Here is a 47,213-nt window from a genome sequence, read left to right on the forward strand (position 1 = left end):
CCGGGTGGAACACCCCCGGACCCACGGGACGTAGCCGGGCCAAGGGGCCGGCGCGCCTAGCGACCCGGACGGGGCGACACAGATCGCGCAGGTGTCCCGGACGGTCGTGCTGGTCCTCCGCAGCGGCGCGTCGCCGCGACAACCACCTACCCGAGACCCCCGCAGGGCGGCGCCGCGGCCGGCGGGAGCGTTACGCGGGTTGCGTCGCGGACGCGGCGGTCTCCGTGTCGGCCGGGGTGCCGGAGGCGACGACCGTGGTCGTGCCCTGCTTCTTGGCGGTCTGGGCGACGAAGGCGCCCGCCAGTACGAGCGTTCCGCCGATGACCTGCGGCAGGGCGAGGTGCTCGCCCAGCAGCACCCACGCGAAGACGGTGCCGACCACCGCCTCCAGGCAGGCCACGACTCCGGCCACCTGCGGCGACAGCCGTCGTACGGCGACCACGCCGGTCAGGTAGGCGAGCACGGTGGCCACCAGCACGACCCAGCCGACGAGCAGGACCGCGGGCACGTCGGTCTCGCCGAGGGCCGCCTGCCGGGTGAGCACCGACCAGTCCATCGACCAGGGGCGGGAGACCGCGGTGAGCACGACGGCGCCGATGGCCAGGCCGTAGGCGATGACGGCGACCGGGTCCGGCGCGTCGTCGCCTTCGCTGCCGTGGTCGGCCAGGACGAAGTAGCTGACCTGGCAGCAGGCGGCGCCGAAGGCGAGCGCCAGGCCCAGCGGGTCGAAGGCGAGCCCGGACCACACCTCGACCACCGCGGCCATGCCGCCGACGGCGAGCACGACACCGATCGCCGCGGCCTTGCTGACCGCCTTGCGCTGGACGAAGCGCACCCAGCCGAGCAGCAGCGCGGGACCGAGGAACTCCACGAGGATCGCGACGCCGACCGGGATGCGGGAGATCGCCGCGAAGTAGAGCGTCTGGACGCCGGCGACGCCGAGCAGGCCGAAGCCGAGCAGCAGACCGGGGCGGCGCAGCAGGAGCGCCCGGTGCCGCAGCACCACGGGGAGCATGACGAGTGTGGCGCCGGTGACGCGCAACCACACCACGTGCAGCGGGTCGAGCCCCGCCTCGATCAGCGGCTTGGCCGCCACCCCCGAACCGCCGAACGCGAACGCGGACACCAGCGCAAGCCAGAGCCCGGCGTTCCTCCCCTGAGACACATGCATCGGGCCATGATGTCAGCTCGCGACAGGACCGTCATCCCTGTGGCGACTGTCGCCCTCGGTACGTGGCGGGCGCGGGCGCCCGGCCAGGACCGCCGGTTCGACCCCCGCCGACCTCAGCACCTGCGCCGCCCGGCTCCCCCGGTCGGCGACGAGCGCGGCGAGCAGGTCGGTGCCGTCGGCCCGCGGCACGCCCCGCTCCCCGGCGCGGACGGCGGCCGCACGCAGGGCCGCGGCGGCGGCCGGGCTCCAGCCGGGTGCGTCCACGGCGGTGAGCACGCTTCCGGCGCCCGGGTCCTCGACCGCATCCCGCCAGGCGATGCCGTAGCCGATGCTGCGCTGCGCGAGGTAGCCGAGGACGCGCGCCACCCGCCCGCCGCCGGCGGCGGCTCCCGTCGTACCGGCCGCGCCCGCCGCACCGTCCACGGCTTCCCGCGCCCGCGGGTCGGCCTCGAGGAGGGAGTGCAGGAGGTGCGCGGTGTCGACCTGCCGGTCCCCGTCCCTCGTGGCGCGCCGCCGGGCGGCGGCGGTCACGGTGCGCAGCTCGGCGCCGAGCCGCGAGTCGTTCCAGTGCACGCGGTCCACCCCATCAGACGGCACGCCCGGGCGGCATCGCCGCACGGTCCCATTCCGCCGTCCTGCGCTGGACGGGCACCCTCGTGCGCCGCGTCCTCCTCAGGGATGACGCCGTCCCCAGGACCAGACCGGGGCCGGACCCGGGCCGGGCGCCGCGGGCGGTTCAGTAGCGGACGTCGCTCTGCAGCAGCGGCGGGTACACCGAGGACGCCCGGCCGTCGACCGTGGTGCCCGCGAACTGCAGCATCGCCTGCAACTCGCCGTGCAGGGGCGCCGGGTAGCCCAGCACCGGGGCCGACACCTCGTCCAGCCGCCGCAGGTGCTCCGGGGCGAGGACCGTCTCGAGGCCCGCGAGGTTGTCCTCGAGGTGCTCCAGTCGCCGCGCGCCGACGATCGGCACGACGGTGCCCTCGCGGGCGCGCAGCCACGCCAGGGACACCGCCGCCGAGGTGGTCCCCAGTTCGTCGGCGACGGCGGCGACCTCCTCGATCACGGGGTACTCGTCCTCCCCGGGACCGCCCACGAACGAGGTGCGGGCGGAGTCGGCGACCGCGCCGCCGCGCCGGTACTTGCCGGACAGGAAGCCGTTCTTCAGCGGGCTCCACGGCACGAGCGCCATGCCCTGGTCGAGGGCGAGCGGGCCGAGTTCGCCCTCCACGGTGCGGGCCAGCAGCGAGTACTCGACCTGCAGCGCGATCAGCGGGGTCCACCCCTTCAGCAGCGCGGTGGTCTGGGCCTGCGCGGTCAGCCAGGCGGGGGTGTTGGAGAAGCCGATGTAGCGGATCTTGCCCGCGCGCACCAGGTCGTCGAGGGTGCGCATCGTCTCCTCGATCGGGGTGTGCCGGTCCCAGTTGTGCAGCCAGTACAGGTCCAGGTGGTCGGTGCGCAGGCGGCGCAGGGTCTCGTCGAGCTGGGCGACGATCGAACCGCGGCCCGCGCCGCCGCCGTTGGGGTCGCCGGGGAAGAGGTTGGTGAAGAACTTCGACGCCAGCACCACGTGCTCGCGCCGCCCGGGGTGGGCGGCGAACCAGTCGCCGAGGATCCGCTCCGAGTGGCCGTTGGTGTAGAAGTTCGCGGTGTCGATGAAGTTCCCGCCGCGGTCCAGGTAGGTCGCCAGGATCTTCTCCGACTCCTCGACGCTGCACCCGGCGCCGCCGGGGTCCTCGCCGAAGGTCATCGCGCCGAGGGCGAACGGGCTGACCCGCAGCCCCGATCGGCCGAGGGTGACGTAGTGGTCGAGCGGCATGGACGTGCTCCCTTGTGCGTCGGAATCTGTCCACTCCATGCAACGGGAGACGGCTCCGGCGGGGTAGACCGATCCTCGCGGGCTCTTGCCCGATCCTGCCGACTTCGCCCCGATCGGGCTTGCCGGGCCCCTGGAGGGGATGGTTCGGTGAAGTGTGCGCACCCCTTCCGACCTCCTGGACGAGGTCCGCGGCCTCATCTCGACCCACGCCCGGCCCGACCTGCGGACGCCCATCGACGGGCTGCTGCTCTCGCGGGTGGCGACCGCTCCGCCCGACTACTCGCTGACCGAACCGCTGCTGGTCGTCATGGCCCGGGGCGGCAAGCGCCTGCTGCTCGGCGACGAGGTGCACGACTACCGGGCGGGGCAGTACCTCGTGGTCACCGCGGTCCTGCCGGTCACCGGCCACTACGTGGACATGGGCCCGCGGCACCCCGCGCTGGGCATGGGGCTGGTCCTGCGCGCGGCCGCCATCGCCCCGCTGCTGCTGGAGGCACCGCCCGGGCGCCGGGCCCGAGCCGCGTCCGCCCCGCCCGCGATCGCGACCGGTGAAGCCGGACCCGACCTCCTCGACGCCGTCGTGCGGCTGCTGCGGCTGCTCGACCACCCCGCGGACGCCCCCGTGCTCGCCCCGATGATCGAACGGGAGATCCTCTGGCGGCTGCTCACCGGCCCCCACGGCGCCATGGTCCGTCAGATCGGCCTGGCCGACAGCGGCCTGTCGCAGGTCAGCCGGGCCATCCACTGGATCCGTGACCACTACGATGAGCCCCTGCGGATCGAGGACCTCGCCCGTCTCGCCGGCATGAGCCCCTCCGCCTTCCACCGGCACTTCCGCGCCGTCACGACCATGAGCCCCCTGCAGTTCCAGAAACGCATCCGCCTCCAGGAGGCCCGCTCGCTCCTCGTGGCCCGGCCCGAGGACGTCGCGGCCGTCGGCCATGTCGTCGGCTACGCCAGCCCCACCCAGTTCAACCGCGAGTACCGCCGGCTGTTCGGCGCCCCGCCGGGCCGGGACGCCGCCCGCGTCCGCACCGCTTCCGGCCCGGCGGGGGTGCGGCACCTGCCGTGAGGCCTCAGGGCCAGAGCAGTCCTCGTGTCCAGCCACCGGGGGCGGCGGGGTCGCGGGTGTAGCGGAGGCGGACGTGGCCCTGGGCGGGGGCGGCCTGCCAGAACTCGGCCTCGTCGGCGACGAGCCGGTAGACGGTGTGGCCCTCGGGCACGTCGTCGGGGTGGGCGGCGACGTGCCCGGTGGCCCGGCGCCGGGCCTCCTCGTACGCGGCGCGCCCCTGCATCGGGGCGCTCATCTCGCCCGTGAAGCCGGCGATCCGGGAGGCCTCGCGGCGGCCGAGGAAGTCGCGGCGGGCGGTGGCGCGGTCCAGGGTCTCGACCGGCCCGGTCACCCGGATCTGCCGACCGTGCCGCGGCCAGTACCAGGTGAGCGCGGCGTGGGGGCGGTCCGCCAGGTCGCGGCCCTTGCGGCTGGCCGCGTCCGAGGCGAAGTCGAAAGCGGGACGGTCGAGGTCGACGCCGCGCAGCATGAGCACCCGTGCCGAGGGCCGGCCGGCGGCGTCCGCCGTGCTGAGGGTCATGACGTGCGGCTCCGGGACGCCGTCGTCGAGGGCGTACGCCAGCCAGCGGGCGAACAGCGGCCCGGGTTCGGGTCCGGCGGTCGCGGGGTCGAAGGACGGGAGGGGTCCGCCGAGGACGGGCGCGGAGCGCATGCGCTCCCGGAGGGCGTCGGCGGTCACGGGTGCCTGGTCGTCGGTCACGCACCGATCCTGGCATGCGGCCGCCCGGCGCACCGCGGTCGCGCGGTGCGCCGGGCGGCGGCGGTGGGGCCGTCAGGCCGGGAGGTGGAACTGCTGGTTGGTGCCGCCCGCGCAGGTCCAGATCTGCAGCCGGGCGCCGTTGGCGGTGGACTTGTCGGTGACGTCCAGGCACTTGCCGGAGGCGGGGTTGACCAGGGTGTCCCCGCTGCCGCGCTGCCACACCTGGGCGCCGGTGCCGTTGCAGTCGTACAGCTGGACCTTGGTGCCGTTGGCGGTGCCGGCGGCGGTGAGGTCCATGCACTTGCCGAGGGCGCGCAGCGTGCCGTCGCTGCCCACCGTCCACTGCTGCGCGGTGGTGCCGTTGCAGTCGTACATCTGGACGGCGGTGCCGTTGGCGCTGCTCGCGGCGGCGATGTCGACGCACTTGCCGCCGAGGCCGGTGATCTGGCCGGTGGATCCGGTGGGCGGCGGGGTCGTGCCGCCGCCGGTCACGGTGTTGAAGACGGAGGAGAACTGCCAGGCGCTCTGCGAGGTGCCGCTGCAGCTGTCGGAGAGCTGCCCGTTGGTGGCGCAGGCCTTGTCGCGGCCGAGCGCCCAGAAGGCGAGCTCCTGGATGCCCTTGGCCTTGGCGAAGTCGGCGAGCGTGGTGGCGTTGCCGGTGGTGAAGATCTCGCTGGTGTCGTCGTTGACCCCGATCATCGGGGTGTTGCCCTCCATCGCCCACAGCTGGGCGTCGGACTTCTCCGGCCAGATGGCGCCGAGCTGGCCGCGCAGGGCGGTGGCGGCGTCGGTGGCCGCCTTGCCCATGTCGCGGGTCCCGTCGTAGTAGTCCATCGTCATGATGTTGACGAGGTTGACGTTCAGCCCGTTGCTCTTGGCATTGGAGAGCAGCTTCGTCCCGTTGTCGTCCAGGCCGTTCGGCATGGACGGCAGGGTGTACTGGACGTCGAGCTTGCGCCCCGCGGCCGCGTACTCCTGCTGGAGCTGGGCGAGCGCCTTGTTGCGGCGGTCGTTCGCCGCGGTGTTGGCGATCGCGCTGCCCTCGACGTCCAGGTCGACGCGGGTGAGGTTGAGGGCGTCGACGACCTTCTTGTACTGGGCCTTGAGCGCGGACACGGTCGTACAGGAGAGGCCGATCTCGGTGCCGGAGGCACCGCCGAAGGAGACGATGACGTCGCCGCCGGCGGCCCGCAGGGAGTTGACCGCGGAGGTCCAGCCGGCGTCGGTGACGGGCGTGTCGCCGTTGAACATGGCGTTGCAGCCGCCGCCGTCGATGACGAAGGCGAGGGTGAAGTACTTCAGGCCCGTCGCGTTACGGGCGTTCGTCATCGCCGAGGGCGAGTTCCAGGTCTCGACGTAGGGCGCGGCGTAGTGGGCGGGGAAGCCGGGGCCGGGGTTGGCGGCGGCGCTCGCGGAGCCGCCGGTGGCGACGACGGCGGTGGCGGCCATCGCGAGGACGGCGGGGGCCGCGGCGAGGGCTCTGACGGCGGATTTCAGCACGGGACGGCTCCTTCGTGTGCGCACCCGGGGTGCACGTCGTGGGGGGCAAGCCGTTGAAGGGGGTGGGACAGCGGGGTGGGGGGATCTGGACAGGCTGTTCATGTAGGTGAACATCGCTTCACTACGTGAACAGCTGATGGCCGATGACGGTATGGACTAGACCAGCCCTGCGTCAAGCCCCCCGCACCGACGGTTCGTTGGGCGCCGCGATGACCGCGGGAGGGCTCGCGGGCATGCCTGGGGGCGGGGTCGCCGCCGCCCGCCGTGCGGACGGCGGCGGCCCCGCCGGTCGTCGTCCGGCCGGGGTCAGGGACCGGAGACGAGGTTGGCCACGTTGTTCGCGGAGTTGGACGGGCCTCCGCTGTTGTTGATGACGTGGCTGATCGTGCCCGTGCCGCCGAGGGAGACCGTCACCATGTCGTGGAAGCGGACCCCGGACACCGCGGGGACCTCGAAGGCCCGGTCGGCGACGACGGACGGGTTGACGTTGAAGTAGCAGTAACTGCCCAGGCCCCAGGCCTCGTGACTGGTCACCGAGGGGCTGACCTTGTAGGCGTCGTAGCCGCGGGTGGAACCGTTCATCCAGGCGGCCTGGTTGGGCGGGTCGTACGGCATCTCGTTCTGGAAGAAGTACGTGCGGCCGCCGTTGCCGTTCCAGATCACCTGGTGCTGCTGGTAGTGCTCGACGAACAGCCCGTACATCGTCACGTTCGTGCCGTTGACGATCAGGCCGTTGGCGGCGGTGTTGCTGTTCCAGCCCACCCCGCTGCCGTGGTCGGCGCGCCACAGCCACATGTGGTCGCCGATGACGTCCGAGCTGTTGACCACCAGGCTCTGGGTGGCCTTGCCGACGCCCGCGCCGCCGATGCGGAAGAAGACGTCGTGCAGCGAGGTCGGGTCGGCGGTGTGCCGCGCGGACGAGCCGGCCGGGCCGACCTGCATCAGGGTCTGCGAGTTGGTCGTGCCCGCGTCGATGAGCAGTCCGGCGATCTTGACCCCGTCGACGTCGGCGACGTTCACCGCGGTGATGCCGTTGTCCGGGATGACGGTGGCCAGGCCCAGGCCCAGGACGACGGTGTCGGCACGGTTGATGTTGAGCGTCTGGTTGAGGTGGTAGACGCCGGGCGTGAACAGCAGGTTCTTGCCCTGGGCGAGCGCGCCGTTGATGTCGGTGGCGGTGGCGCCTGGCTTGACGACGAAGAACTGGTCGATCGGCAGCGAACTGCCGGCCGGGCTGCCGCCCGCCCAGGTCGTGCCCTGGGTGTTGGTGCGCAGCGCCGGGACGAAGACCTTGTACGCGCCGGCGGAGTCCACGTACAGGAACGGCTTCTCACGCGTCACCGGCGACTGCGCGACCGTGGTGTACGGCGGGCTCGGGAAGGTGTTCGCGGGGGCGTTGACGTCACCGACGAAGACCATGTTCCAGTTGGAGCCCGTCCAACTGCCCCACTGGCTGTTCCGCGACAGCCACTGCTGCTGGGAACCGGAACGCACCTGGCCGTCGATCTTGGAGTCGGCGATCAGGCCGCCGCTGGACCAGCCGCCGTCGTCCAGCTGCAGGTTGCCCCGGACGTGCATGCGCCGGTACGGGGCCGCCTGCGAGACCGCCCAGCGGTCGGTGCCGCCGGTCGGGTTGACGGAGAGGTTCTCCGCGGAGCGCCAGAAGTTCTGGGTGGCGTTGCCCTGGAACCAGTCGGCCTCGGCGTGGACCGCGCCGTTGATCGTCACGTCGTCCGGCGACAGGCCCAGGCCCGCGACCTGGGTGTAGAAGCCGACGTTGGCGTCGACGCTGTAGCTGCCGGGCTTGAAGAGCAGGGCGTAGCGCTGGGAGCCGAACTGGTTGGACTCCTGCTGGCCGAAGACCTGGCTGAGCCGGCTCTGGATGGCGGCCGAGGACATCGACGGGTCGAAGACCGAGACGTTGGGCCCGAGGTCGGGGGTGCCCGGCGGGTTCTGCGGGGTGTCGGTGGAGCCGAGGCTGAAGGACTGCGCGGCGGTGCCGTTGCAGGTGTACTGCTGGATGCGCGCGCTGTCGGCGGTGGAGGCGGCGGGCACGTCCAGGCACTTGCCGCTGTTGCGGTTCACGAAGTGGTACGTCCCGCCGGTCTCCTCGACCGGCAGCCACTGCTGGTTGGCCCCGCCCGAGTACGACCAGAGCTGGACCGGTGCGCCGTCCGCCGTGGAGACGTCGGTGACGTCCCAGGACTTGGCCGCGTCGTTGCGGTTGTTGACCCGGACGTAGCCGTCGCCGGTCGCCTGGAACTGCCACTGCTGCGCGGTCGTGCCGTTGCACGCGTACTGCTGGACCGCGGTGCCGTCGGCGGTGCCCGCGGCGGCGGCGTCGACGCACTTGCCGCTGTGCTTGGCGGCGACGGTCACCCAGCCGGTGGGGAGGGAGGCGGCCTGGGCCTGCGGGGCGGTCAGCACGACGGCCGACAGGCCCGAGGCGAACAGCGCGCCGAGCGCGAGCGGTGCGACGCGGCGCCGGACCCGGCCGCGTCCGGGGACGCCGCGGGACGGCGCTCCGAGGGTTCTCATGGAGGACTCCTGTGCCGCGCGGGGCGCGGCGCCGTGGGGGGGTGTGAGCGGGCATGCCGAAGCAGGCGACGGCATGACGTGGCATGACGGAGGTGGGGGGTGGCCGGGCGCACGCGCCCGGCCAATGCGACAGCAGCTCAAAGGTCGGATCGACCTTTCTTCACGGCGTGAAGTTAGGCTTCCGCAGCGGACACGTCAAGAGGTCGCGCTACGGATTTCAAACGCCGCCGGATGCGTGGTGGTGCCTCAACTCGATCTGCGAGCACGGCATTTGTGCAGCTGGCAGCCGATGCGACACGGTGCGGCGCGGTGCGGCCGGCAGGCGCCGCCACATCCCGGCCGGACAACACTTGAAGGCGCCGGTCCGGCCGGGCCACCCCTCGGGAACCGCCCCGCCGGACCCCCCGCCCGGACCTGCTGATCAACGACCGCCACCTGGGCGGACCGTACTGGTCTGTACCAAAGTCTTGACTGCACCCTTCCTTCACTCCTTAAATCACGAGTTGAACAAGGCCTCCCCACCGCCTCCCCCCACCCCGCTCCCCCACCGGCGCCCCCCACACGCGCCCGCCGACCGGGAAGGACCTCCCCCCATGACCCGTGCCACGAGCGCCGCGAGGCGCGCCGCCGCCCGCCTGTTACTGCTGCTCGCCGTCCTCCTGGGCGCCGTCGCCGCACCGGCCACGTCCGCCCCCGCCGCCGCCCCCTTCAAGGTGCTGGCGTTCTACAACGGCACCTGGGACGCGGCCCACATCAACTTCGTCAAGGAAGCCAACCAGTGGTTCCCGCAGGCGGGCGCCGCCAACGGCTTCACGTACACCTCGACGACCAACTGGAACCTGCTGACCGACGCGAACGCGCTGAAGCAGTACCAGGTCGTCCTCTTCCTCGACGACGCCCCGCAGAGCGCCGCCCAGCGCTCCGGCTTCGAGACCTACATGCGCGGCGGCGGCGCCTGGATGGGCTTCCACGTCTCGGCCTGGACCGACAACGCACAGAGCTGGCCCTGGTACTACAACCAGTTCCTCGGCAGCGGGAACTTCCGCTCCAACACCTGGGGCCCCACCACCGCCGTGCTGCGCGTCGAGGACCGCACCCACCCCTCCACCACGCACCTGCCCGCGACGTTCACCTCGTCGGTGAGCGAGTGGTACAGCTGGAGCAACGACCTGCGCAACAACCCGGACATCGACGTCCTGGCGTCCGTCGACCCGGTCAGCTTCCCCTTGGGCACCGACCCGAACCAGTCGTGGTACAGCGGCTACTACCCGATCCTGTGGACCAACACCAAGTACCGCATGCTGTACGCCAACTTCGGGCACAACGCGATGAACTACGACACCAACACCCCCCTGTCGTCGACCTTCGCCAGCGCCACCCAGAACACCTTCCTCCTCGACGGCCTCAAGTGGCTGGGCACCGGCTCCACGGGTGACCCCGCCCCCACCGACCCGATCTCCGAGACCTCCTGGTACTCCCTGGTCAACGCCGGCAGCGGCCGCTGCGTGGACGCCCGCGCCGCCGCCACGGCCAACGGCACCGCGATCCAGCAGTACACCTGCAACTCCACCACCGCGCAGGACTTCCGCGTGCTGTCCACCGACAGCGGCTACACGCGCCTGGCCGCCCGCAACGACACCACGAAGGCCGTGGACGTCACGGACGTCTCCACCGCCGACAACGCCACGCTCCAGCTGTGGACGTACGGCGGCGGCGCCAACCAGCAGTGGAAGCCCGTCGCCGAGTCCGGCGGCCGCTACCACTTCACCGCCCGGCACAGCGGCAAGTGCCTCACCGCCCCCACCGGCGACCCGAGCGGCACCCAGCTGGTCCAGCGCCCCTGCGACGGCTCCGCCGCGCAGTCCTTCCAGCTCGTCGTCCGTCCCTGACCCGGGCGACGGGATCACGGTGCCGCCCCGCCCCCACGAGGGCCGGGGCGGCACCTCCGCGTCAGCGGAAGGCCGCCGCGTGGCGGGCGGCCCAGGCGGCGAAGGGCCGCGCCGGACGCCCGAGCAACGCCTCGGCGTCGGGGCCGACCCTCTGTTCGGCGGGCAGCGGCTCACCCAGGATGTCCAGCGTCCCGTCCGCCACGGGCTCCGGCATGAAGCGCAGCATCCCCTCACGGGCCTGCTCGCGGCTGAGTTCGACGAAGCGCAGCGGGACTGCGAGTTCCCCGCCGAGCACCTCCGCCTGCCGGCGCGGGGAGACCGCTTCGGGCCCGGTCAGCACGTAGGTCCGGCCCGCGTGGGACCCCTCGCGGAGGACGACCGCGGCGGCGTCGGCGACGTCCGCGGGATCGACGACCGGCAGCGCCACGTCCGCGAAGGGCGCGGCCACCGTGCGCGCGGTGCGCACCGAGTCCGCCCACGCCAGGGCGTTGGAGGCGAGGCCGCCCGAGCGCAGGACCGTCCAGTCCACGCCGGAGCCGCGGACCGCGGCCTCGAAGGCCCGCAGCGGCTCGTGGGAGACCGCGTCCGGCCGGGTCCCCGCCACCTGAGAGGAGAGCAGGACGATGCGTCGCACCCCGCTGTCCCGGGCGGCCGCCACCAGGTCGTGCGGCCGCGCCCGCGGCCCCAGCAGCTCCCCCGCCACCAGCAGGAACAGCGCCTTCGCGCCGGCGAGGGCGGGCCGCAGCCCCTCCGGCGACGCGAGGTCGACGGTTACGTGACGTACGCCGGCGGGCAACCGGTCGTCCGCGGGAGCCCGGCGCGAGAGGGCCGTCACGGGCTCGCCCGCCGCCGCCAGTGCCCGTACGAGAGGGCGTCCGACGTTCCCGGTGGCCCCTGTCACTGCGATCATCTCCGGCTCCGTTCCGGTCCGTTGGTCAACGACCCGGCGAAGCTAACACCGTGGATATAGTAGGTACCTACAGGATAGTGACTATCCCCCAAGCCCCCAGGAAGCCCCCAGGAAGCCCCAAGGAAGCCCCAGGGAGCCGCCATGAACGCCGAGACCGCGCACCGCGACGCCGCCCCCGTCCCGACCCCTCGCGAAGGCCCCTCCCGCACCGCCGACCCGGCACTCGCCTGCCCCATCGGCCCGGTCGTGGACCTCGTCTTCAGCCGCTGGACGACACCGGTGCTGTGGAGCCTGCACGCCCATGGCCGGCAGCGGTTCGTCGAACTGCAGCGCCGGATCGGCGGGATCACCCCGAAGGTGCTGACGCAGCGCCTGCGCCAACTGGAGCGCGACGGACTGGTGGTCCGCACCTATCACCCGGAGGTCCCACCACGGGTCGAGTACGAGATCAGCGAGCTGGGGCGCAGCCTGGCGCCCCTGTTCGCGACGCTCGCACGCTGGTCGGACGCCCACCTGGACGAGGTGGAACAGGCGCGCGCGGCGTACGACGGCCCGATGCCCTGAGGAACGGCCGGCACCCCACAGCAGTTCTGACGGTTCATCAGTATTGAAACTTCCGGTCGAGGCGGTTACGTTCCGCTCACTCGCCGACACAAGGGAGTGTGGTCGTATGGCCGAGGTCTCCGCACAGGCCCGCATCGCGGCTCCGGCCGAGAAGGTCTGGCGCACCCTCACCGACTTCAGCTCGCACACGCAGTGGAGCACCACGCACACCGGCTTCCCCGACGGCGGTCCGGAGCCGTTGGAGACGGGCGCGACCTACCGGGAGAACATGAAGCTGATGGGCTTCCCGGCCGAGGTGAACTGGGAGGTCACGTCCGTGGACCCCGGGCGGGGGTTCGAGATCGCCGGCAAGGGCCCGATGGCCGTGGACCTGCTGACCCGCTACAGCCTCACGCCGGACGGCGACCAGACCGACGTCCGCATCGACGGCGCCTTCAACGGCGCGGCCGTCGCCCTCATGGCGGGCAAGCTCAAGGACACCGCCACCGCCGCGCTCAACGAGTCGCTGCGCAAGCTCGCCGGTCTCGTCGAGTAGCCCGGGACGCCCCGGAGGCCGGGGACCGCGGGCGGCGTGGTCGCCGCGGTCCCCGGCTCCCGCCGCCTAACGCAGCACCGCGTCGGCGCTCTTGTCCCCCACCGTGAAGGTGTACGTCCCGCGCTCGACCCGCCGTGTCCCCGCGCCGTCGATGTCGCCCGGCGTCACGGCGAGCGCGCCGCGCGCGAAGTCGAGCCGCACGGTCCGCTTCTCGCCCGCCTTCAGGTGCACCTTGGTGAAGGCGACCAGCTTGCGCGCCGGCCACAGCACCTCGCTGACCGCCCGTGACGCGTAGACCGGGACAACCAGGTCGCCGTCCCGGGCGCCGGTGTTGGAGACGGTCACCTTGACGCCCTTGGCGTCGGCGGTGAGGGCGTCGTAGGCGTACGTCGTGTACGACAGGCCCGACCCGAAGGGGTAGAGCGCGTCGTACGACGACTCAAGGCCGCCGTTCGTACCCGGCAGCTGCTGGTAGTACATGGGCTCGTTGCCGATGTCCTTCGGCCACGAGACCGGCAGCCGCCCGCTCGGGTTGACCTTGCCGAACAGCACGTCGGCGACGGCGCCGCCGCCCTCGGTGCCGGGCAGCCAGGACATCACCAGGCCGTCGGTGCCGGCCGCGTCGCCCAGGACCAGCGGACGGCCCGCGACGACAACGGTGACGACCGGCTTGCCGCTCGCCTTCAGCGCCTTGACCAGCGCCTGCTGGTCGGCCGACAGTTCGGGCCGCGGGCTGTCCGCGGCGCCCTCGGCGGCGGCCTTCTCGCCGACCACGACGACGGTCAGGTCCGCGCCCTTCGCCTGTGCCACCGCGTCGTCCGCGGTCGCGGCTCGTACGACCTCGGTGCCGGCGGGAGCCGCCGCGCGGATGCCCTCCAAGATGGTCGTCCCGGGCAGTTCGACGCCCTCGGGCACGCCCTGCCAGCCGATCGTCCATCCGCCGGCCTGGTCGTTGATGTCGTCCGCGTACGAGCCCGCCACCACGATGCGCCCCGCGTCCGCGCGCACCGGCAGCACGCCGCCCTCGTTGCGGAGCAGCACCTGCGACTCGGCCGCGGCCCGCCGCGCGAGGGCGGCGTCCGCGCCGAGCACCGCCTTGTCGGCCTTGGCGGGGTCCACGTAGGGGTGCTCGAAGAGGCCGAGCTCGAACTTCAGCCGCAGGATGCGCCCGACGGCCTCGTCGATGCGCCGCGTCGGGACCAGTCCGCGGTCGACGGCCGTCCTCAGGCCCGTGCTCCACTCCTTGGCGAAGTACGGTTCCATCGCCATGTCGAGGCCCGCGTTGACGGCGAGGGCGATCGCCTCCGGGTAGTCCGCGGCGATCTTGTACCGGGTCTGGAGGGCGCGCACGTCCTCCCAGTCGCTGACGGTGACGCCCTTGAAGCCCCACTGCTGACGGAGCACCTTCGTGAGCAGGTACTTCGACGCGGTGGCCGGTACGCCGTTGACGGCACCGGAGTTGACCATCACGGTCTTGGCGCCGGCCTGGACCGCCTGCCGGTAGGAGGGCAGCAGGGTGTCCTGGAGGTAGCGGACGGAGACGTCGGCGGGGACGCGGTCGTGGCCGTTGGAGGGCTCGGAGTAGCCGCCGTAGTGCTTGACGCTGGCGGCGACGCGCTTGGACCCGCCGGCGTGCTCGATGCCCGTGACGGCGGAGGCGGCCAGGGTGCCGGCGAGCAGCGGGTCCTCGCCGTAGGTCTCGTAGTAGCGGCCCCACCGCTGGTCGCGGGCGAGGTCGGCGACGGGGGCGAAGTTCCAGTCGATGCCGGTGGCGGCGACGGCGCGGGCGGTGGCCGCGGCGGAGTCCTCCACCGTGCCCGGGTCCCAGGTGGCGCCGAGGCCGATCTGGTGCGGGAAGACGGTGGCGCCGAGCACGTTGTTGTGCCCGTGGACCGCGTCCACGCCGTACAGGACGGGGATGTGCAGGCGCGTGTTGGTGACCGCGTACTTCTGGACGGCGTTGACCATCTTCGCCCAGTCCTGGGGCGTGTTCCTGGCCGGGGTCATGCCGCCGCCGGAGATCACCGAGCCGACGGGGTAGTCGGCGAGCACGGTCTTCATGCAGCTCTCGTTGAGCTCACCGCCGCTCCACTCGCAGTCGCCCTGGATGCGGGCGACGGCGACCTGGTCCATCTGACCGATCTTCTCCTGCAGGGTCATGCGCCCCAGCAGGTCCTTGACGCGCAGTTCGACGGGCGCGCCGGCCCGGGCGTAGACGGGCCCGTCGGCGCGGGCGGGGACGGAGGCGACCGCGGCGGCGCAGGCGGCCGCGGTCGAGAGGACGAGGAGGTTCCGCCACCGGTTGCGGTTTCTCCGCCGGTCGCGGACGAGGCGTGCGCGCGGTTCGTTCGCTGGCATAGCAGGCATCCCGTTCCTGTCCGGGCCCTTCAGGGCACTGGCCGTAAACGTTTCCGGCTGCTGTCGCACCCGACAGACTGACGCTGACATGACATATCGTCAAGACTGTGACCGTGCTGCGAACCCATGAGGACCCCTCGTCCGCGCCCCCGCCCGGAACCGGCCCCGCGATCACCCTCCGCGAGCTCGCCCGGCGCAGCGGGGTGTCCACCGCGACCGTCTCGCGCGCGCTCAACGGCCGGGCCGAGGTCAGCCAGGCCACCCGCGAGCGCATCCGGCGGCTGGCCGGCGAACTGGGCTACGCGCCCAACGAGCCCGCCCGCACCCTGGTGCGGCGCCGTTCCGACACCATCGGCCTGCTGTGGGACACCGGGCACGAGTCGCGCGGCCTCCACCACCCCTTCCTGCAGGGCCTGCTGAGCTCGGTGCGCACCGCCCTGTCCGACGCGGGCTACCACCTCATGCTGCTCACCACGGCCGGGCCCGGGGACCCGCAGACGACGTACGTCCAGGCCGTGCGGCGGCACAGCCTGGAGGGCGTGATCGCGATGGGCCGGCCCGCCGACGACCGCGCCCTGCGTGCCCTCGCGGCCTCGGGCACCCCCTGCGCCGGTCTTGACGTCGCCCTGGACGGCCCGCGCACGGTCGGCGTCGCCTCCGACAACCCCGGCGGGGCGGAGGCGGCCGTCGCCCACCTGCACTCCCTCGGGCACCGCCGGATCGCCACCGTCACCGGCCCGCCGGAACTCACCCCCGCCGCCGAGCGGCTGGCCGGTTTCCGCACCGCCTGCGCACGCCTCGGGCTGGCGGTGCCGGAGGAGTACGTCGTCCCGGGGGACTTCTTTCTGGACAGCGGGCGCCAGGCGGTCCGGCGGCTGCTCGCCCTGCCCCAGCCGCCGACGGCCCTGTTCGCCGCGGGCGACATGATGGCCATCGGCGCCCTGCACGCCGTCGCCGACGCGGGGCTGTCGGTCCCCGGGGACCTGGCGGTCGTCGGCTTCGACGACATCGACGCGGCCACCCTCGTGCGCCCAGCGCTCACCACGGTCGCCCAGGACCACCGCGCCCTCGGCACCGCGGCCGTCGCGGCCCTGTGCGAGCTGCTCGACCCGCAGGCCGTCCGCCCGCTCCCGCCGCGCGTACTGCCGACGCGGCTGGTCGTCCGCGGCACCTGCGGCGCCCGGCGGACGCCGGCCGCGGGCCCGGGCTCGTGACCGGACGTCACTCGTAGGTGGACGGTGCGGCATTGATCCGTTGTGCCCGGGTACGGTACCGCTTGCCCCGGCCGGGCCGGGCCGGGCCGACGGACCGACAGGGGAGCCCCGCCCATGCAGATCGCCCGCACCGCCGCCGCCCGCACCGCCGCCGCCACCGCGCTCGCCTTCCTCGCCGCCGCCACCGCGACGGCCTGCGGTCCCGCCGACGGCGGCACCACCGGCGACGGCCGGCCCCCAGCGAGCGCTCCGGCCACGTCCGGACCGGCCGACCTGCCCTCGTTCGCCGGCATGGGCCTGCAGGCAGCCCAGGACAAGGCCCAGACGCTGGGCTTCTACCGCCTGGACTCGCACGACGCACTGGGCCGCGGCCGCGAGCAGATCTGGGACCGCGACTGGAAGGTGTGCTTCCAGCGCCCGGCCCCGGGAAGCCGGACCACCACCGTCACCGTCGAGTTCGGCGCCGTGAAGCTCGAGGAGTCCTGCCCCGCCCGGGACGCTCCCCCGCCCGCCTCGGCGGGCCCCACGATGCCCGACCTCACCGGCACGTCCCTGAAGGTGGCCCGCACGACGCTCACCCCCTCGACCGGCATCACGGCGGAGGACGCCTCCGGGCAGGACCGCTTCATCCTCATGGAGAGCAACTGGAAGGTGTGCTCGCAGGCGCCCGCCGCCGGCACCGGGCTCACGGGGCAGCCGGTGGCCTTCAAGGCCGTCAAGTTCGGCGAGGCCTGCCCGTGACCCGCAGGCACGGCACGGGACGCGCCGCCGGCCCGGGACGCGCACGTCCCGGGCCGGCGGCGCCGAGAGGGTCAGTCCTCGTCGGCGAGGATCAGGTAGAGCTTCTTGCGGGCCTCGTTGACCACGGTCAGCGCCTTGTCCCGCTGCTCGGGCGTACCGGTCGCCCAGACCTGCCGGAAGGCGTCGACCAGGCCGGCGCCCGCCTTGCGGATCTCGTTCATGGCCTCCCAGTCGATGCCGCGCCCGGCCTCCTCCCAGGGGGCGTCGGGCCCCGCCTCGGCCTCGGTGCGGCCGGCCTCGGTGAGCGTGAAGAGCTTCTTGCCGCCCTCCGACGCACTGCTGATCAGACCCTCGTCCTCCAGCAGCTGCAACGTCGGGTAGACCGAGCCGGGGCTCGGCTTCCACGCGCCGCCGCTGCGCTCGGCGATCTCCTGGATCATCTCGTAGCCGTGCATGGGCCGGTCGGCCAGCAGCGCCAGGATCGAGGCGCGCACGTCGCCGCGCCGCGCCCGGCCCCGCGGGCCTCCCCTGCCGCCCCGCCCGCCGTGCCACGGCCCGGGCCCCCAGGGCCCACCGCCGAACGGCGGCCCGAACGGGCCGAACGCCGCGCGCCGCCCCTCCTCCTCGAGGTCGCCGCGGCCGTGATGGCCGGGCCCAAAGTGTCCATGTCCATGGGAACGCATGGTGACGCTCCTTCCATCGTCGTACGGTCGCGATACCTCAACGATATATCGGTAACAGTCGCAAGGCAAGGCCCTCCCACCTGCGGCTGTTGTCCCGCCCCATGAGGTCCGGCCCCGGATCGGCAGCGGGCGAGGGGCGTTGGCAGGAGATCCCGCGCGCCGGACGGCGGATCCGGTAGTCCGCACGAAACCCCTTGCACAATGGTCAAGAATCGTTGACCATTGCTCGCATGCCTACCGACGATCTGCCCGAGACGTTCCACGTCACCACTGACGAGCAGTTGCGCGCCGTCTCCAACCTCACGCGTCACCGGATCATGGCCGTGCTCCGCTTCGAGCCCGCGACGATCACGCAGATCGCCGAGCGCGTGGGTCTTGCGAAGGGGAGTTCCAGCTACCACGTACGGCTGCTGGAGCGGGCCGGCCTGGTGAAGGTGGTGCGGACGCGGAAGGTCCGGGGGGTCACCGAGCGGTACTACGCGATGGCCGCACGGTCGATCGAGCTGCCGGACCCGGGCGAGGGAGGGCCGGACGTGCTGATGCGGCACGCGGTGGCGGACCTGGAGGCGGCGCCGGCGGATGCCGAGCGGCATGTGCGGATGGCGCATCTGCGGCTCACCGAGGAGCAGTTCGCGGAGCTGGGGGCGCGACTGCAGGCACTGGCGGACGAGTACCGGGAGCTGTCCGATCCGTCCCTGCCCGATGCGTCACTCGTCTTCGCACTGTTCCACCCGGCGTCGCGCGAGCAGGCCGAAGGGGACGTCAAGTGACTTCGGACATCCGGAAGTTGCCGTCCGGGTTCGGACGGCTGTGGACCGCACAGACGGTGTCCTCGCTCGGTGACGGGGTCACGCATGCCGCACTGCCGCTGCTCGCGTTGACGTTGACGCGGGATCCGATGGCGCTCGCCGTCGTCACGGCCGCCGGAACCTTACCGTGGCTGCTCTTCGGGGTGCTCGGCGGTGCGCTGGTGGACCGCTGGGACCGTCGGCGCACGATGTGGGTCACGGACGCGGCGCGTGCGGTGCTGCTCGCGATACCGGCGGCAGCGGCCGCGCTCGACGGCTTGAGCATTCCGCTGCTCGCGGCCGTCGCCTTCCTCCTCGGCCTCGGCGGGCTCTTCTTCGACACGGCCGCCACGGCCTATCTGCCGGATCTGCTCGGCCGCGACCCCGCGTCCCTGGAGCGCGCCAACTCCCGCCTGCGCGGCACCCAGACCGCCGCGTCCGGCTTCGCCGGGCCACCCGCGGGCAGTGCCCTGCTCGCGCTCGGGCGGGCGGTCCCGCTGCTCGCCGACGCGGTCTCGTTCGCGCTCTCCGCACTGCTCGTACGGTCACTGCCCGCCGCACCCCGGCCCGCACCGCAGGCCCGTGAGTCGCTGCTGCGGCAGGCGCGGGCCGGCGCCTCGTACGTATTCCGGGATCAGCTGCTGCTCGGGCTCGCGCTGCGTCCGGCGGTCGGGAACATCGCCTTCCTCGCCGTGGAGACCGTGCTCGCCCTCTTCGCGCACGACCGCCTCGGCATCGACACCTACGGCTTCGGCCTGCTCCTCACGGCGGAGGCCACCGGCGGTCTGCTCGGCGCAGGCATCGCCTCCTTCCTCGGCCGTCGACTCGGCACCGGCGCCGCCTTGACCTGCACGGCCGCAGTGGAGGGACTCGCCATTGCGGGCCTCGCCGCCGCCCCGAACCCGTACGTCGCCGGCCTCGCGCTGGCCGTCTGCGGAGCGGGCATGGGCGCCACGATGGTGCTCGCGCCCTCCCTCCGACAGGCGATCGTCCCCGCCCACCTGATGGGCCGGGTCGCCTCCACCTCCCGCATGCTCGCCATGTGCGCCGCCCCGTTCGGCGCCTTCCTCGGCGGCTGGCTGGCCACCACCTACGACGTACGCACCCCGCTCTACACCGCCGCCGGCCTCCTCCTCACCATGACCGCCATCACCGCGACCATGACCAGCAACCGCCGGGTCGAGGCGGCGCTGCGTGCCGCCGCCCCGGCCGAGGATCCAGATCACCCGGAAGCCCGGCACCCCGCTCAGGTGCTTGCCGTTGAAGGCTCCGCGAGGTCGTGAAGCCAGTGCTGAGCCCGGCCCGGCGTTCCCCGCCTCGGGCCCGGAGCGTGGGGCGCCCGGCCTCCACGGGATGCCAGGGGGCGCATGCCCTGACCGGGTCCGAGGCCACAAGCCAAGGTCGCAGTGAGCGGACTCCGGTGGGACGACCTCGACGGCGCAGGTCACTTCCTCGGGTGAGCACCGCGCACGGTACAGCGGCCGGACCCGAAGGCCGGGGCGGATGTCACGTGCACAGGCGGATCAGCCATACTGCCCGCCGTGGAGCAGAGCAGAGGTTCGAACATCCCGCTCGTACAGGCCGCCGGCATCGATCCGGCACACGTCCCCGGCATCCTGGGGCCGGAACAGGATGGAGACGACAGAACCGAGGCCGCGGCCTCCGAGACCGACCTTGCGTCCGACGCCGCGGCTGACGTGACGACCGATAGCGGGCCGTCCCCCGCCGCGGCCGCGGAAGAGTCCACCGCCGGCACCGATGACGACGACGACTTTGACGACGACGAAGGCACCGAAGGCTCCGGTGGGGGCCCGGTGTTCGAGGCCGCGGACCGCAGAGGGGCGATCCGGGTGGACCGGGACGGCCTCACCTTCCGGCTGGACGACACCGAGGCCGAGTTCGGTTGGAAAGAGATCGGCGCGCTCGAGGTCGACGTCCCCAAGTGGGGGCATCGGTTCGGCGTCACGGTCTACCTCTCCCCGCGCCGCTGGTTCGAGACGTGGGTCGACGCGCCCAGCCGACGCCGGCTGCGGGCCTGGAGCGACGAGCTCGACGCCGTCCTCGACGTCTACTTCGAAGCCGACACCGAGAAGCACGACTCCGTGGAGGACTAGAGGTTGATTCCAGGCGCCGGCTGCGGCTGGTGTTGAGCGTCGTAGTGGGTCTCGTCCTCGTGGGGTGGAACGCTGCCGACGCGGGAGCACCGGCGGCTGTGGCGCGAGCGCGCCTGATCGACGGCACGCTGACCAAGGGCCGCAACGACGAAGGCGAGGAGCACCGCTCCTCGCCACTGTCAACCTATAGCGCATGGGGGGCCTTGCGGCAAGGCCCCCGTCGTGCCGCAGAATCACCGCCCTGAGTCGGAACCTGCGGGGATGGGTGTGTTGATGATCGACGTCATCGTCGTCGGCGGCGGGCCGACCGGCCTGATGCTCGCCGCTGAGCTGCGGCTGCAAGGCGTGCACGCGCTCGTGCTGGAGAAGGAGGCCGAGCCGGGCGTGCAGACCCGCTCGCGCGGGCTGCACGTACGCAGCGTGGAGGTGTTGGACCAGCGCGGTCTGCTGGAGCGGTTCCTGGCGCAGGGCGAGAAGTTCACGGTCGGCGGGTTCTTCGGCGGCCTCGGGAAGCGGTGGCCCGACGGGCTGGACACCGCCCACTCGTACGTCCTCGCCATCCCGCAGCCGGTCACCGAGCGCCTGCTCGCCGAGCACGCGGGCGAGCTCGGCGTGGAGATCCGGCGCGGCTGCGAACTGACCGGGCTGAACCAGGACGACGGCGGGGTGACCGCCGAGCTGGCCGACGGGACGAGGTTGCGCTCGCGCTACCTCGTCGGCTGCGACGGAGGGCGCAGCACCGTGCGCAAGCTGCTGGGCGTCGGCTTCCCCGGCGAGCCCTCCCGGGTCGAGACGCTGCTGGGCGAGATGGAGGTGGCCGCGCCCCCGGAGACGGTGGCCGCCGTGGTGGCCGAGGTCCGCAGGACGCAGGGGCGGTTCGGCGTCATCCCCGAGCGCAGCGGGCGGCACTGTCTCATCGTGCCCGCGGACGGGGTGGCCGAGGACCGTGCGGCCCCGACCTTCGAGGAGTTCAAGGAGCGGCTGCGGGCGGTCGCCGGCACCGACTTCGGTGTGCACTCGCCGCGCTGGCTCTCCCGCTTCGGCGACGCCACCCGGCAGGCGGAGCGCTACCGGGTGGGCCGGGTGCTGCTCGCCGGCGACGCGGCACACGTCCACCCGCCGACCGGCGGGCAGGGGCTGAACCTGGGCATCCAGGACGCGTTCAACCTCGGCTGGAAGCTCGCCGCCGCGGTCAACGGCTGGGCGCCGGAGGCGCTGCTGGACAGCTACCACGCCGAACGGCACCCGGTGGCCGCAGCCGTGCTGGACAACACCCGCGCGCAGATGCACCTGCTGTCCGCCGAGCCGGGTCCGCAGGCCGTGCGCCGTCTGCTGGCCGAGCTGATGGACTTCGAGGAGGTGAACCGGCACCTGATCGAGAAGATCACCGCGATCGGCATCCGGTACGACTTCGGCGAGGGCCACGACCTGCTCGGCCGGCGGCTGCGGGACGTGGAGCTGAAGCGGGGGCGGCTGTACGGCCTGACGCACGGCGGCCGCGGCCTGCTGCTGGACCGGACGGGCGGACTGTCGGTGGCCGGTTGGGAGGACCGGGTCGACCACGTCGTCGACGTCGCCGAGGAACTGGACGTCCCCGCGGTGCTGCTGCGCCCGGACGGCCACGTCGCCTGGGCCGGCGAGGACCAGCGGGAACTGCTCCGCGTCCTCCCGCGGTGGTTCGGCGCCGCCGCCCGCTGACCGCCCGTGCCCGGCGCCCATGCGGCCGTTAGGCTCCGGGCATGACCGACGATCCCGGATTCACCTGCTCATGCTGCGGCAGCCACCACGCCGAACTCCCGATGAGCTACTCGACGCCGGCCCCGGACTACTGGCAGGCCACCTTCGAGCAGGATCCGGACAGCGTCCTCTCCTCCGACCAGTGCGTCATCAAAGGTGAACACTTCTTCCTCAGGGGCCTGATCGAGATACCGGTGATCGGCGCCGACGAGGTCTTCTCGTGGGGCGTCTGGGTCTCCCTGAGCCGGGACAACTTCGCTCGCGCCCTCGAGGTGTGGGACACACCGGGCCGGGAGTCGGAGAAGCCCTGCTTCGGCTGGCTGAGCACCGAGCTCGCGCTCTACTCGCCCAGCACCGTCAACCTGAAGACGAACGCCCACACGCGGCCGGTCGGGCGGCGCCCGTACATCGAGCTGGAGCCGACCGACCACCCGCTCGCCGTCGAACAGCGCACGGGCATCACCCGTGACCGCGTGCGCGAGATCGCCATGGCGGTGCTGCACCCGCAGTGACCCGCGGGCCGGTGCGCCCGGGCCGGGTCCGGCGCCCCCGTCACCAGGGGGTATCACGTTCCGCCGACGCCGAGTTGCCGAAGGTGACGGCCCGGCCGAGTGGCGTCCGCGGCCCCCGGGGCCGAGACTGCGAGTACGACACACACATCCGATGCCGGACACAGGGCACACCTACCGCTTCCGGATCGCGCGCCCGGACGTATGCCGAGGCGGTGTCGCCTCGGTGCTCAGCTCGACCGGACGTGGTCCGCACCTCTCATGGAGCCGCCATGGCGGACATCCCGGTCGACGTCCTGACCCCCGATCCCGACGAGTCTTCTGCCACCGACCGCGAACGGATCCTCGCCGAGGTGCTGGCACCGGTCGTGCAGGCCGAGCACGTCCCGCTCGACGGCAACTTCTTCACCGACCTCGGCGCGGACTCCATGGTCATGGCCCGCTTCTGCGCGCGGCTCAGGAAGCGCCGGGACATGCCGTCCGTCTCGATCAAGGACGTCTACCGCCATCCGACCGTCAGGAGCCTGGCGGCGGCCCTCGCGCAGGCCCCGCCCCCGGCTGCCGTGCCGGCCGCGGCCTCCCCGGTGGCGGCGCCGTACGGCCCGGGCACGCCGGGGAGCCCGTCCGGTACGCCGCGTTACGTGCTGTGCGCGACGCTGCAACTGCTGTTCTTCCTCGCCTACTCCTATGCCGCGGCCCTCGTCTTCGCGGGCGGCGTGGAGTGGATCGCGGACGGTTCCGGGCTGCTCGGCACCTACCTGCGGGCGGTCGTGTTCGGGGCCGTCGTCTTCCTCGGGGTGTGCGTGCTGCCCATCGTGGCCAAGTGGGTGCTCGTCGGCCGGTGGCGCCCGCGGGAGATCCGCCTGTGGAGCCTGGCGTACGTCCGCTTCTGGTGCGCCAAGACGCTCATCCGGTCGAACCCGCTGGCGCTGTTCGCCGGGTCCCCGGTCTACTCCCTGTACCTGCGGGCGCTCGGCGCGAGGATCGGACGCCGCGTCACGATCCTCACCCGTCACGTACCGGTCTGCACCGACCTGCTCACCGTCGGCGACGGCACGGTGATCCGCAAGGACGTCTTCCTCAACTGCTACCGGGCGCAGTCCGGGGTGATCCGCACCGGGACGGTCACCCTCGGCAGGGACGTGCTGATCGGCGAGGCGACGGTGCTCGACATCGGGACCGCCATGGGCGACGGCACCCAGCTCGGGCACGCCTCCTCGCTGCACACCGGCCAGTCCGTGCCCGACGGCGAACGCTGGCACGGGTCCCCGGCCCAGCCGGCCGGGGTGGACCACCGCCGCGCCGCCGGCGCCGTCCGCTGCGGTGCCGTCCGCAGGGCCGCCTACGGGGCGACTCAGGTGCTGACGGCCCTGATCGTGTACGTCCCCCTGGCCGTCGGCGGTGCCGTCCTGGTGGTCGCCGCGGTCCCGCAGTTCGAGGCGCTGCTGCGACCCGGGCCGACGGCGCTGACGAGCTGGACGTTCTACGTCGACGCCCTGGCCGCGTCCGCGATCTTCTTCTTCGGCGCCGTCGTCGTCGGGGCCCTGCTGTCCGTGAGCGTCCCGCGCGTGCTGGGCCTCCTCGTCCGGCCGGACACGGACTACCCCCTGTTCGGCTTCCGCTACGGGGTGCACCGGGCCGTCGGCTTCCTCACCAACCGGCGCTTCCACAAGGTGCTGTTCGGCGACAGCTCGGCGATCGTCCCCTACCTGCGCCGCCTCGGCTACGACCTTGGCGACGCCGAGCAGACCGGCTCCAACTTCGGCCTCACGGTGCGGCAGGACACCCCCGGTCTGACCAGCGTCGGCAGGGGGACGATGGTCGCCGACGGGCTGTCGGTCATCAACACCGACTACACCGGCACGTCCTTCCGGACGTCACGGGTGACGATCGGCCCGCACAACTTCCTGGGCAACCACATCGCCTTCCCCGCCCGCGGCAGGACCGGTGACAACTGCCTCCTGGCCACGAAGGTGATGGTCCCGCTCGACGGGGAGGTCCGCGAAGGCGTGGGGCTGCTCGGCTCGCCGAGCTTCGAGATCCCCCGGTCCGTCCTGCGGGACAGCAGGTTCGACCACCTCAAGGACGGCGCGACCTTCCGGCGCCGCCTGGCGGGGAAGAACAAGCACAACGCCGCCACCATGGCCCTGCACCTGATGTCGCGGTGGCTGTTCTTCTTCTCGGTCGCGCTGGTGGTGTCGGTCGCCGCGGACCTCTACGCCACGCTCGGCCCGGCGGTGATCGCGCTCGCCAACGTCCTCACGGTGCTGTTCGCCGTCGCCGACATGATGCTGACCGAGCGCGCCACCGCGGGCCCGGGCGGTCTGCGGCCGCTGTACTGCTCGATCTACGAACGTCCCTTCTGGCGGCACGAACGCTACTGGAAGATCACCAACCCGACCGAGGCGATCGCGGTCCTCAACGGCACGCCCTTCAAGACCGTCGTCTGGCGGCTGCTCGGCGTCCGGATCGGCAGCCGGGTCTTCGACGACGGCTGCTACGTGCCGGAACGGTCCCTCGTGGCCATCGGCGACGAGTGCGTCCTCAACGAGGGCACCCGGATCCAGTGCCACTCGCAGGAGGACGGCACCTTCAAGTCGGACCGCACCACGCTGGGCAGCCGTTGCACCGTCGGCGTGGGCGCCCTCGTCCACTACGGCGTCACGATGGGCGACGGGGCCGTCCTCGCGCCCGACTCCTTCCTGATGAAGGGCGAGGAGGTCCCGGAGCGGGCCCACTGGGGCGGCAACCCGGCCCGGGAGATGCGCGGCGCCATGGCCGGCGCTCCCGGCTGAAGGCGCCCCGCAGGAACGCTCGCGCCCCCGCTCGTCCCCACAGTCCTGTAGTTTCCACAGGGTTACCACGGGCGCCCCGCGCCCCGTCCCATCGGAGGGAACCGGCACGATGTTCGGCCTCAGCGAGCTCGCCCTGCTGCTCATCGTGGTCATCGTCCTGATCGGCATCAGGAAGCTCCCCGGCCTCGTGCGCTCCGCCGGGAAGGCCTCCCGCATCCTCAAGAGCGAGGCCGCGGCCATGAAGGCGGACGACGACCCGTCCGCCGACGGACCCGCCCCGCGCGTCATCCGGGCGGCCCCCGGGGACGTGACCCGCAGGACCGACGAGGTGGACGGCACGGGGCGCTGAGCCTCCGCCGGCCGTCGAGCGCGCGGCCGCGGACGCGTGCTTGACGGGCGTGCGAACATCGCCCTGTACGGACCGCCGGGTGAGGGGCAGGGGGAGCCGTGACGGGGTTCGAGACAGCGCTGGTCATCCTCGCGGGCGGTTAAGTCACCGGAGGTGCCTACGACCGGCTGAGGAAAGCCGCGACCGAGCGGCGCGAGGCCCGGCCCGGCAGCAGGAGCTGAACGGACCGCAGCCGGTGTGCGGTTGCGGGCACCACCTCGCCTACCACGACGCGCGCGAGGGCCTGTGCTACGCCTCCGTCCCGGCACCGTCCGGCCGCAAGGACGAGGCCGGCGACAAGGACGAGGCCGAGGCCGAGGACCGGCGGTGTCCGTGCCGGCGGTACGCCGGCCCGGAACCGCTGGCGACCCTGTACGCGCCGGAGATCGCCGCGCCGCCCGCGGAACGTCGCCGGCCCGACGCCGCCGGGTAGCGGCTCAGGCCGCCTCCTCGACCGCCGTGGCCGGTCCGACGAGCTCCTCGAGGACGTCCTCCATCGTGACGTAGCCGAGCAGCGTGCCGTCGTCCCCGGTGACCGCGGCGAGGTGGGTGCCCGCGGCCCGCAGGGCGGTGAGCGTGTCGTCCAGCGGGGTGGTGGGGCGGAGCCGGATGACGGGGTGGAAGGCGCTCGGGGGGAAGGGACGGTCGCGCCCGGCGGCGCCGAGGGTGTCCTTGATGTGGAGGTAACCGAGGACGCCGCCGTCGGCGCCGGTGACCGGCAGACGGGAGTAGCCGGACGCGGCGGCGGTCCGCTCCAGCTCGTCCGGGGTGACCCGCTCGCCGACGGTGACCATGCGGCCGGCCGGTACGAGGATCTCCCCCACCGGACGGCTGCCGAGTTCCAGGGCGTCGCGCAGGCGCTCGCCGCCCGTGACGTCGAGCAGGCCGGCGGCGCTGGAGTCCTGGACCAGTCGGGCCAGTTCGTCGTCGGTGAAGACGGCCGCGACCTCGTTCTTCGGCTCGACGCGCAGCAGCCGCAGCAGGGCGTTGGCGAAGGCGTTGATGCCGAAGACCACCGGGCGCAGCGCGCGGGTGACGTTCACCAGCGGCGGGCCGAGCAGCAGCGCGGCGCGCTCGGGCGCGGCGAGCGCGATGTTCTTGGGCACCATCTCGCCGACCAGCATGTGCAGGTAGGTGGCCGCGGCAAGGGCGATCACGAACGAGATCGGGTGCACCAGCGCGTGCGGGACGTGCGCGGCCTCGAAGCCCGGCTCCAGCAGGTGCGCGATGGCGGGCTCCGCGACCGCGCCCAGCACCAGCGAGGAGACGGTGATGCCCAGCTGCGCGGTGGCCAGCAGGGCGGACAGGTGTTCCAGGCCCCACAGCACGGTGCGGGCACGCTTGTCGCCCCCTTGCGCGCGCGGCTCGATCTGGCTGCGCCGTACGGAGATCAGGGCGAACTCGCCGCCCACGAAGAAGGCGTTCGTCAGCAGCGTGAGGGCGCCGACGGCGAGCTGCAGCGCGGTCATCGGGCGTCCTCCGCGATGCGGGCGACACGGACCCGCTCGGCGACGTGGTGGTCGACGCTGAGCACGGTGAAGCGCCAGCCATCGACCTCGGCGGCGTCGCCCCGGGCGGGGATCCTGCCGAGGGTGGCGGCCAGCAGCCCGGCGACGGTCTCGTACGGGCCCTCGGACGCGGTCAGGCCGATACCGGCGAGCTGGTCCATGCGGACGTTGCCGTCGGCCTCCCAGGACCCGTCGCCGGCGGGGGCGAGGTCGGGCCGCTGCTGGGGGTCGTGCTCGTCGCGCACGTCGCCGACGACCTCCTCCACGACGTCCTCGACGGTGACGACACCGGCCGTGCCGCCGTACTCGTCGATGACGACGGCCATGGTGCGGCGGCTGCGCATCCGGTCCAGCAGCCGGTTCACGGGCAGGCTGTCGGGCACGAGCAGCGGCGCGGTGGCCAGGGCGCTCACGGGTGTGGTGGCGCGTTCCGCGGCCGGAAGGGCCAGGACGTCACGGATGTGGACGGTGCCGATGACCTCGTCGAGGCCGTCCCTGTACACGGGGAAGCGGGACAGCCCGGTGGACAGCGACAGGGCGGCCGCGTCGGCGGCGCTCGCGTGGGCCTCCAGGGCCCGTACGTCCACGCGCGGGGTCATGACGTTCTCCGCGGTCAGCTCGCTCAGGTGGAGCGTGCGGACGAAGAGCTCGGCGGAGTCGGGCTCCAGGACGCCCACGGCGGCGGAGTGGCGGGCCAGGGCCCGCAGCTCGTCCGGTGTGCGGGCGGAGGCCAGTTCCTCCGCCGGTTCCAGGCCGAACCGGCGCACCAGGCGGTTCGCGGCGTCGTTGAGGTGGTTGATCAACGGCGAGAAGGCCGCGGTGAAGCCGCGCTGCGGCCCGGCCACCACCTTCGCGACGGCCAGCGGGCTGGAGATCGCCCAGTTCTTGGGCACCAGCTCGCCGATCACCATCAGCACCACGGTCGAGACGACGACACCCAGGACGGTCGCCGTCATGGACGCGGCGCCCTCGGGCAGGCCGGCGGCCTCGATCGGGCCGCTCAGCAGCGCCGCCAGGGACGGTTCGGCGAGCATGCCGATGACCAGTGAGGTCACCGTGATGCCCAGCTGCGCGCCGGACAGCTGCAGCGTCAACCGCCGCACGGCCTTGAGGGCGCCGTCCGCGCCGCGCTCACCGGCAGCGGCGGAACGTTCCAGCTCACCGCGCTCCACCGTGGTCAGGGAGAACTCCGCCGCGACGAACACCGCACAGGCCAGGGTCAGCAGCAGGGCCAGCAGCAGGAGCAGCACTTCGGTCACCGTGTCACCCCCGTTCCCACGCCTCGGCGGGCCTCTCGGGGTATGACACGGTCGGTACTCGGGGGATGGTCCATCGCGGGAACCGCGGCTCCTTCTTCGTGCTCGGTACGACGGGTTTCCCCCATGGTAAAGGAAGCGCAAAAGCCACGGTCGGCGGACGGACCCCTGGTCACCGCCCGCCCTCTCCCCTCACGGCCGGCCGGAGACCACTCGGCCATCAGGACGTCTTGGGAACTTCTTTACCTGACGTGGTAGTTCTGCGGGTGGTCCGCAGGGGCCTGCGGCCGGCGGCACGGCCCGATCCACCGCGGGCCGCGGCCCGCCCGTCTGCGGCCACTGCCACCGTACGACCTCATGTCGCGCACCTCCCCGAGCGGCGCCGCCGCCGGGCCGCCGCCCCGACCATCCGTGGAGTCACCCCCCGATGTCCTGGTTCGAAGCCGCCGTCCTCGGCCTGCTGCAGGGGCTCACCGAGTTCCTGCCCGTGTCCTCCAGCGCGCACCTGCGCGTGTTCTCCGCCCTGGCCGGCTGGAAGGACCCGGGGTCCGCCTTCACGGCCGTGACGCAACTGGGCACCGAGACGGCCGTGCTGATCTACTTCCGCCGCGACATCGTCTCGATCGTCAAGGCCTGGACGACGTCCCTCTTCGTGCCCGACCGGCGCAAGGACCCGAACGCCCGCATGGGCTGGTTCGTCATCATCGGGACGATCCCCATCGCGGTCCTCGGCGCGGTGTTCCAGCACAGCATCGAGACGTCACTGCGCGATCTACGGATCACCGGCACCGTGCTGATCCTCTTCGGGCTGGTCCTCGCCGTGGCCGACCGCAGCCGGGCGATCCGCAACGCCAAGCCCATCACCGAGCTGACGCTCCCCCACGCCCTCGGCTACGGCTTCGCCCAGTCCCTCGCCCTCATCCCCGGCGTCTCCCGCTCCGGCGGCACCATCAGTGCGGGCCTCTTCCTCGGCTACAGCCGTGAGGCGGCGGCCCGTTACTCGTTCCTGCTGGCCATCCCCGCGGTGCTCGCGTCCGGCACCCTGGAGCTGTTCAAGATCGGCGACGGCGCCGCCCCCGCCTGGGGGCCGACGCTGCTCGCCACCGGGATCGCCTTCGTCGTGGGCTACGCGGCCATCGCCTGGTTCCTCAAGTACGTCTCCACGCACAGCTTCACGCCGTTCGTGGTCTACCGCGTGCTCCTCGGCGTACTGATCATCGGACTGGTCGCCGCCGGTGCGGTCGCACCGGGCGCGGGAGGCGTGGGCTGACCGGCCCGGCCGGTCCGCGCCCCGTTCCCCGCCCCGTTTCCCGGCTCAGTCCTCGTCGTCCGAGTCGTCGTCGCCCTGGTCGTCGCCCTGGTCGTCCTGGCCGGCGGACGGTGCGCCGGCACCGGGCGCGGGCCCGGTCCCCTGGGTCGGCGTCGCGCTGGGACCGGTGGTGGGGGTCTTCGCGGAGCTGCTCTCCGGCGAGAACAGGAGCATGCCGAGGAGCACCGCCACCGCGAAGGCCACCACCCCGGCGATGGCGCTCGCGACGCGGGGCCGGTAGCGGATGAACTCGCCGGGGCTGCGTCGCTGCGCCGGAGCCGCCCGCCGCCTCGACGCCGGCCCCGGCCGCGCGGAGCGTGTCGCCGTCGGCCGCACCTGCGGCGCGGTACCGGCCTCGTGGCCCACGACGTTCGGGGCGCCGTGCGACGGCACGGTGGCGGGCAGGGACACCGGGTGCGCGCGCCACGCGTCGGTGCGGAACCAGTCGGCCACGTCCTGGGCCGAGGGCCGGTCCTCCGGCTGCTTGGCGAGGAGCCCGAGCAAATACCCCTCGAAGGCGGCGGGCAGATCGGCGCCGAGCTGGGAGGGCGGCACGGGGGCGCTGTCGATGTGCTGGTAGAGCAGGGCCGTGGCGCTGTCGCCCTGGAACGGCGTACGGCCCGTCAGCAGCTGGTACAGGACGCACCCGAGGGCGTAGACGTCGGAGGCCGGCCCCGCAGTCCGGCCCAGTGCCCGCTCGGGGGCGAGGTAGAGGCTGGTGCCGACGATCTGTCCGGTCATGGTGAGCGCGGCGGCCGGATCGTCGACGAACCGGGCGATCCCGAAGTCACCGATCTTGAGCGATCCGGCGGCGTCGAGCATCAGGTTGCCGGGCTTGATGTCGCGGTGGACGATGCCCTGCTGGTGGGCGGCCGCCAGGCCCGCGGCCGCCTGCGCGGCCACGACCGCGACGTGATCGGCGCCGAGCACGTGCCCTGCCTCCAGCAGCTGGCCCAGGCTGTCGCCCTCGACCAGTTCCATGACGAGGAAGAACCGCCCGTCCCAGGAACCGAAGTCGAAGACCGCCACGACGTGCGGGTGACCCAGGCGCGCCGCCGTCTGCGCCTCCAGCCGGAACCGCGCGGCCGCCGAGGCGTCGGAACCGTCGCCCAGCAGGAGCTTCACGGCGACGGGACGTCCCAGCACCTCGTCGGTCGCCCGCCACACCTCGCCCATGCCACCGCGGCCGATGGGCGCGTCCAAGCGATACCGATCCGCCACCAGCACGTCGTACGACCTCGATCCCGCGAGCCAAACCAGACCTTGCTTAAGGTACTTCACCCGCGCACCCGTGGTGACCTGCGGCCGCAACCGCCGGGGGACTCACACCTCGCCCAGGAACCCCGGGTCCGCCGGGCCCGTCCACCGGGCGAAGTCGGCGGCGAACGCGAGGACTTGGCTCATCGGAACCGCCTGCCGGGTGGTCGCCGCGAGATCGGCGTGGGCCTCCTCGGACCACAGGAACGGGTACACCGCGATCCCCTGCGAGGGCGTGAGGGCAGTTGCCTCCTCGCGCCAGCCCGGCCAGCGCAGCCCGTCGTAGAACGTCTCCAGCCGTCCCGACAGCAGCCAGGCGACCCAACCGGAGTAGTCCATCTCCATCGCCTCCCAGGCGAGGGTGTCGGGCGCGAAGTAGGTCATCTGGCCCGGCATTCCCGGCCGGCCCACGGCCGCGGGAGCGTGGCCGTTGAGCGCGAAGACCCCGCCCACCGCGTCATGGCCGACGACGAGACCGGTGCCGGGATGCCAGGCCGGGTCGAGGACCGCGGGGAAGCGGTTGACCTGTCCCAGGCTCGGCAGGCCTCCACCGGCGACCGGGCCGCCGCCGAACACCCGTACCCACCCGTCGTCCAGCAGCACCCCGCCGGTGTTCAGCACCAGGGCACCCAGCGCCGAACGCGCGGTGACCTGCAACTGCAGCAGGCACCGCATCCCTTCGGCACGGTCGCCGGGCAGCACCCGGGCGGCCACGGGGCCACCGGTGAGCCCGGCCTCCAGTTCCGGCCACGCCGGGGTGTCCACGTCGGTCAATTCGTCGATCTGCCGCACCCGAGGATGATCGCAGCCCGATGCCCGCCCGCCGGGGGCGGGGTGGGTGCGGTGCCGCGGAACCTCAGGTCACCTCGGACCGGTTGCGCGTCGGGACCGCCGCACGGCAGCGTGCGAGTCGGTCGAGGGGTCGCTTCCGGCCCATCGGGAGGAGGAAAGGTGAACACGGTCCTCGCATGGCGGCGCCTGCTCGGAGGCGTCCTCCTCCTCGCCGGCGTCGTCACGGCGGCGCACGGCTTCGGCACCTCGCAGGCCGGTGGCGCGGGCGGAACGGTCGTGGTCACCGTGGTCCTGGCGGGCTGCGGTGCCCGCCTCGTCCGTACCGCGGCCCCCGGCCGGCGCTGAGCCGGACCGGCGCCCCGGCTCAGCGCCGGTCGCCCCAGGCCGCGTTGTGCAGGAAGTAGGTGGGTGACCTCGCCCAGGGCGATGCGCTGCAAGTGGCGGAAGTACTCGAAGCGTTCGACGCCCGGGGTGATGACGATGAGCATGTCGGCGTCGCACCCGGGCGCCGCGGCGAAGGCGTGCGGGCGGCCGGGCGGGACGACGACCAGGTCGCCGGCGCCTGCGGTGACGACCTCGTCCCCGGAAAGGAACCGGGCTTCGCCGTCGAGCATGTAGAACATCTCGGCCGACCGGTCGTGCCGGTGCGGGCGGGCGCCGTCGGCGCCCCCGGTCAGGGTCACGCGCTGGGTGGAGAGCGCGCCTCCCGTCGCACTGCTGTCGGCCAGCAGCCGGACGGTGGTGGGGGCGCGGCCGATGACCTCGGCCTCGGTGGAGCGGACGATCACGGAGGCGTCGAAGTCGGGCACGATCAATGACATTGCGAACTCCTTGTCCGGGTGGTGACGGGTCTTCGGGAGCTGCCGGGTCACACGGCGAAGAGCAGGGCGGCGCTGACGAGGACGACGACCGCGGTGGCGAAGTGGATGCCGAAGGCCACCGCCTTGGTGCCTCCGTGCCGCAGGACCACCAAGGTGTCGCCGAGCGGGACGAGCGCCACGACCAGCATGAACCAGGCCTCGGCGCGGGCACCGGCGAAGGCGAGCAGGGCCAGGCCCATCACCCCGAAGGTGGCGTCCCGCAGGCCCTTGACGGTGAGGTAGGCGGCAGTCCCGTCCCCGTCGGCGGGCACGCCGTAGCCGGCGGCCGCGGGGCGGGGCTGGAGCAGGAACCGGACTCCGATGAAGAGCACCAGGAGGTCGAGCACGACGGCCAGGGCGTACGCGGTGGTGGTCACGTCCACATCTCCTTGCTAGCAGCGCTAGGGACAAGAGCGAAGCTAGCAGAGCGTCGACAGAAGGTCTAGCAGTGCTAGAATTTCTGCATGACGATCCGGACGCGCCGGGAGCGCGAGCGAGCCGAGCGCGAGCAGCTGATCATCACGGCCGCGCGGGAACTGGCCGAGGCCGAGGGCTGGGACGCCGTCACCACGCGGCGGCTGGCCGCCGAGATCGAGTACAGCCAGCCCGTCCTGTACAGCCACTTCAAGGGCAAGGACGCGATCATGGCCGCCGTAGCGGTGCAGGGGTTCGCGGAGCTGGCCGCCGAACTGCGGGAGGCGCGCACCGCGGTGGCGGGTCCGCGGGAGACCCTCGCCGCGGTGGGCGAGGCGTACACGGCGTTCGCGCGGCGGCGGCCGGCCCTCTACGGCGCGATGTTCACCCACCACGTCGGCCTGCCGTTCGCCACGCCCGAGGCCCCGGCGGCCCTGCGCGAGGCGTTCGGCGAACTGCTGCGGGCCGTGGAGCCGGTCGCGGGCGCCGGCGACGCGCCGGACCTCCTCACCGAGACCTACTGGGCGTCCCTGCACGGTCTGGTCACCCTCATGCGCAGCGGCCGGCTGCCGGAAGGGGCGCACGAGCGCCGCCTCGCCCTGCTGAACGGACGCTTCACCAACAGCGGTTGAAGCACCGGCGGCACACGCCGCACCCTCCACCGCCCGGCACCGCTCAGGGGACGAGGACGGTGAGCGAGGTGGCGGTGACGGCGAACCCCAGCTGCTCGTACCGCCGGCGAGCGGGATTGCCGTCGCTCACCGCCAGGGCGATCCTCGGGAGACCGCCGGCCGCCGCGTCCGCCAGCGCCCGGCGCAGCAGCCGGGAACCGAGGCCGGCGTGGCGGGGGTCCGGCTGCCGGAAGACCGTCGCGACCCACGGGAGGCCGTCCCGGTCCGTCACCACGACCCCCGCGACGACGTGGCCGTCCCCGTCGACGGCCAGGGTGCTGCACGGCAGGACCGGCCCGAGCACGGCGCCCGACAGCACCGGAGCCAGCTGGGCTTCGAGGGCCTCCTCGTCACTTCCTTGATGGTGGTCGGGATGGCCCGGCCCGAAGGCGGCACGCCACGCGGGGAACAGCTCGTGTGCCTCCCGGTCGCAGGGTACGGCGCGCAGTCCGCCCGGCAGGGGCGCCGGGGCCCACTCGCGCGGCGGGGGGTCGGCGACGAGGTCGCGCTCCATCGTGTGCGCGTGCCGGAGGACCCGGGCACCGTGCCGGACGAGCTGCTCCCCGAGTTCGACGGAACCCGACACGGCCCACCCCGGCATGCCCGCGAGCACGGCCGGTACGGGGTCGGGTCCCACCGCCTCCGCGAGGTCGGCCCACGGCCGGCCGTCCCGGACCCCCTCGACGTACGTCAGTTCCGGCAGTCCCCCGGGGCCGTGCAGGACCAGGCGCTCTTCTTCGTGCACGGCCACTCAGTACCCGCCCACCGGCATCGGCATCGCTCTCATGCGGCCCATGCTGCGGGCCGCCCGCCGGTGCGGGCAACCGGTTTCCGGACGGGGGACGCCCTGCCGCACCGGTGCGCCGGTGCACCGGTGCACCGGACCCTCAGGCCTGCGGGGCCGGGTAGGTCGGGTACTCGACCTCGGACACGTGCTGCACGACACGGACGACCTGGCACGAGTAGCCGAACTCGTTGTCGTACCAGAGGTAGAGGATGGCGTTGTCGCCGTCGACCTTGGTGGCGCCGGCGTCGACGATCGAGGCGTGCCGCGAGCCGATGAAGTCGCTGGAGACGGCGTCGGGGGCGCTGATGAAGTCGATCTGGCGCTTGAGCGGCGAGGTCAGCGACACCTCGCGGAGGTGGTCGAGGACCTCCTCGCGGGTGGTCTCCCTGGCGAGCTGCAGGCTGAGGATCGCGATCGAGACGTCCGGCACCGGCACGCGGATGGAGCTGCCGGTGATCCTGGCCTTGAGGTCGGGCAGCGCCTTGGCGACGGCCGAGGCGGCACCGGTCTCGGTGATGACCATGTTGAGCGGCGCCGAACGGCCGCGGCGGTCGGAGCTGTGGTAGTTGTCCAGCAGGTTCTGGTCGTTGGTGAACGAGTGGACCGTCTCGACGTGGCCGCGCAGGACGCCGTACTCGTCCGCCATCGCCTTCAGCGGGGGCACGATCGCGTTGGTGGTGCAGGAGGCGCAGGACAGGATCCGCTCGTCCGGCTTGATCATGTCGTGGTTGACGCCGTGGACGACGTTGGGGACGTCGCCCTTGCCCGGCGCGGTCAGGACGACCTTGTCGATGCCGGGGCGCAGGTGCTGCGAAAGGCCTTCGCGGTCACGCCACTTGCCGGTGTTGTCGATGAGGATGGCGTCCTTGATGCCGTACGCGGTGTAGTCCAGCGACGTCGGGTCGTCGGCGTGGATCACCTTGATGGCGTTGCCGTTGGCGACGATCGTGCTGTTCGCCTCGTCCACGGTGATCGTGCCCTGGAACTGGCCGTGGATGGAGTCGCGGCGCAGCAGCGAGGCGCGCTTGACGAGGTCTTCGCCGGCCCGGCCGGCCCCCTTGCGGACGACGATGGCGCGCAGCCGCAGGCCGTTGCCGGAACCGGCCTTCTCGATCAGCAGCCGGGCGAGGAGGCGGCCGATGCGGCCGAAGCCGTAGAGGACGACGTCGCGCGGCTCACGCCGCTCGATCTTGTTGGCACCCGTGGCGCCCGCGACGGCCGCCGCGGTGAACTCGGCCACCGACAGCCCGCGGTCGTCGGCCCGGTACGTCGCGGCGAGCATGCCGAGGTCGATCTGGGACGGGCCGAGGTCGAGCGTGGTGAGTGCGTGCAGGAACGGCAGCGTCTCGGTGACCGAGAGCTCCTCGCCGGCGATCTGCCGGACGAAGCGGTGGGCCTTGAGGATGCTGATCACCGACTTGTTCACCAAGGAGCGGCTGTGCAGCAGGACGGTCACGTCCCGCTCCCTGTGCAGCTTCCCGATGATCGGAATCATCGATTCCGCGATCTCCTCGCGGTGCTTCCAGTCGGTGAACGAGTCCTCGTTGACAGTCACAGGCTTATCTTTCGAGCTAGGCGGTGCTCATATGTTAACCACACCGCCATCTCGCTCTTGCCGCGGGTCCCACCGGGTGACGTCAGGAGACGGCGATGACCCCCACCGCCGCCGAGCCGGTCTTCGCGCGCAGGAGGACGTCGTAGAGGTACCGGTCACCGTCGCGCGGCGCCACGACCGCCCGCGCCCCGGTCGGCAGCGCCCGGGACACGGCCTCGTGCCGCTCCCCCGGCGCCGACCCGCTGACGGCCACGAGCCGCACCGGGGTGCTGCCGATGTTCTCGAACGTCACGGAACGGGTCCGGGGACAGGGGCCGTCGTGCTCACCGGTGCAGTGGAAGCGGACGTCGCCGAGGTTCACCAGCCCGCACGAGACGTCGGTGGCGAAGGCGAAGTGCGAGGAGCAGACAGCCCCCACCCGCAGGTCCTCCGCGGGGGCCTGCGCGGCGGCCGTGTGGCCGGGGCGGGGCGCATCCGCGCAGGAGACGGCGGACACACCGAGTGCGGCCGTGACGAGTGCTGCGGGCAGGAGTGCTGTGCGCACCTGTGGCTCCAGAAGTGGTGCAGTCGGTGAGTCCCGCTCACCGGGGTGCCGGCCCGCGCCGGACCGGCGCGGGCGAAGGACGGGAAAGGGCAGGACAGGGCAGGGGCCCCGAACAGGGGGCCCGAACGCGATGGGGCCCGTACGCGGGTGGGGCCCGGAAGCCGTGGCTCGCGGGCCCCGCCCTCAGCGCGTCGGCACGGGCGCCGGCGACTGGTTCAGCGGTCGTTGTGCGCGGGACGTTCCGTTGCGATGACGTCGTTCGCGTACACGAGGGCGACCCGGTGGTTGTACTGGATCGTGTACATCTTCTTGGCGCCGAAGACGACCTTGCCGTCGGCCTTGAAGTAGTCGTCGGTCAGGGCGGGCGGCGTGGTGGCGACGTACGCCTGGCCGGACGGGATGCTGTACATGCTCAGCGGGGCCTGGGTGGAGGCGCCGTACCCGGCCGGGTACTCCGCGGCGTCCGGGTAGCTGGTCCCGTACACCTTGCCGGGCGGCGTGGCGGGCGTCACACCGGCCTTGACGATGGTGTAACCACCGTACGCCGGGACGGTGTTGGCGCCGTGCGGGTTGTAGAACCACACCTTCGCGCCGCTGAACCAGATCGCGGTCCAGGCACCGTCCTTGCCGGCGACGACGAACTGCTGGCCGGCCTGCACGGTGTTGCCCCAGTCGTTGATCCGGTCGGTGCCGGCGGCACCGGAGTGGATCGCCGGGTCCCCGAACAGGGGCGCGGTGCTGTCGGGGGCGGTGCGCACGAACAGCGTGTTCGACGCCTGCGTCACCTTGGTGCACTCCGGGGTGGCACCGGTCGGGTCGTCGGACGGGCAGATCTGGGCGGTCTGCTGGTTCCGCTCGAAGCCGGGCGCGATGGTCACCACCGAGCCGATGTCACCGACCCCGTGCCTGCCCGTGACGGGCGCGCCGAGCAGGGCCATGAAGTGCTCCCAGTCCCAGGCGGTGCCCGGGTCCCAGTGCATGCCGGAGACCGCCCCGGAGTTCGGGCCGGCAACGTTGTCATGGCCCACGATGTGCTGCCGGTCGAGCGGCACGCCGAAGCGCCCGGCCAGGTACGTCACCAGCTCCGCCGTGGCCTCGTACTGCGCCTCGGTGTACCAGTCGGCCCCGTGCGCGGCGAAGCCCTCGTGCTCGATGCCGATGGAGTGCATGTTGGTGGAGTAGTTGCCCGCGTGGAAGGAGATGTCCTTCGTGGGCATCATCTGCGTCACCGCACCGTCCGACGACCGCATCACATAATGCGAGGCGGTCGTGCTGCCCGGGGCCTGGAAGGTGGCGACCGCCGACTCGTACGACCCCTCGGTGTCGTGGATGACGATGGTGTCGATCCGGATCCCGTTGGCGGGCCGGTCGGACACCTGACCGTTGGTCGACGCCGCCGGCACGAAGGTGCAGTCCACGCTGGCGGGGCACTCGACGTCGGCGGTCACCGCCGCCTTCAGGTGCAGCTTCGCGAGCTGCGCCCTGGCGGGCTCGACCTGCGGCACGGCCGCCAGGCTGACCCGCTGGCCGTCCGTCGTGGTACGGCCCGCACCCTTGGCCAAGGTGGCAAAGACACGGTCGGCGAACGCCCTGGCACCCTGCTCCTGCGAGGCCTGGCTGTAACGCGCCACCGCCCCGTACCACTCGCCGGGTTCAGCGGAAGCGGTTCCGGCCGTGGCCTTCTGGTACGACGCCAGCAGCGCCGCACCGCCGCGGATGTTGGCCGCCGGGTCACGGCGCAGCTCCCGCACCGACAGGCCGGTGAGCTTCGCCGCGGCCTGAAGGGTGTGCAGCGCCGGATCGGCGACGAAAGACGCCAGGTCGCTGCGGCCGACCGCTCCGGCATCACCACCGGCCACCATCTCCGCCGTCACATCGGTGAGGTGCATCGGACCGTAGCCACCGCTCGCGCTGTGCGCGCCCGCATGCCCGTCCCACGCCGACTCCTGGTACGCCACCGCCAGCAGCACCTGCTCCGGCACGTGGTACTCATCAGCCGCCGCAGCGAAATCCCGCTGCCGGGCGGTGTCCGCCGGCGCCGCACCGGAGGCCTGCGCCGTCAACGGCACGGCCACCGAGCCCGCGATCACCAGCGCGCCGACCGCCGCCAGCAGGCCGGGCCTGCGCCGCCTGGCGTGCCGGCGTATGGAAGTCTCTGATGTCATGAACGATCCCAAATCTTGAACGTGTGAGGCCAATTCCCCTGGCCGGACGTCGATGTGACGTTCCATCGGCCCATGGAAGGCTCGCGGATTCTACTCACGCCGAATCCCCGGAACTTGAGGCACCGTCACTATCGAGCCACCGTCGAGCGGTTCGCCGGCGGCGGGCCGGATCCTCCGGACGGCAAGCGGGAAGAGCGTGGGGGTTCATCGGCCGAATTCCCGGCATCCGCCGCAACTCCCGCACCCGCGAGGGGGAACCGGGGGCGATGAAGGGCGGGGACCGCATCGGCGGTCGAACTCGGCCGGTGCATCGCAGTCGCACGACCTCCCGGTGCGTCACCGCCCCGACGGTGGAAGCTCACGAAGATCCCTCTTCTTGTCCGGACGGGCGTGCACGCGAGAGCCGCAGACCCCTGGCCAATAGCTTGCTGCGTCAAGGAGTAGATCAGGAAAGTGCTGCACCATGCAAGTAACTGCGACGCATAACGGCGCCAATCGGTTCATCCACGACGCCGAGTCTCACCATGCGACCCTGGACGCCCCCATCCGTCACCGCCTTGACAGGTGACTTTTTTCTGTGCGAAAGTCATCACCACTTCAATAGGTGATCAGATCGGTCATCGCGTCCCCGGAACCGAGGAGAGGCCGCGTGAGCCAGGCTGTGGAATACGACTACGTCGTGGTGGGCGCGGGAACGGCCGGCAGTGTGCTGGCTTCGCGCCTGTCCGAGGACGGCGGCGCCCGCGTCCTCCTGCTGGAGGCGGGCGGCCCCGACGTGCCGGAGGCGATGCCGGTTCCCCCCGCGTGGCCGCGGTTGCTGGGCACGTCGTCCGACTGGGGCGACCGCACGACCGAGCAGGCCGCCACCGGCACGTCCGTGGCGCTCGCCCGGGGCAGGGGCCTCGGCGGGTCGTCGGCGATCAACGCCATGGTCTTCACCCGCGGGCACCGCAGCGCCTACGACGCGTGGGCCGCCGGCGGCGCGAAGGGCTGGGGCTTCGACGCCCTCCTGCCGTACTTCATGCGCAGCGAGCGCGCGGAGGGCCGCGACCCCCGCACGCGCGGGCAGCACGGACCGCTGGCCGTGGCCCCCGCCCGCGAGCCGAACCCGGTGCTGGAGGCCTGTCTGGAAGCGGCCGCGGAAGCGGGCCACCGCAGGGCGGCCGACATCAGCTCCGGGCTGGAGGAGGGATTCGGCTGGCCTGACCTGAACATCGTCGACGGCCGGCGTCAGAGCGCCGCCGACGCCTACCTCACCCCCGCGTCGGGACGGGCCGGCCTGCGCGTGGTGACCGGTGCGCCCGTCCACCGCGTCCTGCTGGACGGCGACCGCTGCACCGGGGTGGCGTACACCGCCGGAGGAGAAGAGGTCACCGCCCGCGCCACCCGTGAGGTGATCCTCACGGCCGGCGCCATCGGCACCCCGCACCTGCTCATGCTCTCGGGCATCGGCCCCGGCCGGCACCTGCGGGAGACCGGCGTCGAGGTCGTCCACGACCTGCCCGGCGTCGGGAGCGGCCTGCAGGACCATGTGATGGCCGGTCTGGTCTACTCCGCCGCCCGCCCGGTCCCCGCCGCGCGGAACAACCACGGGGAGGCCCTGGGCCTGCTGCGCAGCACGCCCTCCGCCGACGCCCCCGACCTGCAGATCATCTTCGTCGACGTCCCGAGCCATGCGCCCGCCCTCGCGGGGCCGCGTGAGGGCTACACGATCCGCGTCTCGCTGATGCGCCCGCACAGCCGCGGCACGGTGCGGCTCGCCTCATCCGCGCCCGGGACCGCCCCGCTGATCGACCCGGACTACTACGCCGACCCCCGTGACCTGCGGACCATGGTCGCCGGCATCCGCGCGGCCCGTGAGATCGGCCGGGCCAGGGCGCTCGACGGCTGGCGCGGCGAGGAGGTGCTGCCCGGCGTGGACGTCGACGACGACGCGGCGGTCGCCGCCTACCTCCGCAGGGGCCTGGCGTCCTACTTCCACCCGGTCGGCACGTGCAGGCTCGGCACCGACGAGGGCGCCGTGGTGGACGAGGAGCTCAGGGTCCGCGGCATCGACGGGCTGCGCGTCGCCGACGCCTCGGTGATGCCGTCGATCGTCTCGGGGAACACCAACGCGACGGTCTACGCCATCGCCGAGCGGGCCGCCGAGTTCGTCTCCCGGAAGGGGGCGTCATGACCGCGGCCGACCACGAGAACCAGCCGGAGCGCGGGGCCCCCGTGGCGCGCCGCACCATGCTCGGCATGCTCGGCGCCGGGATCGCCGGCGTCGCCGCCGCACCCTGGCTGCAGCGCGGCTGGGAGAACTTCCTCGGCGCGGCCTCCCAGGCCGACCCCACCGGGCTCACCGGGGTGCTCCCCAACCCGGGCGGCTTCCGCTACTACAGCGTCGTCGGCTCGGTGCCCCGCAAGGACGAGCGGACCTACCGGCTGAAGGTCAACGGTCTCGTCGACCGTCCGCGGACGTACACCCTCGACGACCTCCGCGCGCTCCCGCAGCAGCGGATCGTGCGCGACGTGCAGTGCACCGACGGCTGGCGGGTGGCGGACACCCCCTTCGAGGGCGTGCCGCTGTCGGACCTCCTGGACGCGGCAGGGGTGCGCCCGGAGGGCAAGGCGATCCACTTCACGTGCTTCGACGGCGTCTACACCGAGAGCCTGACCCTCACCCAGGCGCGCCGCCCCGACATGCTGGTCGCCCTGAAGATGCAGGACAAGCCCGTCAGCCACGAGCACGGCGGCCCCGTCCGGCTCTACGCCGCGCCGATGTACTTCTACAAGTCGGCCAAGTGGCTGTCCGGAATCACCGTGACCGACGAGGTCATCCCCGGCTACTGGGAGGAGTACGGCTATGACGTCGACGGCTGGCTCGACGGCGCCGACCAGCGCGGCGACGCGCAGGCCGCCTGAACGCTCCGGGCGCGTACTGCGGTTCACCAGGGCCGAGCGCTGGGTGCACCGCGGCACCGGTCTGCTGATGCTGGTGTGCCTGGTGACCGCGGCCTGCCTCTACCTGGGGCCGCTGGCCCAGCTCGTCGGCCGCCGCCACCTGCTCGCGACGGTCCACGAATGGTCGGGGATCCTGCTGCCGCTGCCCTTCCTGCTCGGACTCGCCTCCCCCGCCTTCCGCGCGGATCTGCGCAGGCTGAACCGCTTCGCCCCGTACGACAAGCGCTGGCTGCGGGCCGCGCGCCGGCGGCTGACCTCGCCGGACATGCGTCCCGCCGGCAAGTTCAACGCCGGTCAGAAGCTCTACGCTGGCTGGCTCGCCGGGGTCGTGCTGGTCATGACGGCCACGGGGCTGCTGATGTGGTTCACGGGCCTGCTGCCGGCGGTCTCCCGCACCAGCGCGATCTTCGTGCACGACCTCCTGGCCTGGGCCATCGCCCTGGTGCTGATCGGGCACATCCGCAAGGCGTTCCAGGACCCCGAGGCGCGGCTCGGGATGCGCACCGGGTACGTCTCCCTGGGCTGGGCGCGGCGATGGCACGCCCAGTGGCTGGACGAGGACCGCCCGGCGGCCGAGGACACGCCGGAGCGCTGAACGTCGCCCCGCCGCACCCACGCAAGCGCCCGGGTGGCCGGGCCCCGCAGAACGGGGCCCGGCCACCCGGGCGTATCGACGGGCACTCGCTCGCCCGCACGGCGGTGTGCTACGCGGACACGGCCGTCCGCGGCGTGGCCGCCTTCTTGCGCGCGCGGTACGCCGCCGCCTTCACACGGTTGCCACAGGGGTCCATGGCGCACCACTCGCGACGGCTGCCGTGCGAGCGGTCGAGGTAGATCTGCGTGCACTCCGGCCTGCTGCACTCCTTGACCAGCTCCGCGTCCGGGCCGCTGAGGAGCCGCACGGCCTCCCGGGCCAGCGACGACAGGGCCTGCTGCGGCGTCGCCTCGACCCTGCGCCCGTCCCTGGTGAGCTGCGGGACGGCGGACGGCCTGCGTGCCGCCGCGTTGAGGAGCGCGAGCGCGTCGGTGTCGTAGTCCTCCTTGTTCAGCGCGGACCTGACGAGCGAGAAGACCGCCTCCCGCAGGGAGACCGCCTCCGCCACGTCGGACGGCTGCGAGAGGACGTCCCCGTCGACGAGCCCCGACTCGCGGAACCAGGCGTCGAGGCTCTCGGGCGTGGTGAGCATCTCCTGGGGCTCCGGGTTGCGACGGCGCCTCAGGGTTCCCACGAAGTCCAGCACGGGCATGCCGCACTTGAACACATGCATCATGTCACCATTTTGACAGGTGACGAACAAGAGGGCAAGGCACCGGCCCGACGGCGACACACTTATTCTGCCCATTGCAGCCCGCCGGCGTGCCGGCGTGCCGGCCTCGACGGCGAACAGGCGGAGGTCTCAGGCCGGGGTCAGGCGGAGGCGCCCTGGTCGGTCGCCACCCGGCCCAGCGCGATGGTCAGCGCGGCGAGGTCCTGGTCGGCGAAGGGTTCGACGAGGTGGCGTCGCACGCTGGCGAGGTGCGTCGGCCAGGCCTGCTCCAGGCGCCCGAGCCCGGCGTCCGTCAGCACGGCGTTCCAACCACGGCCGTCCTCGGCGCACTTGACGCGTTCCACCCAGCCGTGCTTCTCGAGCCGGATGACGACGCGGGTCATCCCGCTCAGGGAGAGGCTGCAGGCGGCGGCGAGCTCGCTCATCCGCATCGCGCGCCCCGGGGTCTCGGACAGGTGCCTCAGCGGCGTGTATTCGGAGAGCGGCAGCCCCGCCCCCTCGACCATGTCGGCGTCGACGGCACGCGGGAGCTCCAGGAGCACCCGGCCCAGCGCGCGCACGAAAGCCTCCTCGCTCGCGCTGAGGGGCTGCAACTGCTGCTTCGTGGACGCCATCCCCCCACTTTAGCTTCTTGACGGGTCAATGAGGCCTCAATGATCGGCACTGCGCGAGAACCGGTGCGAGCACGCGCCTTTGACAGTTGTCGACCGGTCGTCTAGCTTCAAATAGGCGACCGGTCAGTTAGTCATTCCGGTCCGCCCATCCCCCCATCGCACAGCAACGAAAAGAAGCGGAGAGCCTCCTGTGGCCACCCCCGTCAAGCTCGCCATCGTCTACTACTCGTCGACCGGCACCATCACCGAGATCGCCAGGGAACTGCACGACGCCGCCGTCAAGGCCGGCGCCGAGGTGCGCCTGGTGAAGACGGCCGAACTCGCCCCGCAGGCCGCCATCGAGAGCAACCCGGCCTGGGCCGCCCACCACGCGGCGAACACGCACGTCCCGCACGCCACGCCCGAGGACGTCGAGTGGGCCGACGCCGTGATCTTCGGCACCCCCACCCGCTTCGGCAACGTCTCGGCGCAGCTCAAGCAGTTCATCGACACGCTCGGCGGGCTGTGGGCCGAGGGCAAGCTGATCGACAAGGTCTACAGCGCCTTCGTCTCCAGCGCCACCGCGCACGCGGGCCAGGAGGCCACGCTGCTGGCCCTCTACACCTCGATCCACCACTTCGGCGGCATCACCGTCACCCCGGGCTTCACCCAGCCCTCCAAGTTCGTCGACGGCAACCCCTACGGCACCTCCCACGTGGACGGCCAGGGCAACAACCCCGTGGACGAGGTCACCCGCACCGCCGCCCGCGTCCAGGCCGAGCGCGTCGTGCGCGTCGCCGCGCAGCTCAAGGCGGCCTGACCCCTCCCGGCACCCCGCCGGCAGCGGCGCCGCGCGGCAGGCCCCCTCACCGGGGGAACCGCGCGGCGCCGCTCCCCACATCCTCACCGAACCCACGAACAGGGAGATGCGGAAACATGCGCGTCGAGATCTGGACCGACATCGCCTGCCCTTGGTGCTACGCCGGCAAGGCCCGTTTCGAGCGGGCTCTCGCCGGCTTCGAGCACCGTGACGGCGTCGAGGTGGTGCACCGGTCGTTCGAGCTCAACCCGGACGCCAAGAACGGCACGACACCGATCATCGACGCCGTGGCCGCGCAGTACGGGCGCACCCGCGAGCAGCAGGTCGCACGGGAGGAGCACGCCGCGTCCGAGGCGCGCACCGAAGGACTGGACTTCCGGATCGGCGGCCGCGTCCACGGCAACACCTTCGACGTCCACCGCCTCCTGCACTTCGCCAAGGAGCACGGCGTCCAGCAGGAGCTCCTGGACCTCGCCTTCTGGGTGAACTTCGCGGACGAGCGTTCCGTCTACGACACGGAGACCCTGCTGGACCTGGCGGCCGAGGCGGGACTTGACCGGGCGCAGGCGGGCGCCGTCCTGGCCGACCCCGACGCCTACGCCCGGCAGGTACGGGCCGACGAGCGGCTGGCCGCTGAACTCGGCGCCGGCGGCGTGCCGTTCTTCGTGCTGAACCGGAAGTACGGCGTGAGCGGACTGCAGCCCGTCGAGCTGTTCACCCGCGCCCTGGAGCAGGCGTGGGAGGACCACGCGGGGGCCCGGGCCTGACGCCCGGCCCCAGGGGGGGCTCCCGCAGTACCCCTGCGCGGCGCGTTCCCCCGTGGCGGGCGCCGTGGCGTGAGGGAGACGGACGCGCACATGACCAGGGACAACGCCCGGAACGCCGCGCTCGGGGAGTTCCTCCGCTCACGCCGCGCGAAGACCTCCCCCGCGCAGGCCGGCCCGGTCCCCGAACCGCCCGCGCCCTGCGCCTGACCGACGACGAACGGGTCCATCTGTTCAGCGTGGCCAGGTCCTCCGCCCCACCGCCCCGGCGCCCCGTCCGCTGCCGCCGCAACAGGTCCGTCCGGCCCTGCACCGCCTCCTGGAGCCGATGACCGAGGGCCCGGCGCTGGTGGTGGGGCGCCGCACCTGCGTCCCGGCCGCCGACCGGCTCGCCCATGCGCTCCACACCGGCTTCGACGCGCTCCCCCAGCGGCAGCGGAACATGGCCCGCTTCACCTTCCTCGACGCCCGCCTCTACGCCGGCAACCACCCCCACGACCCCCGGCTCGCCGAGCTGGTCGGCGGACTGTCCGGGCGCGACGAGGACCTCCCGACGTGGTGGGACGGCCACGGCATCAAGCGCCACCGGCGATTCGGACCAGATCCTCGGCGTCCGCACCGCGGAGCCCGCGACCGCCTCCGACCGGGCCCTGCGCCGGCTCGCCCAGTGGGCCGAACAGAGCGGCCCGACCGGCCCAGTCATCTGACTTTCACACTTAAAGTCAGCTGTTAGCCTGGCCCCGCAGGCCGATCCGCGCCTGCGCCGAGGGCTGCCGCACACCGCCCGGGGCCGCCGACGACCGCGCGGCCGTCCGGGCAGGGCGCGCCCGCAGGAAGGAGGCACGATGCACATCAAGGGGTCGGTCGCCCTGGTGACGGGCGCGAGCCGCGGCATCGGCCGCGCCTTCGCCCGCGCGCTCATCACGCACGGCGCGTCCAAGGTCTACGCGGGCGTCCGCGATCCGGAGAGCCTCGTCGACCAGAGCCTGGTGGACGACACCCTCGTCCCCCTGCGTCTGGACGTCACCAAACCCGACGAGGTCGCCGCGGCGGCCGCCGCGGCCGGCGACGTCAGCATCGTCGTCAACAACGCGGGCACGGGCGGCGCCGGCACCCGTCTGCTGGAGGGTTCCTTCGACGGCGCGCGCCAGGCGATGGAGGTCAACTACTTCGGCACCTGGGCCGTTTCCCGGGCCTTCGCCCCGATCCTGGCCGCGAACGGGGGCGGGGCGCTGGTCAACATGCTCTCGCTGGCGTCCTGGGTCGGCCAGCCGCTGATCCCCGGGTACGCGGCCTCCAAGGCGGCCGCGTGGTCGCTGACCGACACCCTCCGGCAGGCCCTGCACCCCCAGGGCACGCTGGTGGTGGGCGTCCACGCGAGCTTCGTGGACACCGAACTCAGCGCGTGGACCGACGCCCCGAAGATCAGTGCCGGGACGGTGGCCGAACTGACCATGGACGCGCTGCTCCACGACCGGCCGGAAGTCCTCGCCGACGAGGAGACCCGGCGCGCCAAGTCCGCACTCTCCGGACCTCCGAGCGCCACCCCGGGCGCATGACGCGGCGGCGGGCGCCCCCCCCCCCCCCCGGGGGGCGGGGCCCCCGCGGGGGGACCGGGGGGGGGAGACCGGGCAAGGCGGTCGGGGTGGTGGCGCTGCTGGGGCCGGGGGGGAGAACAG

General features: G+C 72.8%; 44 protein-coding genes and 1 pseudogene. 24 read left to right on the forward strand and 21 right to left on the reverse strand.

The window, feature by feature from the left end; all coding sequences use genetic code 11:
- Positions 1–190: 190 nt before the first annotated feature.
- From ACFYYN_RS22380 to ACFYYN_RS22390, 3 genes are all read right to left on the reverse strand, one after another.
- On the reverse strand, positions 191–1,171 hold the full coding sequence (locus ACFYYN_RS22380; RefSeq protein ID WP_500547235.1) for an EamA family transporter: 981 nt from the start codon (positions 1,169–1,171) through the stop codon (positions 191–193).
- 12 nt (positions 1,172–1,183) lie between these two features.
- On the reverse strand, positions 1,184–1,744 hold the full coding sequence (locus ACFYYN_RS22385; protein ID WP_500547236.1) for a peptidase: 561 nt from the start codon (positions 1,742–1,744) through the stop codon (positions 1,184–1,186).
- A 163-nt stretch (positions 1,745–1,907) separates the two neighbouring features.
- Positions 1,908–2,990 carry an aldo/keto reductase gene (locus tag ACFYYN_RS22390; protein WP_500547237.1) on the reverse strand — a complete coding sequence of 361 codons (1,083 nt, stop codon included), beginning with the start codon at positions 2,988–2,990 and terminating at the stop codon, positions 1,908–1,910.
- 154 nt (positions 2,991–3,144) lie between these two features.
- On the opposite strand from ACFYYN_RS22390, the gene ACFYYN_RS22395 reads away from it, so the two are divergent.
- Positions 3,145–4,062 carry an AraC family transcriptional regulator gene (locus tag ACFYYN_RS22395; RefSeq protein WP_500547238.1) on the forward strand — a complete coding sequence of 306 codons (918 nt, stop codon included), beginning with the start codon at positions 3,145–3,147 and terminating at the stop codon, positions 4,060–4,062.
- 4 nt (positions 4,063–4,066) lie between these two features.
- On the opposite strand, the gene ACFYYN_RS22400 is transcribed toward ACFYYN_RS22395, so the two are convergent.
- The 3 genes from ACFYYN_RS22400 to ACFYYN_RS22410 form a co-directional block, all read right to left on the reverse strand.
- On the reverse strand, positions 4,067–4,762 hold the full coding sequence (locus ACFYYN_RS22400) for a pyridoxine/pyridoxamine 5'-phosphate oxidase (protein ID WP_500547239.1): 696 nt from the start codon (positions 4,760–4,762) through the stop codon (positions 4,067–4,069).
- Positions 4,763–4,834: 72 nt separating this feature from the next.
- The gene (locus ACFYYN_RS22405; RefSeq protein WP_500547240.1) at positions 4,835–6,262 is read right to left on the reverse strand and encodes an RICIN domain-containing protein; all 1,428 of its coding nucleotides are present in this window, start codon (positions 6,260–6,262) and stop codon (positions 4,835–4,837) included.
- 306 nt (positions 6,263–6,568) lie between these two features.
- Positions 6,569–8,800 (reverse strand): pectate lyase-like domain-containing protein, encoded by a 2,232-nt coding sequence (locus ACFYYN_RS22410; RefSeq protein WP_500547241.1) that lies wholly within the window; start codon positions 8,798–8,800, stop codon positions 6,569–6,571.
- Positions 8,801–9,393: 593 nt separating this feature from the next.
- Here ACFYYN_RS22410 and ACFYYN_RS22415 point away from each other — a divergent pair.
- Positions 9,394–10,689: a ThuA domain-containing protein gene (locus ACFYYN_RS22415; RefSeq protein ID WP_500547242.1), complete on the forward strand. Its 1,296-nt coding sequence runs from the start codon at positions 9,394–9,396 to the stop codon at positions 10,687–10,689.
- A gap of 61 nt (positions 10,690–10,750) precedes the next feature.
- Here the strand turns inward: ACFYYN_RS22415 and ACFYYN_RS22420 are convergent, their stop codons facing one another.
- A complete protein-coding gene (locus tag ACFYYN_RS22420) occupies positions 10,751–11,599 on the reverse strand; it encodes an SDR family oxidoreductase (protein WP_500547243.1) in 849 nt (282 codons plus the stop codon).
- Positions 11,600–11,740: 141 nt separating this feature from the next.
- On the opposite strand from ACFYYN_RS22420, the gene ACFYYN_RS22425 reads away from it, so the two are divergent.
- Positions 11,741–12,163 carry a winged helix-turn-helix transcriptional regulator gene (locus ACFYYN_RS22425; protein ID WP_500325155.1) on the forward strand — a complete coding sequence of 141 codons (423 nt, stop codon included), beginning with the start codon at positions 11,741–11,743 and terminating at the stop codon, positions 12,161–12,163.
- 106 nt (positions 12,164–12,269) lie between these two features.
- A complete protein-coding gene (locus tag ACFYYN_RS22430; RefSeq protein WP_499510516.1) occupies positions 12,270–12,698 on the forward strand; it encodes a type II toxin-antitoxin system Rv0910 family toxin in 429 nt (142 codons plus the stop codon).
- A 66-nt stretch (positions 12,699–12,764) separates the two neighbouring features.
- On the opposite strand, the gene ACFYYN_RS22435 is transcribed toward ACFYYN_RS22430, so the two are convergent.
- Positions 12,765–15,056, reverse strand: coding sequence for a glycoside hydrolase family 3 N-terminal domain-containing protein (locus ACFYYN_RS22435; protein WP_500547244.1), 2,292 nt, complete (start codon positions 15,054–15,056; stop codon positions 12,765–12,767).
- A gap of 107 nt (positions 15,057–15,163) precedes the next feature.
- Between ACFYYN_RS22435 and ACFYYN_RS22440 the strand changes: the two genes are divergently transcribed.
- Together ACFYYN_RS22440 and ACFYYN_RS22445 are read left to right on the forward strand one after the other, a co-directional pair.
- Complete coding sequence (locus ACFYYN_RS22440) at positions 15,164–16,270, forward strand: LacI family DNA-binding transcriptional regulator (protein ID WP_500547245.1); 1,107 nt, start codon at positions 15,164–15,166, stop codon at positions 16,268–16,270.
- A gap of 114 nt (positions 16,271–16,384) precedes the next feature.
- Positions 16,385–17,011, forward strand: coding sequence for a hypothetical protein (locus ACFYYN_RS22445; RefSeq protein ID WP_500547246.1), 627 nt, complete (start codon positions 16,385–16,387; stop codon positions 17,009–17,011).
- A gap of 71 nt (positions 17,012–17,082) precedes the next feature.
- Here ACFYYN_RS22445 and ACFYYN_RS22450 read toward each other — a convergent pair whose 3' ends face one another.
- Entirely contained in the window at positions 17,083–17,694 is a 612-nt protein-coding gene (locus ACFYYN_RS22450) for a PadR family transcriptional regulator (RefSeq protein ID WP_500547247.1), read from the reverse strand.
- Between the two features lie 230 nt (positions 17,695–17,924).
- Here ACFYYN_RS22450 and ACFYYN_RS22455 point away from each other — a divergent pair, with 230 nt between their 5' ends.
- From ACFYYN_RS22455 to ACFYYN_RS22490, 8 genes are all read left to right on the forward strand, one after another.
- Positions 17,925–18,464 carry an ArsR/SmtB family transcription factor gene (locus ACFYYN_RS22455; protein ID WP_500547248.1) on the forward strand — a complete coding sequence of 180 codons (540 nt, stop codon included), beginning with the start codon at positions 17,925–17,927 and terminating at the stop codon, positions 18,462–18,464.
- Complete coding sequence (locus tag ACFYYN_RS22460) at positions 18,461–19,765, forward strand: MFS transporter (RefSeq protein WP_500547249.1); 1,305 nt, start codon at positions 18,461–18,463, stop codon at positions 19,763–19,765. The genes ACFYYN_RS22455 and ACFYYN_RS22460 overlap by 4 nt, the downstream gene beginning before the upstream one ends.
- 258 nt (positions 19,766–20,023) lie before the next feature.
- Positions 20,024–20,596 carry a hypothetical protein gene (locus tag ACFYYN_RS22465; RefSeq protein WP_500547250.1) on the forward strand — a complete coding sequence of 191 codons (573 nt, stop codon included), beginning with the start codon at positions 20,024–20,026 and terminating at the stop codon, positions 20,594–20,596.
- 273 nt (positions 20,597–20,869) lie between these two features.
- Positions 20,870–22,294 carry a rifampin monooxygenase gene (gene rox / locus ACFYYN_RS22470; protein ID WP_500547277.1) on the forward strand — a complete coding sequence of 475 codons (1,425 nt, stop codon included), beginning with the start codon at positions 20,870–20,872 and terminating at the stop codon, positions 22,292–22,294.
- Positions 22,295–22,335: 41 nt separating this feature from the next.
- Complete coding sequence (locus ACFYYN_RS22475; protein ID WP_500547251.1) at positions 22,336–22,845, forward strand: DUF2199 domain-containing protein; 510 nt, start codon at positions 22,336–22,338, stop codon at positions 22,843–22,845.
- A 269-nt stretch (positions 22,846–23,114) separates the two neighbouring features.
- Positions 23,115–25,637, forward strand: a complete 2,523-nt coding sequence (locus ACFYYN_RS22480) for a Pls/PosA family non-ribosomal peptide synthetase (RefSeq protein WP_500547252.1) — start codon at positions 23,115–23,117, stop codon at positions 25,635–25,637.
- 109 nt (positions 25,638–25,746) lie between these two features.
- Complete coding sequence (locus ACFYYN_RS22485; protein WP_500547253.1) at positions 25,747–25,986, forward strand: twin-arginine translocase TatA/TatE family subunit; 240 nt, start codon at positions 25,747–25,749, stop codon at positions 25,984–25,986.
- A gap of 235 nt (positions 25,987–26,221) precedes the next feature.
- Entirely contained in the window at positions 26,222–26,458 is a 237-nt protein-coding gene (locus tag ACFYYN_RS22490; protein ID WP_500547254.1) for a hypothetical protein, read from the forward strand.
- A gap of 4 nt (positions 26,459–26,462) precedes the next feature.
- On the opposite strand, the gene ACFYYN_RS22495 is transcribed toward ACFYYN_RS22490, so the two are convergent.
- Positions 26,463–27,494: a hemolysin family protein gene (locus tag ACFYYN_RS22495; RefSeq protein ID WP_500547255.1), complete on the reverse strand. Its 1,032-nt coding sequence runs from the start codon at positions 27,492–27,494 to the stop codon at positions 26,463–26,465.
- Positions 27,491–28,792: a hemolysin family protein gene (locus ACFYYN_RS22500; protein ID WP_500547256.1), complete on the reverse strand. Its 1,302-nt coding sequence runs from the start codon at positions 28,790–28,792 to the stop codon at positions 27,491–27,493. The genes ACFYYN_RS22495 and ACFYYN_RS22500 overlap by 4 nt, the downstream gene beginning before the upstream one ends.
- Positions 28,793–29,216: 424 nt before the next feature.
- Between ACFYYN_RS22500 and ACFYYN_RS22505 the strand changes: the two genes are divergently transcribed.
- Complete coding sequence (locus tag ACFYYN_RS22505; protein WP_500547257.1) at positions 29,217–30,059, forward strand: undecaprenyl-diphosphate phosphatase; 843 nt, start codon at positions 29,217–29,219, stop codon at positions 30,057–30,059.
- 45 nt (positions 30,060–30,104) lie between these two features.
- Here ACFYYN_RS22505 and ACFYYN_RS22510 read toward each other — a convergent pair whose 3' ends face one another.
- Positions 30,105–31,325 carry a serine/threonine-protein kinase gene (locus ACFYYN_RS22510; RefSeq protein ID WP_500547258.1) on the reverse strand — a complete coding sequence of 407 codons (1,221 nt, stop codon included), beginning with the start codon at positions 31,323–31,325 and terminating at the stop codon, positions 30,105–30,107.
- Between the two features lie 96 nt (positions 31,326–31,421).
- Positions 31,422–32,147: a DUF2625 family protein gene (locus ACFYYN_RS22515; protein WP_500547259.1), complete on the reverse strand. Its 726-nt coding sequence runs from the start codon at positions 32,145–32,147 to the stop codon at positions 31,422–31,424.
- A 159-nt stretch (positions 32,148–32,306) separates the two neighbouring features.
- On the opposite strand from ACFYYN_RS22515, the gene ACFYYN_RS22520 reads away from it, so the two are divergent.
- Entirely contained in the window at positions 32,307–32,492 is a 186-nt protein-coding gene (locus tag ACFYYN_RS22520) for a hypothetical protein (RefSeq protein ID WP_500547279.1), read from the forward strand.
- A gap of 65 nt (positions 32,493–32,557) precedes the next feature.
- Here ACFYYN_RS22520 and ACFYYN_RS22525 read toward each other — a convergent pair.
- A pseudogene (locus ACFYYN_RS22525) lies at positions 32,558–32,968 on the reverse strand (cupin domain-containing protein); the annotation flags it as partial.
- Positions 32,969–33,015: 47 nt separating this feature from the next.
- Positions 33,016–33,384 carry a DUF4267 domain-containing protein gene (locus ACFYYN_RS22530; protein ID WP_500547260.1) on the reverse strand — a complete coding sequence of 123 codons (369 nt, stop codon included), beginning with the start codon at positions 33,382–33,384 and terminating at the stop codon, positions 33,016–33,018.
- An 87-nt stretch (positions 33,385–33,471) separates the two neighbouring features.
- On the opposite strand from ACFYYN_RS22530, the gene ACFYYN_RS22535 reads away from it, so the two are divergent.
- The gene (locus ACFYYN_RS22535; RefSeq protein ID WP_500547261.1) at positions 33,472–34,053 is read left to right on the forward strand and encodes a TetR/AcrR family transcriptional regulator; all 582 of its coding nucleotides are present in this window, start codon (positions 33,472–33,474) and stop codon (positions 34,051–34,053) included.
- Positions 34,054–34,096: 43 nt separating this feature from the next.
- Here the strand turns inward: ACFYYN_RS22535 and ACFYYN_RS22540 are convergent, their stop codons facing one another.
- The 4 genes from ACFYYN_RS22540 to ACFYYN_RS22555 form a co-directional block, all read right to left on the reverse strand.
- A complete protein-coding gene (locus ACFYYN_RS22540) occupies positions 34,097–34,837 on the reverse strand; it encodes a GNAT family N-acetyltransferase (protein WP_500547262.1) in 741 nt (246 codons plus the stop codon).
- Positions 34,838–34,979: 142 nt separating this feature from the next.
- Positions 34,980–36,434 (reverse strand): glyceraldehyde-3-phosphate dehydrogenase, encoded by a 1,455-nt coding sequence (locus tag ACFYYN_RS22545; protein WP_500547263.1) that lies wholly within the window; start codon positions 36,432–36,434, stop codon positions 34,980–34,982.
- Positions 36,435–36,516: 82 nt separating this feature from the next.
- Positions 36,517–36,978 (reverse strand): hypothetical protein, encoded by a 462-nt coding sequence (locus ACFYYN_RS22550; RefSeq protein ID WP_500547264.1) that lies wholly within the window; start codon positions 36,976–36,978, stop codon positions 36,517–36,519.
- 215 nt (positions 36,979–37,193) lie between these two features.
- Positions 37,194–39,143, reverse strand: coding sequence for an N-acetylmuramoyl-L-alanine amidase (locus ACFYYN_RS22555; RefSeq protein ID WP_500547265.1), 1,950 nt, complete (start codon positions 39,141–39,143; stop codon positions 37,194–37,196).
- A gap of 661 nt (positions 39,144–39,804) precedes the next feature.
- On the opposite strand from ACFYYN_RS22555, the gene ACFYYN_RS22560 reads away from it, so the two are divergent.
- The 3 genes from ACFYYN_RS22560 to ACFYYN_RS22570 are packed head-to-tail and all read left to right on the forward strand — an operon-like array spanning position 39,805 to position 42,684.
- On the forward strand, positions 39,805–41,319 hold the full coding sequence (locus ACFYYN_RS22560; RefSeq protein WP_500547278.1) for a GMC family oxidoreductase: 1,515 nt from the start codon (positions 39,805–39,807) through the stop codon (positions 41,317–41,319).
- Positions 41,316–42,050, forward strand: coding sequence for a molybdopterin-dependent oxidoreductase (locus tag ACFYYN_RS22565; protein ID WP_500547266.1), 735 nt, complete (start codon positions 41,316–41,318; stop codon positions 42,048–42,050). The genes ACFYYN_RS22560 and ACFYYN_RS22565 overlap by 4 nt, the downstream gene beginning before the upstream one ends.
- Positions 41,992–42,684, forward strand: a complete 693-nt coding sequence (locus ACFYYN_RS22570) for a cytochrome b/b6 domain-containing protein (protein WP_500547267.1) — start codon at positions 41,992–41,994, stop codon at positions 42,682–42,684. The genes ACFYYN_RS22565 and ACFYYN_RS22570 overlap by 59 nt, the downstream gene beginning before the upstream one ends.
- 109 nt (positions 42,685–42,793) lie before the next feature.
- Here the strand turns inward: ACFYYN_RS22570 and ACFYYN_RS22575 are convergent, their stop codons facing one another.
- Positions 42,794–43,357, reverse strand: coding sequence for a CGNR zinc finger domain-containing protein (locus ACFYYN_RS22575; protein ID WP_500325259.1), 564 nt, complete (start codon positions 43,355–43,357; stop codon positions 42,794–42,796).
- A 140-nt stretch (positions 43,358–43,497) separates the two neighbouring features.
- Complete coding sequence (locus tag ACFYYN_RS22580; RefSeq protein WP_500547268.1) at positions 43,498–43,971, reverse strand: MarR family winged helix-turn-helix transcriptional regulator; 474 nt, start codon at positions 43,969–43,971, stop codon at positions 43,498–43,500.
- Positions 43,972–44,161: 190 nt separating this feature from the next.
- Here ACFYYN_RS22580 and wrbA point away from each other — a divergent pair, with 190 nt between their 5' ends.
- From wrbA to ACFYYN_RS22600, 4 genes are all read left to right on the forward strand, one after another.
- Positions 44,162–44,770, forward strand: coding sequence for an NAD(P)H:quinone oxidoreductase (wrbA, locus tag ACFYYN_RS22585; protein ID WP_500325197.1), 609 nt, complete (start codon positions 44,162–44,164; stop codon positions 44,768–44,770).
- A 116-nt stretch (positions 44,771–44,886) separates the two neighbouring features.
- Positions 44,887–45,537, forward strand: a complete 651-nt coding sequence (locus ACFYYN_RS22590; RefSeq protein WP_500547269.1) for a DsbA family oxidoreductase — start codon at positions 44,887–44,889, stop codon at positions 45,535–45,537.
- A gap of 325 nt (positions 45,538–45,862) precedes the next feature.
- Complete coding sequence (locus ACFYYN_RS22595; RefSeq protein WP_500547270.1) at positions 45,863–46,267, forward strand: MmyB family transcriptional regulator; 405 nt, start codon at positions 45,863–45,865, stop codon at positions 46,265–46,267.
- Positions 46,268–46,379: 112 nt separating this feature from the next.
- Positions 46,380–47,093 (forward strand): SDR family oxidoreductase, encoded by a 714-nt coding sequence (locus tag ACFYYN_RS22600; RefSeq protein WP_500547271.1) that lies wholly within the window; start codon positions 46,380–46,382, stop codon positions 47,091–47,093.
- Positions 47,094–47,213 lie beyond the last annotated feature (120 nt).

The sequence above is a fragment of the Streptomyces sp. NPDC001902 genome, from assembly GCF_042891295.1.
Classification (GTDB): domain Bacteria; phylum Actinomycetota; class Actinomycetes; order Streptomycetales; family Streptomycetaceae; genus Actinacidiphila.

Coding starts and splice junctions, on each gene's coding strand:
- ACFYYN_RS22600 (WP_500547271.1), top strand. CDS start 46,380: ATGCACATCAAGGGGTCGGTCGCCCTGGTGACGGGCGCGAGCCGCGGC.
- ACFYYN_RS22590 (WP_500547269.1), top strand. CDS start 44,887: ATGCGCGTCGAGATCTGGACCGACATCGCCTGCCCTTGGTGCTACGCC.
- ACFYYN_RS22455 (WP_500547248.1), top strand. CDS start 17,925: ATGCCTACCGACGATCTGCCCGAGACGTTCCACGTCACCACTGACGAG.
- ACFYYN_RS22380 (WP_500547235.1), bottom strand. CDS start 1,171: ATGCATGTGTCTCAGGGGAGGAACGCCGGGCTCTGGCTTGCGCTGGTG.
- ACFYYN_RS22410 (WP_500547241.1), bottom strand. CDS start 8,800: ATGAGAACCCTCGGAGCGCCGTCCCGCGGCGTCCCCGGACGCGGCCGG.
- ACFYYN_RS22445 (WP_500547246.1), top strand. CDS start 16,385: ATGCAGATCGCCCGCACCGCCGCCGCCCGCACCGCCGCCGCCACCGCG.
- ACFYYN_RS22575 (WP_500325259.1), bottom strand. CDS start 43,357: ATGCATGTGTTCAAGTGCGGCATGCCCGTGCTGGACTTCGTGGGAACC.
- ACFYYN_RS22595 (WP_500547270.1), top strand. CDS start 45,863: ATGACCGAGGGCCCGGCGCTGGTGGTGGGGCGCCGCACCTGCGTCCCG.
- ACFYYN_RS22495 (WP_500547255.1), bottom strand. CDS start 27,494: ATGACCGCGCTGCAGCTCGCCGTCGGCGCCCTCACGCTGCTGACGAAC.
- ACFYYN_RS22435 (WP_500547244.1), bottom strand. CDS start 15,056: ATGCCAGCGAACGAACCGCGCGCACGCCTCGTCCGCGACCGGCGGAGA.
- ACFYYN_RS22555 (WP_500547265.1), bottom strand. CDS start 39,143: ATGACATCAGAGACTTCCATACGCCGGCACGCCAGGCGGCGCAGGCCC.
- ACFYYN_RS22420 (WP_500547243.1), bottom strand. CDS start 11,599: ATGATCGCAGTGACAGGGGCCACCGGGAACGTCGGACGCCCTCTCGTA.
- ACFYYN_RS22390 (WP_500547237.1), bottom strand. CDS start 2,990: ATGCCGCTCGACCACTACGTCACCCTCGGCCGATCGGGGCTGCGGGTC.
- ACFYYN_RS22480 (WP_500547252.1), top strand. CDS start 23,115: ATGGCGGACATCCCGGTCGACGTCCTGACCCCCGATCCCGACGAGTCT.
- ACFYYN_RS22565 (WP_500547266.1), top strand. CDS start 41,316: ATGACCGCGGCCGACCACGAGAACCAGCCGGAGCGCGGGGCCCCCGTG.
- ACFYYN_RS22580 (WP_500547268.1), bottom strand. CDS start 43,971: ATGGCGTCCACGAAGCAGCAGTTGCAGCCCCTCAGCGCGAGCGAGGAG.
- ACFYYN_RS22535 (WP_500547261.1), top strand. CDS start 33,472: ATGACGATCCGGACGCGCCGGGAGCGCGAGCGAGCCGAGCGCGAGCAG.
- ACFYYN_RS22475 (WP_500547251.1), top strand. CDS start 22,336: ATGACCGACGATCCCGGATTCACCTGCTCATGCTGCGGCAGCCACCAC.
- ACFYYN_RS22425 (WP_500325155.1), top strand. CDS start 11,741: ATGAACGCCGAGACCGCGCACCGCGACGCCGCCCCCGTCCCGACCCCT.
- ACFYYN_RS22450 (WP_500547247.1), bottom strand. CDS start 17,694: ATGCGTTCCCATGGACATGGACACTTTGGGCCCGGCCATCACGGCCGC.
- ACFYYN_RS22570 (WP_500547267.1), top strand. CDS start 41,992: ATGACGTCGACGGCTGGCTCGACGGCGCCGACCAGCGCGGCGACGCGC.
- ACFYYN_RS22505 (WP_500547257.1), top strand. CDS start 29,217: ATGTCCTGGTTCGAAGCCGCCGTCCTCGGCCTGCTGCAGGGGCTCACC.
- ACFYYN_RS22415 (WP_500547242.1), top strand. CDS start 9,394: ATGACCCGTGCCACGAGCGCCGCGAGGCGCGCCGCCGCCCGCCTGTTA.
- rox (WP_500547277.1), top strand. CDS start 20,870: ATGATCGACGTCATCGTCGTCGGCGGCGGGCCGACCGGCCTGATGCTC.
- ACFYYN_RS22485 (WP_500547253.1), top strand. CDS start 25,747: ATGTTCGGCCTCAGCGAGCTCGCCCTGCTGCTCATCGTGGTCATCGTC.
- ACFYYN_RS22430 (WP_499510516.1), top strand. CDS start 12,270: ATGGCCGAGGTCTCCGCACAGGCCCGCATCGCGGCTCCGGCCGAGAAG.